Origin of the sequence: Vibrio maritimus, assembly GCF_021441885.1 — a bacterium.
In the GTDB taxonomy this organism is placed as follows: Bacteria; Pseudomonadota; Gammaproteobacteria; order Enterobacterales; family Vibrionaceae; genus Vibrio; species Vibrio maritimus_B.
The window spans coordinates 57,672-115,342 of the sequence record NZ_CP090440.1; the positions used below are offsets into that span (position 1 = coordinate 57,672).

Here is a 57,671-nt window from a genome sequence, read left to right on the forward strand (position 1 = left end):
CATAGTCTCCCTGAGAAAGTCGTCATTAGCGGCAGTAAACATAACTATGTGGCACTCGATGCTATGCATGTTCAGCTTTGGCTAACAGATTTCTTTATGTTGTCGCTGATAGAAACGTCGATGTTAAGTATTTGAATAACATTGCCGAGCAAAGTCATCGCTGGATAGAACAAAAGACTCAGCAAGTGCTTAGTTGGAAGTCGTTATAGGGGACGATAGCCAGCCTTCATAGTCGAGATCTATGGACGATGATTCAACGGGGCCAACTAACGCTTGATGGTGACACTGCCCTGGAACAATTTTACGCCTTAGAAAAATATGTGTGCCTGTAGCAGGGGGGCTGCCACTACCTAATCTATATTTTCCACTTATATGCTTCCCTTATTTGCACGTTAATTTCCATGGTATTGGTATAAATCTAGGTTGCTGCCATATATTCGACATCTAAGTAAAACTTATGCCCTAATGTAAATCCGCACTCTTCTTCCTTATCAAAACCATGACCTCTAACGATCGTGTCGAAAAACAGGTTTAAGAAGAGCAGATATGGCCTACCATTAAGAATTACTTACCGTTCTGTTTTCACTAATCGACTTCTCATTCGATGTAAAGATTACATATCTTGTTGTTCGACTAGCTTAAAGGGTGCAAAAGAATTGATGGTTTGCACGCGGCTTCTGTAATGGCTTCTGCATCATTGGTGTAGTTTTTGTTAGTTTTGACGAGCGGTTTTACAAACTGAGCACTGATCAATTTAGTCTTATGGGCGATTATTTGAAAAACTCGAGCCCAAAAGTTAACGCCTCTACAAGATTCCATGACATTCATACATGGCGACAAATTGGTTATGTATTAAATAAATCTATCTCTTGAGAGCCGTTTTTTTAAAACGACTTTGCCGTTACCGTCAACACAGCGCAACTGAAAAATATGCTTCGCAATATCAATGCTAAAAAAGTTCTGCTTCTCTACTAACATCAATTTTTGGTTACTTCCCCATAGTCATAGCCTCGTTATACGTAATGAGGAGAAAAGGGGTGGTTCATTACATTAGAACTCTTTCAAGCCTAAGAGTATTTTTCATATAGCAAAAACCAGGTAGTGGAGGAGGATGTCATCAGTCTTAGTCGTAGCAAAAGGTAGGTTTCGCAACTTAAGAAACATAATCTTCCTTGGTACTAGAGCATTTAGAAACGAGTGAAACAGGAAATAGTATGTTGTCGATTTTTGAGGAAACGGCAAACTCAAAGAAAACCATTCAACTAGACGAAAACCTCATCGATAACCAATGCTACTTCCACCATGACAACGGTGTCAAACACAAAAAAAAACAACATAAGATATTGTTTTATATAAAAAAATAGCAGTACCACAGTTACTATGTTATTGTCCTTGACAGTAGTACCTACTGGTGAAGAGGTGATACAAAACTTTAGTCATTGAGTCTTTTCATTTGTCTGGTTTATTGGTATCTCAATTGACAGCAAGTAGTCAATTTGGAATGCTTAAAATAACTAGCTATCTACAAAGAATGTGTAGTAAAATACATAAGTTACAGTGTAGCTTATGTATTCACTTTGATTGTCACTCCTCCTAAACCACCGTCTTTGGCGGTGGTGATTGCTCCTAAGGGCTGTTGCCCGAAAACACGCCCATGTTAGAAGTAAGACACAAGTAAGAGAAAACCATTAACAAGGGCGATTATAGAAGTTCATCGCACGTCCAATGGCGACGCAAAACCATATAGTTTGGACTCCAAAATACAGATTCAAAATTCTTAAGGGCAACGTAGCCAAAGAGCTGTACAAGTCTATCTACACACTCTGCAATATGAAGGATTGTGAAGTGCTGGAGTTAAATGTTCAGCCTGATCATGTTCATTTGGTTGTCATCGTCCCACCGAAAGTTTAGATTTCAACCTTGATGAGGCGATTTGCAATCCGACCGTTCAATAAGTTTGCGCATATTAGAAAGAAACTATGAGGAAACCATTTTTGGGCAAGGGAATACTTTGTTGATAAGGTAGGTGTGAACGAGGGCATAATTCAGCATTAAGTTATACATCAAGACAAAAGGACCAAGAGTACGAGGCTCAGTTGGAGTTGAAGATGATCTAACAACGCGCAGATGCCCCCTTTGAGGGGATATGAAAGCCAAATCCGCCTTCTAAGAAGGCGGATTTTTACTGAAAAACGGGAGGTGTCCGGACTCTTACTCGAGTGTTATTTTCAAGAAAATCTCCCAGTGGTACTCTAAAAAACACCGCCAATAGATCAATATCTTTGTTAACCGAATGAAGCGATAAGCCGGATAATGCTCTGCTCTTGCTCTTTACTTAATTGTCTACATTTTAATCTAATTTCTTTGCCACTCGAATGTCGTGTAAGTTCAGCATAAGTATATTTGCTTTTATCATAAATACGTTCTGGCTTAGACCAGAGCGGGGTAGGGCTCGCTTTATTTTTTTGAGATAGACGAAACAGCTCATCCAGGACAAACGCCTGCTTATCCGCTGTATCTAACGACACATCAATACAGATGTTTTGGTTGGATAGCCAGCGCAATAAGAGAGGGGATAAACGATTAAAGAACTGTATGTCATGCTCTGTCTTTTCTTGAGTGACACCTTCGCTTTTGCCTACAGCTTTACAAATACTCTTTAGTTTATCGTAGTAATCATTTGGAATACCTTCAGAATCTGGGAATAGATCTATTAGCTCTTGGGGCAACACCGCAGCACTAATATATCTACGAACTGTGCGTTCCTGAGATTCCTTAAACCTAAACTTTTCTATAAGATTTGCATAATCTTGTAGCGATGTGTCTTCAGCAATTGCTTTTATCAGAGACAAACCGTGTTCACGCCGCGACAACGGACGATGCAGTCTCGACACTTCTGTTAAATATTCTGCATCAGTGCGGCTTAATTCAGAACCTTCTTCAAAAACCCAAAGAGGGAGATCTGCACCACCGATTTCGGCAGCGGCAAGGCGGCGAGAGCTGTCCAAAACAAGAAACTTCCCATCAATGTTTTCAGCAATTCCCTCGTAAATCACACCCGTCTCTCTAATCGATGGAAGTATATCTTCCAAGGCTTCCTCGGTCAGCGCTTCTTGATATCTAGGGTTCAATGGATGAACCTCAACTCGCGTTTTTAAATCGCTATGTGGGACGACAACGCGATAGGCATTGTGTTTGCTACCGTCTCGCATTACAAATTTTCGAGAGATAACTTGTGATTCGGTGTCTTTGTTGCGACTTCTGTTTCGCTTGGTTTCGTAAAAGCTCATTAGTTATCCTTAAGTAGATTTTTGAATTCGTTAGCGACAGCTCTCACGGACGATTGTGCTCTGTCAAGTTGTGTATCTGGACACAACTTGTCAGATTTACGTATATCACACACGGTTCGATAGTTACGAGCCGCGGCTTCAAAAGCACTACTCTTTAAAATCTGATTATTTAGTACTAACGATCCCATCTCATCTTTAATGACATCAACAATAGCGTCGTCACGATTATTCTCTGTATCACGATTCGTTATCAAGAATTTTTCGAACGCGATACCCTCCGCACCATCGGGAAGGTTTCTCAATTGGTTGGGTAGCGACTCATAAAACTGAATAGTACTTTGCCAATCAAGCTTATGTGGTGTAACCGGAACCAATAAAACTTTCGATGCGTAAAGTGCATTCCAAGACAATGGATTTACATGGGGACCAGTATCAATGAATATCAGATCAAATTCGTCACGCAAGTTATCTATAACTCTTTCTTTCAAGAACTTAAGACAGCTCAGATCTCCAGACGCGAGCCCACTTTGCCAAGCAATACTTGAAAATGTTTCGTCTGAAGGAATCGCAGGTAAAATAAACAAGTTTGGAAGGTGAGTACCTAACAGAGACATATCCACGATTTCTTTGTGGCTGTAGCCTTGTTCTATGTAATCACTGTAGAGTCCACTAGGAGCGTCTTCACCAAGCATAAGTTCTACTGTCGTCAACATGTCTAACTCTGTTTCTTCAAGTGCATCCGGGTCGACAAACACGCGAAGTGAACCTTGTGGATCCAGATCTATCACACAGATTCTTGGTCTCGAGTTAAAATCGAGTGCTAGTTCCGTGGCTAAGGACATCGTAGCGGTACTTTTGCCAGTACCACCTTTTTGGTTTTGAACGTTGATGACACAAGTCTGATATTTGTCTGACCAACTCTCTCGCCCAAGATAGTCCATCATTGCATGCACGTGTCGAGGGGTATATTGCCACTTACCTTTATACTTGATCGCAGGCTCCATTACGCCTTCTTCAATCGCCTTTTCTTCATAAGAAATATATGTATTTAATGACACACCACAGTAACTGGCAATTGTCGCTTTAGAAACACAATGAGTGAGCAATAAGTTGGAAATCTCTTTGTCATCAATCTCAACATAAGTTTGGTCGATAATTGCATCTCGCCGGGAGATCTCGCTTTTGGATAAGCCTTCTGCTCTTTTTTCTATTCTGTTTGCCAACTCAAGATTAGTACTCACTATTGGAACCCTTAAATGATAACCATGTAACACTATTGATAGTATAAAACAAAAAAAACACCATGTAACTATCAATTATATTTAATCACTGTGTCTCCTCATACGACTAAACATAATAATCGATACGTAATGCGAAGAAAGAGAGGGGAGGAGACTGAAAAGAAGGCTATTGGAGCGACAAAGACTAAAGGAGTGAGTACTTACCAAAGGCTATGGTTTGATTAACTTTTACACATGCGTTATAGGTAACTATTAGATAAATTATTAAAATCTATTAAACTTATCAGATCTATTATAACTATGACCACACATAACCTACTGATTTCATTTAATAAAATAGGGATTCAAACTACATTTAATCCGCTTTTATGATCACCCAATCCGACTTAATGATCATATCACCCTTACTTTTGATCTTTTAATGCAAGTATTTGATCTGTATATCCGCATACGTTGATCTCTTTACTCTCTAAAACATGACAGGTTTTCCGCGTTTTTGAGGAGGACACCCTGAATAACAGTGCATTTGGTCAATCAAGGTGTGGATATGTTACTTATCTCTATGTTTTAGTTAGTAATTGTCATCAGGAGCGATTTGCTTTAGTTCGTTCATGAATGCCTCTAGGGAACTTTGCATTTCCACAAGTTCTTCTTGCTCTTTTTCTCGCCGTTGGATGGCAAGTTTGATCTTGCTTGCACGCTCGTTCTCGCCAATTGAGGCATATGAATGAGCTAGGTTTTTAAGCTCGTCGATCGTTAGTTCGAAGCCGTCTTTTCGCTTTAGCTCTAACGTAGATATAATTTTTTTGATCTCACCAAGGTTGAGTGTATGTATAGGTTTCTTCTTATCTACCCACCTATATAAGAACTTGATTTTAGATATCTTCCTGCCTTCCCTGTAGACTTCATAACCATGGGTAGTACCATCTTTTGAATCGAAGAAGAGTATCTCTTGGTTGGCTTCAGGATCATCTTCTATCCCTCTAATACTTGCTTTGATACAGCGTTCTATAAAGACACTGTTGTTCGAAAATGAGCGCTTGCCCGACTTAATTTTACCTCCTGGATCATGGAGCCCAAAAAGTCCCTTCAGGTCGGATATATCAAAGGTTTGAAGGTAGGTTCCGCCGCCTTTGAATCGACTAAGAATTTCATACAACCGCTTGGCGTACTCCTTTTTGAGACTGAAGAAACTCTGTGTGTTGATAAGTGCGTAACTATTATTATACTCAATGTAAGCCTCTCGCAGTTCATCATTTGGTATCATCGTGAGTTTTCTATCTTTATACTTAACTCTCTTGAAAATAGATATAAAATCAAACTCTTGGACATCATCATTCTCATCGTCGACAGGCAATCCAATGTTTTTCTTAGTCAAGCGATCTGCCACAGGCTTAAGTGTTTTAGCTAACTCTTTTGGAGTGATGCCTAACCATCGAGATAGCTGTGTAGAGGCAAACTCATAGACTGGTGTTTCATTGTTATCCCAATCTTCTGGCCTCATGTGAGCGATCATCAATGCGAAGAGATCAGCTTCGCGTTGAGTTAGATCTTGTTGTGAAAACACTAACTTATGAGCTTTCTTGAATTGCTTTGGAAGAGTGTACTTCTTTGTAGTATTGACCTTCACCATGGTCTCTTCTCTATAGATCCGAATGACATTAGTATAACACCAAATCCGTGTTGTCATTACACTAAATCCGCGTTAATCACATGTTTTCAGTGTTTTTCTGTAAAGAATCAGTGTTTTTTCTTCAGTGCCTACTACCGTCATTATTGATCTACTATTTGGCGCTTAACAACACATAAAATCCGTGTGGCAATATTTAAACTGGTACTTGTTATGTCTTGAATCATGTACAAAAAAGTACATTTAACCGATTTAAGAGAACTGACACCACGTGAAATCCGTGTCCTCCCCTTAACTATAACACTACATCCGTGTATTATCTCGCTTAGAGCTGTGTGGGAAAGTCTGGATTATATCATTGATAATAATAGTTAAATCTTAAGGTGTAATATAATTTTAATCTTAGATTTGGAGAGAATTACACATTACTGATCATATTATCCGTGTGGTAGGGCTTGTTTTTGTCGAAGAAATATCAATCTCTCTGATTTATCCTTCATTATTGATCATATTATCCGTGTGACTGTTGCTTTAATGATCTTTTTATCCGTGATAACTTTCATGATATCAATTTAAGCTATTGATTTTTTGTTTTGTTATCACAGTGTATCCGTGCATTATTATGTTGCAATACATATTATCCGTACACGGATGATTGGTGTTTGCATGGAAGTTCGTTTGAGTTATGTCTAATGAAAATAGATGGGAATTTAGAATTTAGGTGAATGGTTCAACTATTGATGTATACTCCGTGCGATATTTTACTTTTAGATGATCATTTTGCCCGTGTATCAACACTCATTGCCCGTGTATCAACACTCATTATCCGCCAATTTACTAGGATAGAGCTCTGCTAACCTTATCTTAGGTTTGAAATATGTTATTTTGCTTGTTAAATTGATCTTATTTTCCGTTTAAATAACACATAATCCGTGTATTCATACAGATTTTCCGTTTTCTGCTGGTTTAATACTTAGTGTTGACTAAATCTGGAGCTAAGTGGTTGTTATGTATTCTTGATGTTACATTTTACTCATGTTTATTTTTTATTCAGAACATCATATCCGTGTTATGGGGTTTGTTTAGCGGGTTTTTTGTATTACATAGTATTTCAATACAGCTGGAGCTTAGACGTACACTTATGCGATGGCTTTGTTGCTGAGTCAAACTTAAGAGTAAACGGTATCTAAGTCGACAATTCTCTAAACCATATATTGAGTTCTTTTAAAGTGTTCGACATCGAAGCCTTCAGACTGCAACATAGAAGCAAGAGTCCTACTATCAGCAACGCCACGATTTATGTTAAAGAGCTGTTTAATTCTGCTGACTAACCGAATGCGATTAGCATCCGGTTTTCGTTGTTTAAACTCGTAGTAGCAGGAAGACGCAATATCGAACAGCTCACAAAGAACTTTGACCGGTTTATGCTCCCTCAACTGGTCAATTAGCAAAAACGTTCGAGTTCGTGTGACATTAAGAGAACTGTAGCTTTTTTTAGTATGGATTTTTCTCTTTCTAAGTGATTAATCTTAGCTTTTAACTCTTGGATCTTCTGCTGTTCTGGCGACAGAGCTTTGACTGTTGGCGCTTCTCCACCACGCTCAATTTAGAGTTGATCGACTTAGCGTCGTAAGGCCGTATCACCGATGTCTAGAGAACGTGCCGATTCAGATATTGAGTAACCTTGATCAAAAACTAAGCTTGCGGTATCTATTTTGAACTCAGAAGAAAATGTACGTCGTTGTCGTTTTGTTATTGAACACCTCATGTATGGTGGAGACTTTACCACCTAATTTGGTGTTCGGGATCATTAAACCATTACACTATCGCTAAAGTTTAAACTAAGATAAATGTAGAGTTTTAATTTAAGACTCTATATAAAAATCTATATAAAAATCTATATAAAGATCTATATAAAGATCTATGTGTACTGTTTTGTAGAGCTTAACTTCTTGTAGTATAAGTGTTTTTTTAATATTCGTTCGATTGGATTTTGCAATTTTTGACTTATTTTTATCAAAGTTAAAGATTTGTTTAGTCAACATTGATTTCTTTTTAGCGCAAGGCTACGGAAGTTATAAAAAAACTTATTTTTTTAGCTTACATTAGCTATGTTGGAGTGAATTTATTTTGAATGATTTTGTGTTTTCATTGTTCAATTGGTTTTAGTAAACTTCTACTGTTGATATCTATCTTCTATAAGTATGCTGCGAATTAAATGAATTTTATCATGTTTGGAGATGTTTTATCTTTGTTGTACTGGTGTTTTTAGATTCTACGGATTTTAGCATATTTAAACTTAACAACTCTAAATTGCCGGAATTTGGGGTTCTCTCAACGGATTTTATCATTGTAACTTAAGATTAGCCAAACTAAATTTATTTTATCATGTTAGATTTTTATTGTAACTCTTTGTATAAAATAGTTTTAATCGGAGGTGTGAGCTTTTGTAAGTCCTTGAGTACGAAAACTTCCCCAAAAACTTATCTATTAGGGTTTGTTATTTAATGATTTTTATCATACACTGTAAGAGTTTTAGCAGAAAAAATTATAAATGAGTTATAAATTTCATTTTTGGCTAAAAGTCATTTAAAGACATGACGTGGATCACTTTACATGAGTATAGAGAAAGATAAAATTCAACTAGAGCTACCAACCAACCTAGTAAGAAAGTACCACTCTGGTACGGAAAGCCATATAAAAAGCAATGATATTGTTTTTGCATCTCTTAAGCTTACACCAAAGATGTGTGATCTTATGTCGCTCCTGTTTACTAAAATGAGAGAAGATGATTGGTATGTCGATGGTGATGTAACGGGAGAGCACGCTGAGCCTTGCTATGAATTCACAGCCAAGGAAATTGCAGAGTTTTTTCCAAATATCAAGACGACTAATCAAGTGTCAGCAACGATCAAAAAGCCAGCACAACGGCTAATGGAAACAGCAATTGGTATAGAAAGAGGTAATGGTGACTTTCGCTATACCCCCCTTTTTTCTGATTGTATTTACGACAATGGTGTTCTGAGGATGTATCCAAATAATAGGCTAAGAGAGAGTTACATTGCTAAAGCTAAAACCAAAGGGTATGCACTTATCAACAATGAGCAATACTTAGCATTAAAAGACGCACATTCTAAGAAAACACTTGATTTACTAAGCCGTTTTAAAACAGGTAATCACCTTTACCCTCTGTCGTTGAAAAAGCTACAAATTATTTACGGTGTATACGGGCCGGATGGAAAATTGCAGCTCCCATCATATAAATCACCGAAGACGTTTTTATCTCGACTAATAGAGAGCTCACTAGAGACGATAGCGAACAGCCTGGAGTCTCAAGAGCGAATTGAGATAATGCGTAGCGAAGCCAAGGGTACGCTTGGCTATGAGGTCGTCAATGATGATAGTTCTGGCAAGATTGATGACAATACTCGAATCCGTTTTTTGTACCGTTGGACGGCAACGTTTTCGGAAGAAAACATTAAAGATGCGAAAAAAGAAGTAGAACGCTTGATGTTCCTAAATGCCAAAGTAATCAACGAAACAGGAAGTCGATTTGGTTTGACGGGTAATCAGTATCTTGAATTAGCCCAGAACCTCAAGGTTGTCTCAAGCGAATCAGAGGAAAGTGAGAAGTTCTATCAACCGATGATTGAAAAGGTTGAAAAAACATTAAACGAATTGATTACATCACTGGAAAAACAGCAACAGGAAGAGGAGATGTCGATGAAAAACAGCCTTATTGAGCTTAGTAATTATCTCTAAATTTAGGGCTTTGCCCGAAGGACTCTCATGTTCAAGGTATCCAAGTTTATAACCAGTAAATCAAGGAGAAAAAGAACATGAGCAGATATGAATCCGCTTCGCACGTATGTTACAGGTGCCAGTACCACATAGTTTAGACGTCGAAGTACCGACTCAAAATACTTAAGGGCAACTTGGGCAAAGAGTTGCCCTTAAGTATTTACATCTACATGAAAAACTGCAAAGTTGAACGTTCAAGTAGATAACGTCCACTTAGTTGTGAAAATGTCACCAAGTTTGAGCACTTCAAAGTATATGGGATTTGTTAAAGGATGGACAGCGATAAGGTTGTTCAGCAAATTTCCGTGTTTAAGAAAGCAGAAGTTATGGGGCATAACGTTTGGCAGCGTGGCTACTTTGTTGATTCGGTAGGAATGAACTAGGAAACAATCCGAAGATATGTCAGGCATCAAGATCGTGTGGAAAAGTAAGAGAAGAGCGTTATATGCATCGAGGGTTGAGTCACTAAAAGTTAACCCCCTCTAGGGGGCTACTCAAAGCAACCAGTTCTGTAGGTGGTTTTTTGCTCTTTCGTAGTTAGCTCAACCTAGGAAGATGTAGTTGAATAGATCATTGAGGAGGAGACGATTTTCGTGAAACACAAACAAAAGGTGGTAGTGCAACAGGCGAGTATCTTAATCATACTTTCGATGACCGTCAGTCTTATCTTAGTTAGACCTTATCGATATACTTAAGCCAATTGTACCGTCCATTGAAGAGTTGTTTGATAGGTTTATCTAAGGTTCATGAACTATAATATCGCTAGCGATTAAGTGGGTTGAGTATCTTTGGTTTCTGTCCCAGGCTGCTAAGGCGACTTGTTAATAACAGACTTTAGCCCTCATGATATAAAGGATTATTTTATATAAGGCCTTTACACGAATTGAGTGACTTCTATTGTGTAGTTAGTCGACAGTTAAAATATAAAATAATTTATAATTCGATGCTAGCTCCAAATTTGTGTTATTGTGTTTATATAAATTGACTATGATTATTATCATGACGTCAAGGGAAATCTAGAATGAAAAAAGGAGGAAGTGGGTGGTACTAGTACTGGTAATATACACACCAGTTTCCTACTTTTCGGGTTAGGCTACGGCCAAGATGATCAACGTATAGGCAGTATTGACGACAAAGTAGACGCTGACTCTCCAGTCCTATTGGGAAGCTTTTCTGAAGTTGGTGAAGTTAATGTAAACGTTGGTCTGAATTACACTTTGCTTTGGTCAGATCTAAGAGTGATAGTTGGAGGGGGAATAGACATAACTTATCATGGAAGTTACACCAATTGGTATGACTCAACAGAGGAGTTAGGTAAAAATGGTTAATTTTAGTACCCGGGAAGTAGTGGATTGAAGGTTGGGGGTATCGTTCACAGGTTCATACAAAAATCTTTTAATTGGCAAGAATTATAGATCTTTCAATAACGAAGTATTGGTTGGTCTTGGGTATTTATATACTATCTGTTAAATATGATAGCCAATAGGGTGGGTGTGATATTGTCTAATCTAGATGTGATGATGGATTATATTGCGTTCGAATATTCGTATAGTTTGTTTTTATTTACGAATGATATTCAGCTATGAATGATAACAAAGGAGATTATAATAACTTCAGATACTTAAATCCTCCTCACAATTCATATAACCTTCCATTGTTTACATGGTGGAGTTTTTTAATTGAAATACAAGTTTAAAAAATTGAAATTTAGACATGTCAAGTGCATTTCTATGAAGTTGAGGGTGTTTAGGATTCTGTGTCAACTAAATTTGGTTAGGTATTAAAGACATGATTGAAGTGAATTACTAGTTGAGACAACGTCTTATTCTAGTTTTTGATTGGCATTGTTTATTTCTTAAAAGTGTTTTGGTATTCTAGTGTGGAGGAATTTTAGCAATACTTTCGTTTGGAAATCTGACGATATTTGTAGTATAAATAGCGGTCTTTCGAACGTACTCGGTATATTTTAAGTAATCAGACAGGTTTTCTACTTGTTCCACCAATAATGATGCACAATCGGTTATTGCAGGTCTTATTTAGGCCCTAAGCGATCTAGTTCCATTTCAGCAGCCTCTTTGTGGTAACCGGTTTCAAGTCAACCATGGTTTTCTTTTGATGTTTGGAAGCAACATAATTCATGGAGTTGTAGATATTGGTGAATAATGCACTGCTGAACCATGGTATTAGGGTAAATGGTCGCGCACTCTAGCTCGGATAAACAGGTCAAGCAATTTCTTTTTTGACTTCAAGTTTCAGATCGTGTACAACGTTTTGCTGATATAGCAGCTATCTTCCTTAAAGCGGTTTTCATTTTAAAGTTCGGATGGCAGTCATTTTCTAGATGTTGTTACATCTCTGCCTTTAGGGCTGTTTCAATGGTCTATTTGATGGGAGGAGTTATTATACTATCTTTGCCTGTTGATCTTACTCTGACTGAAAATTTTTAATGGCTTGTTCTCCCCCTTAGCATTTACTTATTTCGCTATACTTTGGCTTCGAAGGTATGGAGTAACTTCACTTTTATTTTCTGACTCATATAGCCTCCTTGATAGCTAACAAGGAGATTGAGGTTATAACATGTTACATAGTTGCTAGATAAACGTTTTTATATAAATATTCCTTTGACAGTGCAGAGAGTTCGCTAAAGAATAATTTAACGTTCGTCTGGTCAATTTTAGTTATCGATCTATTACTCTGGAAGTTTTTCACCTTTCCTTCGCTGGGTAGTGTACTTTGTGTAGATTCTGGAATAAACATCTACATTTTTAGCTTTGTAACGATGGGTGTGTTGGATAGTTTGATCGTCTGGGTAGGGCATAACTCGCTTTTTACATCACAAAGCTACGTAATAATACGTTTGCCTTAACTCAGTGACCTTTCATACAATCAGCAAAGGTGGTTATTTGCTTGTTATTGTTTAATTATAATTAATTAATAATTAACATTAATGTTTCTTTTATGTAAATATAGTTGTGCTGATGATTTATCTTTTTAGGAGTGTTATTGAATGGAAAAGGAAAAGAATCAATCTCTTTTTGAAGGGAAAAAATACTTCAATTTAGATGGAAAAATATTTTACGAAAATGGATTGGTATTAGATGCTAAGACAGAAAGGTTAGTAACAAAAATATCAGAGGCGCAATTTAGAATTCTATTTAATCTATTTGAAAGTGAAGGGGTTATCATGTCAAAGCAAGAACTCATTCATAAAGGCTGGCAGGGTTCTGTTGTGTCAGAAGGCTGTTTACTAATGGCCATTTTTTCATTGAGGCAGTTATTGAAAAGGAACTATATAATTACTGTTCGTGGTATAGGGTATTACTTTATGTTACCTCAATCAATAAAAGTACAACGCGAATGTGTACACCACTAAGCTAGGATGGGAGGTGAGAAAAAATCATCTCCCGGTTTTATACCCAAGCTTTCGAAAAAGGCCTATTTCCAAAAGCTTCCAATAATCCAGTTGTTTGCAGCATTCTCAATATTTCATCTCTATCCATACCAAGCTCATTTGATATTGCATCATCGGTCCAGTTTAGAGCCTTTAGCTTCAATAGTAACTGTGATGTCAACTCAACCTGGTGTTGACCTTTTGCTAGATTGTGGCGAATTGTAGCTGACATTCGTTCTGGCAGATCGCGTTTTAAAGATACCGTTGGAATATAGCCTTGTAGGTTTGAAATCAGGTTAGGTTTACTTTTAATCAGTGTAAATCGATGATGTCCATCGATAATAACGTTGTTGTCTTTTTGTATTGGACAAACGATGATTGGCAATGTGAGTCCATCTCTTTGAATTGAATGGAGCAATAGTTTTTTTTCTGGTGGCGCAATAAAATTTGGATTGTAATCATTTACATATAAATGTTGAGGCTTTTTGAGAGTTACATTTAGTATCGGATGATCATAAACATCAATAATATTACGTTTAACTTTCGATAGTTTATTGAAAATGGCGACTCGTTCTTCGAAATCGAAATTCGTTTTTTGTTTACTTAACCTAACAAGTGAATCTACAAGTTCGGTGATGTTTTGATCTATCATATTAACTCCTCTTATTGGTTTGAAAATAACTGTCGTAATTTTCCAAGCATTTGTTTGATAGCGATTTATTTAGACCAAACGAAAGACCTCGACAAAGGAAGTCATTTTTTATTAAAACTTTGCATATCCTTCTCCAACTAGGGACTTTTTTTTGCGCTTCCAGTTTTTTATCTGCAAAATCAGGTATATGGCGTATGCCTAGGTGTTTTCCGTGCTTTTTCCACCAAACCAAAAATTGGAAAATTTTAGCGCGATAGTGCTGTTCCATATAAGGAGGCATACTGTGAAGGAGGAATTTTGCATAGCTTCGGTAAGTATGACCAGCGGGGAGCTCAAACCGATAATAGCCTAGAATTCGTCCCTGTTTTTTACTGTATTTTGCTCCAAAGTTACAACCTTGAACTCGACCAACTAAGCGTTGCCATGTATCTGGTTCTAGAATTTGATATAACCAAAGTCCTTTTCGTTGATCTTCTCCGAAGGGTTGGCATAGTCTCTGTTGTGATAGTGGTACTCCGACCTTATGCATTAATTCGTATATTCGGTTGTATGACCATAAAAATTTCGAGTTGGCAGCCCAAATATCCTCAACAGACCAATCATAAATAGGATAAGCTAAATAACAATGTTGAGAAACGTAAGTTGTCCAATTAATACCCTTAAATTTACCTTTTTTTTTGCTTTTAATTGTTTTGTATCGATAAAGTGACTCATCACTTCGTATTGCAATTAACCCTGCACAAGTGGTTTTTTTGATGCTTTGATACCAGAGCATGAATTGATTAACAAACTCTTCAAACTCCATCCCTTTTTTAAAAAATGGAAAATAACGTTCGTCATTAATAACAGAGTTAGTTGGTGGTAACTTTCTCACCCATAGCTCTTTCTCGTCAGGGTTCCAGCATAGCCATTTGGGTTGGAATTGGGATACAGAGTTCCGTAAGCTTAATGGTAAACATACCCAATAGGCATTCACTTCTGGCTTCTTTAGCATGCTGTCGACATACTCGACTGTGTGTTGATACTGAGCTTCTAAATCGACGACAAGAACATCCACAGGTAGTCGATTTCTTTTCTTAGCTTCTTCGATAACAATATTTAACAACACGCCAGAATCTTTACCACCCGAAAATGATACATAAAAATTCTGAAAATCATCCATTATAAGGTTTACTCTTTGTCTAGCAGCAATGTTGACGTCTATTTTTGCTCTATATTTCAATAGCTTATCATCTCTTTTGGTTAATTTCTACTGCTGATTTTAGAAGGTAAAAAACCACTTTGCATTTATTAAAATAATATAAAGTAAAGTTATTCCACTATTAAATACGAATTAATATTTGCATAGTCATTATTATAATTATTTTATAATGCAAAAATAGGTCAAACAATTGTTACTCTATTGGAGGATTAATTAAGTTTGTTAACACCCTTTTTATGTAGCCCTACTAATGACAATGAAAATCAAAAACTCTGTAATAACTTTCCTTTTTATCAATAGCTCTTTGTCCATTGCTGCGGAGGCAGACTCTGCTGCGGAGGCAGACTCGTTTGACCCTACTTGGTTTGCCCAAACTAACGTTGGTACGCAGCTTGCCGCTGATAACCTAAGCTCAAAATTAACTCATGGTGCATTAGTTGGTATTGCTGCTGGTCTAGAGTTTAATGAATATTTTTCATTAATATTGGGGTACCAATATCAGTCTGAATTGAGCGCGAACTCTTATACATTGTCAACATCTGTTTGGGATGTAAGCACCAAGTTCCGTTATAGTGTGTATCCGCAGCACTTTGTTTATGGAAGTGCTGGCGGGGCTTATTGGAGTTCTGATTATCGAAACATTTCTCTTTCGGGAAACGGTATTTCTCCGTTGGTTGGCATTGGCTATCAATATGACTATAAGAAATCGCTTAGTTTTGATGTTGGTTATCGCTTTTTGTATGGCATTGGTAATCGCGCAATAGGTAGCTATGATAGCCACCAATTTTTGCTCGGTGCAAAATACCGCTTTGGTGTTGCTTCTAAACTACAGGCGAAGCCAAAACCTATTTCTGACACTCATGAGCTTAAACGTGTCGAGTTGCTTACTGTGCGATTGGATCAATCCAAGAACTATTTTAAGACAGGTAGCTATCAAGTTGATCGGGCTGTTTTGTTCGAATTAGCAGAAATTATTAAGATAATGAAGAGTGAGCCGAAGGCAACAGCAATTATTACTGGGCATACTGACTCTACAGGTAACGTTGAGAGTAATCGGGTTTTGTCTGAGAGAAGAGCGTTGTCTATTGCTGAAATTATTCACAGCGAAGGAATTCATTATGATCGATTAAAAATTATTGGGAAAGGACAATCTGAGCCTATTGCTTCTAATGAAACTCTTGTGGGTCGGCAAGCTAATCGACGTGTAGAGGTCGATGTTGTATTAGAAACTTTAATTGATGAAGTTAGTTATTAGGTGACTTTCGGAATGGATATGCTTCGTTACTTTATTATTTTATTTTTGATAACCCTTGTTGCTGGATGTGATAACGGAGGGGCTTTTTTTAAAAATGAAACCCCCGATGATGTAAAAGAATTGGTGGATATTCAAATTCTACCCGCAATTGAGCTATCGCAGTCTTTAAATAGTCGAGAGGAGCTTACCATTGCAGAGGGGGGGGAGTTATACTTCCGTGCGATTGGGGTTTATTCAGATAGGACTACAGATGATATAACCGAGCTTTCCGAATGGACAAGTACTAATGAAGAAAGCTTGCTTTTGCAAAGTAATGGCAAGGGTATTGGCGTTAGCCCTGGGCATTCAGGTGTGATTGCAAGTTTGGGAGATGTTTTTAGTAGTACCATCAACGTAACTGTTGTTGGTGAAGAAATTGAGTCGATAAAAGTCACTCCTGAAATTTTAGATATCGGCCTTGGTGAGCGATCTCGAATGCGAGCTATTGCTACATACACTGATAAATCTACTGCTGATGTAAGCGAGTCAGTGAGCTGGGAGATTGACGATACAGGCATTGTTGGTTTAGTTGATGGTTTAGTTGAAGGTAGAACTGTTGGCACGACTCATATAAGGGCAACGTATAATGGAATAGAGAGTAATAATTCAACTATTAACGTGTGGAATCGAAGTTTAGAGCGTGTACTGTTAGAGCCGAACTTTATCGAGCTTCCGATAGGTGCATCCTATCAATTTTCGGTATTCGCTTTATATCGCGATAATGATACAGGCGAATATTTTACTAGTGATGTTACCGACCAGGTTTTTTGGATTGATGAGAGTGAAGATAATTCATTAATTCGTCTGACCAATGAAGGAGTAGTAGTGGCTCTATCTCGTGGTCATGCGCAAATCAGGGCACAATATCTAGAGCAACTTAGTGACTCGGGAAGTATTCATATCTTCGATGAAGAATTGTTGGCTTTGGAAATAAAACCTAAGTCCGGGGACTTATCGATCAATGAATTTATAAATTTTACTGCCATCGGGCTTTTTAGTGATTCTCGCCGGTATGATATGAGTTATTCCGTTGATTGGAGAGGAAACGATGCCAGTGTTTTGGCAGTAGTACCTCCTGGTTTAGGTTATGCGGTAGGGGCAGGAACAACATCGTTATACGCTCAATATGAGGCGATAAAGAGTGGTAAAGCGGAAGTTTCAGTTTCCGATAGGCAACTGGTTGACTTGAGTATTTTTCCAACAGACTTTGCTCTTGCGAAAGGTAGTGAAAAACGATTGGAAGCTTATGCGCATTATTCCGATGGAAAAGTTCGAAACATTTCATCAAGAGCTTCTTGGGAAATGTTGAGTGAGCCAACAATTGCAACGTTAGAGGAAAACTTAGTTACAGCTAAGGAGGTTGGAGTCGCTGAGTTTGCTGTGAATTTTGGTGGCTTTGAGGCCAGAACTCATGTAGAGGTTTTGGATGCGACGGTTGAGAATATTTCTATCTCGCCAGCTGTTTTTACTCTTGCTAACGGAAGGTCAAAACAACTTGAGGTATTTGCACATTATTCGAATGGAGCGATGCTAGATGTTACGAACACAGCGAAATGGAATAGTAGTGATTTTTTTGTTGCCGACAGTATTGGAGGTAACGTTGTAGCGAAAAATGTGGGGTCAGTTTCTATAACTGCAGACTACGCGGGCTATAGTGCAGTGTCTGATGTGACTATTAGTGATGCGGTAATGACCGGGTTTAATATAGAGCCTAAGGTTTTAAAACTTCCTAAAGGCGACACACTACTTTTGCAAACTTATGCATTATATTCTGATGGCAGTAAACTAGAAGTGACTGCATCTAGCCAATGGGAAAGTAGCGACCATTTTAAAGCAAGTGTCGTTGAAGGTAATGTAACAGCAAGGGAAGAAACGGGTACAGTTGTTATTACCGCTACTTATGATGAGTTTTATGACTCTTCATCTGTTGTATTGACTGATGCACAAATATCTAAAATAAGTATCGAACCGAAGTCTGTGCTTTTAGGGGAGGGGGATGTTTATCAGCTTGAAGCTATTGCACATTACTCGGATCGGACGGTTCAGACTATCACTCCTTCAGTTCAATGGACTACAAGTGATGTTTTGTTAGCACAGGTTGTAAAAGGATTAGTTACAGGAAAAGGTACATCGGGCGAGGCCTATATTGGTGCTGTTTATGGAAAATATAGGGATGAAGCACGCATTAAACTAACTGATGCAACAGTAATAGATGTAGTGGTAGATCCGGATTCGATATTCTTAGGGAACGGTGAAACTGAGCAATTACAAGCCATAGCATTATATTCGGATGGTTCTTCACAGCAAGTTACAGGCACAGCGATCTGGGCAACAGATGAGCCGTTGATTGCTGGTGTTCAGCAAGGCAGGGTAACAGGATATGGTACCTCTGGTACTGCTACAATTTCTGCTGCATACGGAGGGCATGAAGGTTCAGCAATAGTAACACTTACGGATCGTGTTGTGTCAAGGATAAGTGTTGAGCCAGAAGAGTTTGTTCTTGGGGATGGTGATAAAAGGCAATTAAGAGCATATGCGCATTACTCAGATGGAGGCTTTAGAGAGATTAATGGTATCGCTTCATGGGAGTCAGAAGCCCCTGAGCTAGCAAGCGTTAGAGGTGGTTTGGTCGCTGGTCACGCGAGTTCCGGTTCTTCAATTATTTCAGTGAAATATCTCGACTATACGGCAAGCTCAAGAGTTAGTCTGACCGATGCTAGTGTGGATGACGTTTTTGTTGTGCCAGAATCTTTTACTATTGGAAAAGGTGATGTGAGACAGTTAAAGTTATTTGCACGTTATTCTGATGGCCACATTCGAGAAGTAACAGCTGATAATTGGCGATCGACTGATGATACTTTAGTGAGTATTGAAGATGGCTTGGTGACAGGGCTTAGTAGTTCTGGTTTAGTAACTGTTTCAGCAAACTATGGCAATCATGTCGCTAGATCGGAAGTAACATTGACTAGCGCTGTGGTTATGGATGTGATGATCGACCCGTCTTCACTTACTCTAAGGGCTGGTGACAAACAAAGACTTAGACTATGGGCTATTTATTCAGATGGATCCAATCGTGAAGTTTATTCTAACTCTTGGTTTTCTAGTGATGTTACACAAGCCAGTGTAACTGATGGGCTTGTCACCACTTATGGCTCATCGGGCGAGGTATCTATTACCGCACATTATCGAGGACATTCCGCTACTTCCGTGGTTAATTTGACTGGCGCAACATTAGAGGACTTATGGATTGACCCTGATTCGTTTGTATTGGGAAATGGTGAAGAAAGAAAGCTTAGTGCTTATGCACTGTACTCTGATGGTACTTATCAAAAAGTCAATGCAGATTCTTGGAAGTCGAGTGATAGTACGTTGGTCGATGTATTCGATGGACGTGTACAAAGTAAGGGGAGTGTTGGTAGCGCGATTATTACAGCTGAATACAGCGGTTATTCTGCGACGTCAGAAGTATCTTTAACTACGGCAATTGTCGTCGACATAGATGTGCTGCCTAAGCAATTTGTGTTAGGTAAGAACAACGAAAAACAGTTAGAAGCATGGGCTCATTATTCTGACGGTTCAACTCAGAACATTACAGCAACAGCAACATGGGTGAGCAGTGAACCTTCATTAGCATTCGTAAATAGTGGGTTAGTCACAGGTGTCGAATCAGTAGGAAACGCCACTATTACTGCAAGCTATCACGGGCATTATGATAGTTCTTCAGTTCGCTTGTCTAGTGCCCATATTACGCGTCTTTCTATAGATCCAGATTCGTTCGTTTTAGGTAAAGGGTATTCAAAACAATTAGAAGTGACAGCATTATACTCTGATGGCAATGAGGAAGATGTCACTGCAGCAGCCTTTTGGCGAAGTGGAGATAATAGCATTGCTAGTGTTTTTCAAGGTCTAGTGACCGGGAATAATACATTTGGTTCTACGACGATTACGGCACAATATGGAGGCCATAGTGTCGATTCAGTAGTCACGCAGACAGGTGAGACAGTTCAGACGTTAATAATTGACCCCTCATATTTTGAATTAGGTCTAGGAGCCTCTCGACAACTCAGAGTGGATGCTCTTTATACTGGTGATGTTGGGCGTCAAGATGTCACATCGAGCATTAGGCATTGGTATTCGGATTCACCTTCAGTTGCTCGTGTTCTCAAAGGTAATGTAACTGCTACCGGGTCTGGGGGGGCAAGTATTGAAGCCCTTTACGGAGGTAGAAACGTTCAATCAACCGTTATCAGCAATCCAGGTGTGAGTTTAGTAGACTTAGAAGTCAGTCCGAAGAGCGTGAATTTGGCGAAAGGAGAGACTCAGCAACTGAAGGCGGAGTTGGTGTACAGTGACACATCGCGGAAAGATGTGACGGACTTAATCAATTGGAGCTCGAACAGCGCAGACGTTTTGGTGAGTGCAGGCGGGCAGGTGACGGCCCACGGCGACAGCGGCACGGCGACCATCACGGCCACTTATGCGGTCACGGGCGGCGACGACCTGACCGACACGGTGTTGGTGACGTTGGGCGGCAAGGCGCCGAAAGAGCTGGACATTAACGAGAGTGATTTCACCCTGCCGAACGGTGACAGCCAGACGCTGACCACCACGTTGACTTGGACTGACGGCACGACGGACAGTAACCCGTCGGCGGTGACCTGGCAATCGTCCAACCCGGTGGCGGTGTCGGTTGACTCGAACAGCGGGCAGGTGACGGCCCACGGCGACAGCGGCACGGCGACCATCACGGCCACTTATGCGGTCACGGGCGGCGACGACCTGACCGACACGGTGTTGGTGACGTTGGGCGGCAAGGCGCCGAAAGAGCTGGACATTAACGAGAGTGATTTCACCCTGCCGAACGGTGACAGCCAGACGCTGACCACCACGTTGACTTGGACTGACGGCACGACGGACAGTAACCCGTCGGCGGTGACCTGGCAATCGTCCAACCCGGTGGCGGTGTCGGTTGACTCGAACAGCGGGCAGGTGACGGCCCACGGCGACAGCGGCACGGCGACCATCACGGCCACTTATGCGGTCACGGGCGGCGACGACCTGACCGACACGGTGTTGGTGACGTTGGGCGGCAAGGCGCCGAAAGAGCTGGACATTAACGAGAGTGATTTCACCCTGCCGAACGGTGACAGCCAGACGCTGACCACCACGTTGACTTGGACTGACGGCACGACGGACAGTAACCCGTCGGCGGTGACCTGGCAATCGTCCAACCCGGTGGCGGTGTCGGTTGACTCGAACAGCGGGCAGGTGACGGCCCACGGCGACAGCGGCACGGCGACCATCACGGCCACTTATGCGGTCACGGGCGGCGACGACCTGACCGACACGGTGTTGGTGACGTTGGGCGGCAAGGCGCCGAAAGAGCTGGACATTAACGAGAGTGATTTCACCCTGCCGAACGGTGACAGCCAGACGCTGACCACCACGTTGACTTGGACTGACGGCACGACGGACAGTAACCCGTCGGCGGTGACCTGGCAATCGTCCAACCCGGTGGCGGTGTCGGTTGACTCGAACAGCGGGCAGGTGACGGCCCACGGCGACAGCGGCACGGCGACCATCACGGCCACTTATGCGGTCACGGGCGGCGACGACCTGACCGACACGGTGTTGGTGACGTTGGGCGGCAAGGCGCCGAAAGAGCTGGACATTAACGAGAGTGATTTCACCCTGCCGAACGGTGACAGCCAGACGCTGACCACCACGTTGACTTGGACTGACGGCACGACGGACAGTAACCCGTCGGCGGTGACCTGGCAATCGTCCAACCCGGTGGCGGTGTCGGTTGACTCGAACAGCGGGCAGGTGACGGCCCACGGCGACAGCGGCACGGCGACCATCACGGCCACTTATGCGGTCACGGGCGGCGACGACCTGACCGACACGGTGTTGGTGACGTTGGGCGGCAAGGCGCCGAAAGAGCTGGACATTAACGAGAGTGATTTCACCCTGCCGAACGGTGACAGCCAGACGCTGACCACCACGTTGACTTGGACTGACGGCACGACGGACAGTAACCCGTCGGCGGTGACCTGGCAATCGTCCAACCCGGTGGCGGTGTCGGTTGACTCGAACAGCGGGCAGGTGACGGCCCACGGCGACAGCGGCACGGCGACCATCACGGCCACTTATGCGGTCACGGGCGGCGACGACCTGACCGACACGGTGTTGGTGACGTTGGGCGGCAAGGCGCCGAAAGAGCTGGACATTAACGAGAGTGATTTCACCCTGCCGAACGGTGACAGCCAGACGCTGACCACCACGTTGACTTGGACTGACGGCACGACGGACAGTAACCCGTCGGCGGTGACCTGGCAATCGTCCAACCCGGTGGCGGTGTCGGTTGACTCGAACAGCGGGCAGGTGACGGCCCACGGCGACAGCGGCACGGCGACCATCACGGCCACTTATGCGGTCACGGGCGGCGACGACCTGACCGACACGGTGTTGGTGACGTTGGGCGGCAAGGCGCCGAAAGAGCTGGACATTAACGAGAGTGATTTCACCCTGCCGAACGGTGACAGCCAGACGCTGACCACCACGTTGACTTGGACTGACGGCACGACGGACAGTAACCCGTCGGCGGTGACCTGGCAATCGTCCAACCCGGTGGCGGTGTCGGTTGACTCGAACAGCGGGCAGGTGACGGCCCACGGCGACAGCGGCACGGCGACCATCACGGCCACTTATGCGGTCACGGGCGGCGACGACCTGACCGACACGGTGTTGGTGACGTTGGGCGGCAAGGCGCCGAAAGAGCTGGACATTAACGAGAGTGATTTCACCCTGCCGAACGGTGACAGCCAGACGCTGACCACCACGTTGACTTGGACTGACGGCACGACGGACAGTAACCCGTCGGCGGTGACCTGGCAATCGTCCAACCCGGTGGCGGTGTCGGTTGACTCGAACAGCGGGCAGGTGACGGCCCACGGCGACAGCGGCACGGCGACCATCACGGCCACTTATGCGGTCACGGGCGGCGACGACCTGACCGACACGGTGTTGGTGACGTTGGGCGGCAAGGCGCCGAAAGAGCTGGACATTAACGAGAGTGATTTCACCCTGCCGAACGGTGACAGCCAGACGCTGACCACCACGTTGACTTGGACTGACGGCACGACGGACAGTAACCCGTCGGCGGTGACCTGGCAATCGTCCAACCCGGTGGCGGTGTCGGTTGACTCGAACAGCGGGCAGGTGACGGCCCACGGCGACAGCGGCACGGCGACCATCACGGCCACTTATGCGGTCACGGGCGGCGACGACCTGACCGACACGGTGTTGGTGACGTTGGGCGGCAAGGCGCCGAAAGAGCTGGACATTAACGAGAGTGATTTCACCCTGCCGAACGGTGACAGCCAGACGCTGACCACCACGTTGACTTGGACTGACGGCACGACGGACAGTAACCCGTCGGCGGTGACCTGGCAATCGTCCAACCCGGTGGCGGTGTCGGTTGACTCGAACAGCGGGCAGGTGACGGCCCACGGCGACAGCGGCACGGCGACCATCACGGCCACTTATGCGGTCACGGGCGGCGACGACCTGACCGACACGGTGTTGGTGACGTTGGGCGGCAAGGCGCCGAAAGAGCTGGACATTAACGAGAGTGATTTCACCCTGCCGAACGGTGACAGCCAGACGCTGACCACCACGTTGACTTGGACTGACGGCACGACGGACAGTAACCCGTCGGCGGTGACCTGGCAATCGTCCAACCCGGTGGCGGTGTCGGTTGACTCGAACAGCGGGCAGGTGACGGCCCACGGCGACAGCGGCACGGCGACCATCACGGCCACTTATGCGGTCACGGGCGGCGACGACCTGACCGACACGGTGTTGGTGACGTTGGGCGGCAAGGCGCCGAAAGAGCTGGACATTAACGAGAGTGATTTCACCCTGCCGAACGGTGACAGCCAGACGCTGACCACCACGTTGACTTGGACTGACGGCACGACGGACAGTAACCCGTCGGCGGTGACCTGGCAATCGTCCAACCCGGTGGCGGTGTCGGTTGACTCGAACAGCGGGCAGGTGACGGCCCACGGCGACAGCGGCACGGCGACCATCACGGCCACTTATGCGGTCACGGGCGGCGACGACCTGACCGACACGGTGTTGGTGACGTTGGGCGGCAAGGCGCCGAAAGAGCTGGACATTAACGAGAGTGATTTCACCCTGCCGAACGGTGACAGCCAGACGCTGACCACCACGTTGACTTGGACTGACGGCACGACGGACAGTAACCCGTCGGCGGTGACCTGGCAATCGTCCAACCCGGTGGCGGTGTCGGTTGACTCGAACAGCGGGCAGGTGACGGCCCACGGCGACAGCGGCACGGCGACCATCACGGCCACTTATGCGGTCACGGGCGGCGACGACCTGACCGACACGGTGTTGGTGACGCTTGAGTCAGAGGTCGTAATTACAGATATTACGAGCTCGCTAGACGATATACTTTTAACTGTCGATGCTACAGAAACTGTCACGTTAACGGCTGAGTATAGCAATAACACTACAGGCTCATTCGATCCGTCTTTGGCTATGTGGAATTCTACAAATGAAGCTGTTGCGGTAGTTAATGACGACGGTGCAATTACGGGAGTCGGAACAGGAAGCTCAACGATAAGTTGGTTTTACGAGAGTGAAAGTGACTTTTTCCTAGGCATTATTAGTGTATCTGTATACGAGGGTACTATTGAAGAAATCATTATTACTCCTGACCCTATTAGCATTCCTTTAGGGGTTGATTCGTTGGTAGTAGCGGAAGCGAAATTGTCCAGCGGGGATTATGTTGATGTGACGGAGTGGGTATCGTGGGATGTTACTGATGAGAGTATCGTGGTATCAGGTGAAGGAGGACGATTGACTCCGATATCATTGGGGCAAACGCAATTAATCGCGAGGTTTAATGGGCACGTGAAAATTGTTGATATTGAGGTAACTGATATTCTTATCACTGCAGTTAAACTCGAAATTGATCCTAAAGTATTAACACTGCTTATTGATACCCCATATACTGTGTCTGCAAAAGTGGTGGATGCGGATGGGAATGAACACGATGTAACTATAGATTCGTTAGATGTTGTGGTCTCGGACGCAGATATTCTTCAGGTGAGTGATTTGACAGCTATAGGAATAGCCCCAGGGCAGGCGTATGTTGACTTTGCTCTAAAGTCGGATGCGACAGTGAGCTCTCGGCTTGATCTAAACGTTTTATACGGTGATTCAGTTTACCTCCGCGGACTACCAGCTCAGGTATATATGTCGGATTTGGTGTCTTATGGTTCAACACCTAGTTCGGGAGAGTTTGAAGTCGATGGTACTTGGGATGCTCATTTGCAAGAGCAGTGTAGCGAGTCGAGAGGTGCTTATTTGTCACCTGAACAAGTTTTGTCGAATCAAGACCTAAAGAGTAAGTTTGAAGGGCTTCATAATTTAGCATTAACCACCATTGCGACAGTGCCATACTCACGTCGTTCGCGAGTTAGTTATCGAGATGTTGTCCATCAAACGCCGGGCGGGTCTTCTTCATTGGCTCCAATCACAACAGGATACTTATATTCAGAGGAGAGGCCAACGATGTACCTCGTACTAGGAGGAAAGCTAGTACGAGGTGAAACAGCGTTCAACGTTGCGGGTGGTGATAGAGTATTGGATGACTACCCGATTTCATCGAAAAATCTGCTTAAAGGCGCAAGTAGTTATGGCTCAGGCGTAGTGGACGATTATGAGACTAAATCAATCGTATACCAAGGCGTCGGTAGATACGTTTTCTCACCTTATCATAGCACTCATTGGAAAGATGTTCATCGGTGGTTGAAGGCAACAGATTTCAAGAATCTACTAAGTGTCTTCTCAGATGCTAGGAGAACAGAAGAGTCTACTTGGCAAAGTGAACTGATATATTATTGTATAGATGGTATGTGTGATAATCCCAAGGGAAATATAAGAACAATTGGTAGAGATGGACGTTGGTCCGAAGAGCCTTATCGTCTCCTTACAAATTGTCTTGGAGGTCAGGCCGCCTGTTTTGATGAGGATAAGTATCATAATAGTGAAAATAGATCGGGTGCACGTGATTTTTACCTCAGAGGGCATTATGAAACCATACGGCCATTGGCGGATCTTTTGCGTCACGGAGAAGAGGTTGCTCAAACACGGTCAACAAGTCAAGCTGCTATAGACGGGGGGTATAAGGGAGGGAAGTATGATACTGTTCTAATTAATGGCACATCCTATCATAGTATTTCACGCAAATATGTGGATACGGCGGATTTTTCCGACCCAGATGATGATTATCCTTATTTAAATGGACATACAGGAGAGCTAATACGGTATGAACCTGGTGTTTTCGTAGCTGATGCACTCTATTTGGGTACAAATGTTATTTGTGTTAGGGATAATTAGATAACCTAACCTACTCGAGTAGGTACGGCTTTTTTCGTAAAGTTAGAGAATAAAGAGCTGATAACTAGATCCAATAGTGTTTGAGGACGTCGGATTCCCTTTTGATGTCACATTAACACGGATAGACTCGAAGCTTATAGGTTTCAAGCACCGAGATGAGATACGACGACTCTAATAGGACCTTGTATACGTTTGCCACAGCCGTTGATGTAGCCATGCCACCAAAAATTGCGGGCAGGCAGTTGGACATAGATAATTATATGAACCTAGAGTCGTTGTTGTTGGGTTACCGAGAGATGAGTAGCGGATGGTCAAGAGGGTGGAAAGCCTGAGACAACTCTTCGGCGGGCGACAGTGACGGATATAGTAATAGGGGGAGTTGAGATTTTTATCCAGAAATAATAGTGTATGTGCCGGGTGTTTTCGCTTCAGACGCAATTTATCCTGCGACTAATGTTGCTTTTGTAGTTGGACAACATTCCATGACCGTATGTATCGATGTTTGTTAAGGGAGTGTGAATTTTAACCCGCTTTATATACTTGCCTACACGTTGGAGTTGCTCCTGTCGACTTCACTGCTGTGTTTGCTTGTAAAACTAACGCAGTTTTAATTTACAACACATAAGGGGTCGACGATAGCCGGTGTGGTTTTATTGGTAGTTTAGTCAGTTGAGCTCTTTTTTTTGTATTGCCGATAAATGTTTTATCGGGATGGGAAAATGAAATGTTTGTGTAGTGTTTTTATAGTCTTTCGTAGGGTATGTTGAGTGTGTCGATAAAATAACTATGATATTATTTGTTGTTATTTATTAATAGTGTTGTTTATTTAGGTGCTTATAGCTCAGGATAGCTATAAAATATGTGGTCTCCGTTATTGTAACTACAATTTAATAATAACGGTGTTATGTACCAGAGGTAGAAAAGTGGCTGCGTTGGTGTTGGAAACCCAGTCGGCAGGTTGATGAGACTATGTCCGAGTAGGTGGTCGCTGTATGTACTTCAAGCTCACTGATGTTTTAGTTTCACTTTGTTTCAAGTTAGGAGAGTTACATTTAAAGTAAAGTGTATGCTCGTTAGTATTATATTAAATAGGGAATTATAAATGACGAAAGCGCTAAGCTCGGCAGTATTGGGGGTTTTAGTAATGAGTCAGGTACACGCTGCTGAAGTTAATATAACAGAAGTAGAGCAGTTCATTAGACAAAACTGTTCGATTAGCACGGCTGAGCAAGGACTTCCTAGCTTGTCGGCGTCTTGTCCAATTGGTCACGGCATATATCAAGGAATGGAACCCAGTTCGCCCGAAAAGAATTTTTTTTGGGTTCAGTGCGGCGCAGATATTCACTCAATGAATGAGTCGCAATTGACTCGGAAAGTTGTAGAGATAACAGAAAATAACGTTGTCCAGTCTTATGACGGTGAATACTATCGTTGTCTAAATGGACCGTATGAGGCGTATAAAGATGCGGTTCAAGTTAATCGTTATATGTCCCGGTTATTGGGCATTGAAGGTTTTGTTCGACAAGTATTTTTGAATGAGCAACTTTTAAAAGATGGTGGGGGTTTACAAGATAACAAGGGTAGTGGGTTGTCTATGGTTGAGCCGACATTATTAAATCATACGCAAGTAGGGGGCATAGTACTCTTTATACCGGTTTATTATGACGACAAGCTCTCTTTCTATCGTGAAGCCAATAGTTTCTGGAATCGGATGACATTGAAAGACGCAACTAAGGTGTGTCTGTCTCTAGACGCTGAGTTAATTAAAGGTGAAGACATTGACTTGCTTGAGCAGCATGAAAATGCTGCATCTTGGCCAAGCGTCATTCCGTTTTGGACACAGTCTGGTAATGTAAGAGCCTTCGGTGGAAAAACTTACACGTCGACGGAAAATTCAAAATTCTACATAGCCTGTCGCCAACCCAAAGGATAAAACTAGTTGGAATTGAGCTAGAAAGTACCATTGAAGATGTCATATTAGTATGGTGTTAGGAATGGACTGCAGAGTAACGTAGGTTCATAGTAGAGCGACTGCGATAGTTATGTTTTATTGTGATAGGTATTTACAAAGTTAAATCAGTGACAAGAAAGAATCAATTCATACAGCAGAGCCTGTAAATAACTTTATGTAACTGCCTTGGTTATATAAATTGATATGGAGCACCTATAATGACCATCTTAGATAGTGATTCAGTAGGTATAAAGAAAAGCGTGAACAAGATAAATTCGACCAAGAAAGCTGCCAAAGAGTACTTCATTCAACAAGCCACCGTAAAGTTTAACGGACGATATGATTACCAGTATATCGATTACGATAATAACCGGACGCCAGTTATTATCGTTTGCCCTGTTCACGGACAGTTTGAACAAACACCGTCCGGACACTTACGCTCTAAAACTGGATGTGCTCGATGCTCCTTTTCTCATCGTTCAGATGAAAATCGTTATACGAAGGAATACTTTCTTGTCCAGGCAAAGAAAAAATTTGGAGATAAATTTGGCTACCAGGATGTCGACTACAAAGGCATGAAGTATCCAGTCAGTATCCATTGCCTAATACACGGTAAGTTTACAGCGACTCCAAGCAATCATATTAGATCAAAATTTGGTTGCCTTCAATGTGCCAGAGATTACACCAAACACTACCTACGCTAAACATCAAAAGCTCATCGAGATAATACATTGATGATAAATATGCAACTGTATAAAATATTTAGGTGTGCTTATGGGGTGCTTTGAATTATCAGTAAGCGCGTCATAAGCCCCGCATTCTAATTGCCTATCACGAATAATAAGATCAAGTCTCTAGCCATAGGATATTTGAAATAGGAAAACGACGTATTAATTAAGAGTGGCAAACGCTTATCGAGCAATCTGAATCGAGTTTATTGTCAACACTCGCATTTTGTAAGTTCAATGAACCTAATCCCTTAACGAATGATATGGACTCCTTCTTCCTGAGCCGCAGCGTGCCATAGTTAACTATGAATATGCTTAGAAACTGGAGGTTACTATGTCCACTATTCAAATTATTGGCGTTGACCTTGCCAAGAATGTGTTCAGTATTCATGGCGTTAATGCATATGGTAAGTACGTCCTACGCAAAACTGTTAAAAGAAACAAACTCTTAGCAACATTCGCCAATTTACCATCCTGCCTTATCGGTATGGAAGCATGCTCTGGTGCACACCATTGGGCGAGAGAGCTACGTAAGCTCGGCCATAACCCGAAAATAATGGCGTTCAAATTCGTTATTCCATATCGACAAAATGAGAAGAACGATGCCAATGACGCAGAGGTCATCTGCGAAGCCGTATCCAGACCCAAAACGCGATTCGTCTCTATCAAAAATGAAGAGCAACAAGCTGTGCTTTGTCTGCATCGTATTCGTTAGGGATTAATTAAAACCAGAACCGCAACGATTAACCAACTAAGGGGATTACTCTCTGAATTTGGCCTTGTTATGCCACAAGGTCGCTACTCAGTTCAAAACGCCATCAATGACATTCTTGAAGATGCCGAACATGGTTTACCTATGCTAACCCGTGAGCTGCTTCAAGATCTCTCGGAAAAAATTCAAAGTCTTAACCTTGAAATCCTGCACTATGACCGAAGAGTCTCAGCATTAGTCCGAGAAATGGCTTTCGCAAAAGTCCTTATGGATATTCCTGGTGTCGGTGAACACAGTGCAAGTGCCATTGTAGCTACCGTAAATGACGCAAAGCAATTTGGCTCCAGTCGCCAGTTCGCGGCATGGATAGGTTTGGTTCCAAGACAATACTCAACAGGTGGCCATGTTCACCTTGGTCGCATTAGCAAAAGAGGCGAAAAACACATTCGCACTCTGCTTATTTATGGTGCGAGAGCTGTCATTGCCCGCTGTAAAGAGAAAACGGATAGAACAAGTCTATGGTTGCGGCAACTCGTTGAACGACGAGGTTATAAGCGAGCTGCCGTCGCACTAGCAGCTAAGAATGCTCGAATAATTTGGGCGCTATTAACAACAGAAACCGAGTATAAAACTAACTATATAAACGGTTAGCCCTTACCGAGTCAAAGCAATGGCAATTGATGACAATACGACCAGACCGAGATACCAAAACCTGTTTAGTAAGGAAGTAGAAAATACTGTCTAACGAATGAGGTTGGTATCATGCAAATATCATCAGGGTGACGGAGAAATTCCGATGAAAAACCGAATGTAGTGCTGCTGTCCGATCCACTGTTGTCAGCGGTAGCTATTGTTGGCAATAGAGGGAGTCCATGTAGTTTATGCTAAGCGCCGGCAACTACATAAGACTGGTGCATCTTAAAGCTTTGTTAAAGCAGAGGCCAATGAAAAGGTGACTAAGTATTAGGGGCTTTGTTGCTGAAATCAAATGAACTAAATCAAAATCTTACGATCAGATCAGGAACATTCATTTACTGACTTTGATTTCATGCTGAAGCCTCGCTATAAAACTACCAGTTGGCGCAAGCACAACAACTCCCTAGTCAATCGAGGTTCACTCACGTTTTGGATTGTTGAAGAAGCAATATTGGAGTGGACACAATCTAAACAGCATAGACGTGGTGGACCGCGATTGTTTAGTGACTTAGCTATCACGACCGCTCTCATGGTGAAGCGCATCTTTTTCCTGCCCTTAAGGACGCTACAGGGCTTCATAGACTCAGTATTTAAATTAGCGAATGTTCCATTGGTTTGTCCACACTATACCTGTATAAGCCGTCGAGCCAAGGATGTAGAAGTTAATTTCAAAGCCTCAACACGAGGCGCCATCCAACACCTAGCCATTGATGCAACTGGGCTCAAGATATAGGGAGAATGGAAAGTGAAAAAGCATGGAACTGATGGCAAGCGTCGAGTCTGGCGTAAACTCCATCTTGCGGTTATACAGACACACATGAAATTATCGCCGCAGAGCTGATACTATCAGGTGTGACCGATGCGGAAGTACTCCCCAACCTACCCAAGCAAACACGCCGAACCATCAAGGAAATCTCGGGAGATGGTGCATACGATACAAAAGAGTGTCACAGAGCGATTAGAGTTAAGAAAGCGACACCTTTAATTCCCCTGCGTGAAGGTAGCTTTCTGGGAAAAGGGCATCCACGTAATTTGGCAGTTGGCTGCCAAAAGCTCTATGGCTCGAACAAAAAGTGGAAACAAAAATATGGCTACCGCAAGCGGTTATTGTCGGAGACCACTACGTATCGCGTCAAACAATTACTAGGAGCTTCACTCACGCTTCGAAATTACAACGCACAAGCTGGTGAGACCTATGCCATGATCAAAGCACCCGACAAGTTAACTGGGATAGGTATGCCTGAAACTCAGTATGTTGTTCAAAATGTGAACTATTTAGCTAGCGTTCGCTCTTTTGCTGAATTCGGCAACAAAACCAGTATTAGGCTCAGATAGCAACAGCTAACATGACAATTCTCGTCAATAATATTGAGCTGAGTATTCCACAAAGTGCGCCAGAGACTTATCTGTACCGTGAAAGCGTCGATTTTAGAAAGCCCATCAACGGCCTTGCTGGGGTTATCGAAAGTGATACTGGTTTGCCTTTAGGTGCCCTGTTCTTCCTGTTCGCCAACAAACAGCGTGACAGCTAGTCTTCATGGTTAAGAGTTGTGGACGATGATTAAGTGAGGCTAAATTAATCTTGAAGAGCAACTTCCTCTGAACAATTCTATTCCCTCGCGAACTAAGTAGGGGCCCTATTCTGATGGAAAATTAGCATCTCCTCTGACTTCCAGCTAGGGTTTATCTCAGATTGACGCCTCGATGCGGCATAGTTAGGTATTCAGTAAAATCAATCGGCTATGCTTTAACGTACAATACTTTCCTACCAACACATGTGGTTTCTGAAATAAATTTGGAAAAGTATAAGGGAAGAGGCGTGTGAGCTTTTTCCAGAAAAATCGATTTTTGGAGCTATTTTTCCTAAAAACGATATACCCATTATACCACTTTCCAGAAAATTCACTACAGCCAAGAACTCGATTTTTACCTGTTCCTAAATCATTTATGCCCGTGCGACCTGAAGTCGTATGAAGCGTTGTTCATCGCTTTACGAATGAACCATCTGTATCACCAGATGAACCTACGAGCCTGAATAAAGCAGCGGCTCGGACAATGTAACGAAGAGTGATTTTCAAATTGCTCGGGATCGAAATCGTGAGAGGAAGATCCTCCTGATAACCACATGAATCGGGTAAGTGCTAGGTAGTCAATATGATGAACGTATGTGAATTCATTAAAGGTGCGTTATATGATGAAACAGCGGAAGTGGTTAATACGCTGTGGCCAAAACGGCAACGAGAGTCGGAAAGGAGTTGGGCATTGGCCTTTCGTGATCATAATACTCTCCGCACTAGAGTGGGCATCTAAGTTGACATATTACGTAACATACGGAACAGGGTAAGCCTGTATCGCTCCCTATGGGAAAGCCTTTGTAGCCGATAGCGATGCAGGTAGAGGAGGTTGGAAAAAGCGAAAGCTGCATTGTAATGATGCAGATACAGGCTAATGCCTGATCACGAAAGTGAGCCCACTTCCGACTGGTCTCCCATTGCGAGAGAATTTGAAAGAACTTTATTCAAGGAGAAAAGCAAATGATGGTCTCGAAAGAGATTAGTGCATCTTCTGACGGTGCTCAGTGGCAGTCTATTGACTGGAAATCCGCGGAAGCACACGTATTAAAGCTTCAAATGCGTATCGCAAAAGCAATGAGAGAAAAGAAATACGGCAAGGTTAAATCCTTACAGTGGCTCTTAACTCATTCTAGATCAGCGAAACTTCTTGCTGTTAGGCGAGTCTCTCAAAACAAAGGCAGTAAAACGTCTGGAATAGATGGTGTTATCTGGAACACAGATACTCGCCGTATGAAAGCGGTGAATCAACTGAGTCGCAAGACTTACAAAGCAAAACCACTCAAACGTATCTACATCCCCAAAAAGAATGGCAAACTCAGACCCTTAGGTATTCCGTGCATGATAGATAGAGCGCAACAAGCGCTCCACCTGCTTGCATTAGAGCCTTTTTCTGAAACATTAGCCGACCTTAACAGTTATGGATTCAGACCAAATCGCGGCACTGCTGATGCTATCCAGCAGTGCTTCAAGTGTTTGGCCTTGAAGAAATCAGCAAAATGGGTTCTTGAGGGCGATATCAAAGCTTGCTTCGATAAAATCGGGCATCAATGGCTTATGGACAATATCATCGTAGATAAGCGAATGTTAGAGCAATGGCTAAAGTCTGGTTTTGTGGATAAAGGCCTGTTCTACGACACCGATGAGGGTACACCACAAGGAGGGATTATCTCCCCAACCTTGATGCTAATGACCCTCTCAGGTCTAGAGCAACGTATAAAATCCACAGTTCTCAGAAAAGGAGCTAGAGCCAATTTCATTGGTTACGCTGATGATTTCGTAGTCACTTGTTCTTCAAAGGAAGTGCTAGTGAGCGATATCAAACCGTTGATTGCTGACTTTTTGTCTGAAAGAGGGTTAACACTCTCCGAAGAGAAAACGAAGATTACTCATATTGATGATGGTTTTGACTTTCTGGGCTTCAACCATAGGAAGTACAAAGGGAAACTGCTCATTAAACCGAGCAAATCCAACACACTGTTATTTTTGAGAAATCTACGCGAACTCATCAAAAAGCACGCAACTATCCCTGTTAATGATCTTATCAAACTGATAAATCCGAAGCTTAGAGGATGGGCGAATTACTACCGCCACTGTGTTGCTAAACAAGTATTCGGATATGTAGGCCACAAACTATTCCAAACTCTATGGCATTGGGCAAAAAGGCGTCACCCAACAAAATCTAAAATTTGGGTCGCCCTTAAATACTTCATCAACCGTCATGGCCAGTGGCAGTTTCACGGTTGGCAGAAGATCATGGATATGGACTGTCAGTTCAATCTGTTCCAAATTGCGAAAGTGCCAATAGAGCGACATGTGAAAATCCGAAGTGCCGCGACTCCTTATGACCCCGATCACCAAGAATACTTGGCTAAACGGAAGTCAAAAAGGCATGCACGTAACTCTTGGGTTGAGCCTGTTCCAACTGCTTTATGAGTTGCTGGGTATCAAACGATGCTTCAGTGGAGGCTTGAGCCCAGTGCAGTGAAAGTTGCACGCTGGGTTCTTAGGGAGACGGCACTTGGTAACAAGTGTCGTCCACTCGACCAAAATCCGTTAGAGCAAAGATTCCAATTCACTCTAGTCTGCAATATTTTTGTCAGCCCCCCTAACTGCATAGCCATTCAATTTACCGCATCTAAACTTAATAAGGCTACTTCTAAAGTTAGACTGGAGGTCAATTATGTGGACGAAGAAAGGTCATCTAACTGGGCAGAAAAAGCCTTTCGAGCTTGAAGACATCTGGCGAATTCGCACGAGACTAGAAATCGAAGGCAATATCATGGAACTAGCCCTGCTCAATCTTGCCATCGATTGCAAGTTGCGTTCTTGTGACTTGCTAAGAATGAAAGTGAGGGATATTTCTTCCGGTGGTGTGATTTAAGACCGGGTGCTTTACAGCCAAAGTAAAACGGGCAGAGAGGTACAGTTTGAGATCACTTCACGCACCGCACAGTCATTGACTCAATGGTTAATTCACAGTCAACTATCACCTCAAGACTATCTGTTTCCTAGCCCTCGAAAACAAGGTAGGGCAATGAGTTATAGCTGCTGTGCAACTATTATTCGCCGTTGGGCAACGGAATTTGGCTACGATCCCTATCTGTATGGCACGCATTCCATGCGTCGCACTGATCTATGCTCGAACCAAAAACATTCGCGCTGTTCAGTTATTGCTTGGCCACGTGAAGTTGGATAATACCATTCGATATCTAGGCGTAGAAATAGAGGATGCGTTAAGTATCTCAGAAGGGATAGATTCATAGCAAGGTGATGATACATTTTGATAGGAATGTTATGGTTATCGTAATAAAAATACATATTTAAATTCAGATAGTTATTGGTTTTATCTTGTTGTGTGAATGCCGTATTTTCGCTGTCATTAATGCCGTGTTTATTCCTAACGGATCAACGTTGCGTTATAATGCCAATACATAAGAAAGTTAGGAGCTTCAAATGACAGCAGTAGACCGCATTTATCAAAAGATAAATGCGTTCAAGACGTTATGTATTTGAACGCAAAGACTTTGATGGATTTGCAAGCTATGACCAAATAGGTCGGGCACTGAGGCAACTTGTGCAGCAAGGTGAGTTAATGAAGCTTGGCTATGGTTTGTATACCAAAGTAAGAATTAACAGCCTCACTGGCAAGCCCATGCCCACTAATCCGGGAGGGACCGATGCCCTTATGCGAGAAATTCTTAAAATGAAAGGCGTCGATTTTGAAATGGATAGTCTATCGCTACAAAGTCTCTCAGGTACGAGTACCCAAATCTCATCCTCCGTTCCATACTCATGAAACCCCAAACAGTTTAATCGCAAATTGACTGTCGGTAACCGAGTATTAAACTCGCCGAGTTAATATGGAAAAATTAAAACAACAATTTCTTGAGGTTTCCGATGCGCTTGAGCTCGGAAATCCAGCCATTATTGAAAAAGATTACTGGGTCGTCGCTTTACTTGCAGAGTTAGTGAAAGTGTCTCCAGTGCATCATCAAATGGTCTTTTCCGGCGGGACTGCTCTAGCAAAGTCCAACGTTAAGATCCTTCGAATGTCAGAAGACGTCGACATTAAATTGATCCCAAAACCCGCGTTTGAAGAACTAAGCCGCGCCAAAAAGAAAGCGGCTCGCAAGGTATGCATTAATGAGATTGAGCAGGCGATTACCCAATCAGAGCGATTCACCGTCGAAGCACGGCTTGTGTGATGAGTATCGCTATATTGAATTGGAACTTCGATATCCACAGCAGTTTAGTCAAGCACCATGTCTTCGCCCCATAATTAAGCTGGAGTTGATGGATACAATACCACTGCTTGAAGTAGAGCCTCGCAGCATTCAATCACTGGTCGCAGAGCTGTATAAGCAGCCACACGAAGTGAAGGCTTTCGATTGCGTCTCTATCCACGCGACCTTAGTTGAAAAAGTGATATCAATGTTGCGCCGTACAATGTCAGTCAAGCGCAGTGCTGAGCGTAAGGATGATGCCACGCTTGTTCGCCATTTATGATGTTTACTGTATTTTAAAGACCGAAGGCCAGAAAGAAAGCCTCGATCTGAAAGTATTTACACCGTTATTTAAAACGGTGTTGGAAGAAGATATTGAGCGCTTTGGCAATCAGCATGCAGAGTTTGTCTCCAATCCTAAACAAGAGCTACAACTCGGGCTGAAAGAGCTTGAAGAAAACCCAGTCTTTCGACAACGCTTTCAAGACTTTGCCACCCCAATGGTGTTTAACACCGAGCCACGTGATTTTGATACCTGCTTTGCTTCTTTCAAAAACGTAGCGGAATGGTTAATCACAACAATTTAGTTAAAGCACTAGTTTGCTAGTTACCCTGAGGAATGCTCAGCTCAACATTATTGACGAGCAGTGTCATGTTAGCCGTTGCTATTTGAGCTTGATACTTGGTTGTCTTTTTGACGACTTCAGCTTTAACGAAGCCTTGAGAAACCTCAATTTTGTTGAGTTGTTGGCGCTTGGCATAAAACGTCGAAGGGTTGAGTTCCTTGAGCTTGCAAAAGGCTAGCGTTGACAACGAACTCGATTCAGATTGCTCGATAAGCGTTTGCCATTCTTGGTCAGTACGTCGTTTTCCCATTTCAAACCTCCTCATAGTTGGAGACTTGATCTTATTATTCGTGATGAGTGATTAGAATGCGGGGTTTATGACGCGCTTACTATTTGAATACCATGTTGATGATTTTATTCGAGCTATTATGCGAATTGTTGGGTATATTTTGCTTGTCTATAGTTAACATTTGAAAGTGTTGGCAGCGAGGACAACCATAAAGATTTGCCAAAAACCCCCTAGGTGTAATGTAAAAACTTCCGTGAAGCTTACATATTATTTCAATTTTCGTTCTTGTGTTAATATAATTGACTTTTGAGTAATCAAATTGCGATCCGTACTTCTTCTTCGCTTTCTTAATGAAATGTTTCTTTCGCATTTCTCTTGGTAAGTATCTAGTATATTGCATTTATCTATAACCTTTTAGTACATTTTCGGTGGTATGTAATAATCTTGTATGGGAAGTATTATCATATATGCAATTTAATAACCATAAAAACTATAGTTATATGTGTTATATATGTAGTTAAATTTAGGTTGTTTAAATTATTTCTAATATAATTGAAATATAACTTTTTTGCTTCCCTTTATTTTGATAGGTTTAGTTCTCAAGTCATCTTATCTTTAATATAAGCTTAACGTAAATGAATCAATTAAAAGAGTGTTGATGTTTATTGTATTAATTAGGCTGATAAGTGGTTTGAAATTGGTACATTGTAAAATTGAAGAAAAATTTTTAACTTCTTGACTGTTGTATATACAGGACGAATATATGGGTTTGGAAAAATTAATCGTAAGAAAGCTTAGTAAAAAAAGATTTTATAGCAAAGCTCAAGAAAACAGTAGTAAGGCGAACTTCGCGTTGGGAAGGAAAAAGAAGGAAGAAAAATAATTGTGATATTTTTATGTATGCTTGTAAATTTATCAGTAAGGATAGGTTTCCGCGTTACTTAAATAGAAAATGAGCCTACTTAAAATTGAGTAAAACTCGATCTCAAGTAGGCTTTGTTTCTTAAATCATGTTCAAAGCGTTAGGTATCCCAAATGGTCGTATTTTAACCAAAGTACTGAGTTTCAGTCATACTTAGCCTAGTAAGCTTGTTCAGCGCTTTGATTATGGCATCAGTTTCTCCAACTTAAGCATTGTAGTTTCTCAGGCTCAATGAGCCACAAAAAAGTTGCTTCGCCCTATGCATAGCGGCCTCAGAAAGTGAGCGTTTGTGATAGCCGTATTTCAGCTTCCATTTCTTGTGTGAGTTGTACAGTTTTTGACAGTCAACAGGTAGATTCCGAGGATGTCCTTTTTACCAAAAAGTTGCCCTATCACATGGAGGTATCAAAGGAGAGCTCTTCTTGTGACTGATACTCTCTGGTGTCATAAGTACCGTCACTGGATATTGCTTTGATGGTAAGTCGTGTTTGTTTCAGACGATTTGGCAGCACCTCAGCACTTGTCACACCAGATAAGCTCAGCTCTGCAGCAACAATTTCATGAGTAGAGGTATTGACGGCTAGGTGAAGCTTGCGCCACATTCTTCGCTTGCCGCCGGTACTATGTTTCTTGACTTTCCATTCACCCTCACTATAAACCTTGAGGCCTGTTGTATCAATTAGCCTTGAGTCGAGGGTTTGAATGAGATTTTAACATTCTTTGCTCGGCGGCTGATATAGGCATAGTGTGGGCATTTCAATGGAACATCGATCAACCTAAACAACGAGTAAATAAAGCCTTGTAATGTCCTCAAAGGCATCGAGAATATACGCTTAACCATAAGAGCAGTGTTGATAGGCGAGAGCGCTAAATAGCCGAGGCCTCGCGCGCGTTCCATGCTTTGCCTGTTTCCAGTCTCTTATCGCTTCTTCGTCTATCTAAAGTGTGGGTGAGCCTCGATTAATCAATGAACTTTTATACTGGTTCCAGTTTTTAGTTTTGAAGTAAGGTTTGGGCATGAGGGCATAATAATGAGTGAATTTCACTGGCCTGATCGTAAGATTCTGATTTAGTTCATTCGATCTTCAAAACAGGGCAGATAAAATGTGTAACCTATATTAACTTAATTTTTAATACGCGTTGAAAGTTAAATGGATCTATTACTATAGGAGTAGCATCGACAAGTTTGGATATGTTATTGATTATTGCATCAGTTTAAGTCTCGATGAGACTATCTTGGAAGTCTTTTTGAGAAAATAATGATTGATGGCTGTAAAAGTTACCATACAGCTATCTATGCAATGAATGTTCAACTCTGAGTAAAAGGCTTCTTTATACTGTCATTGATAGAGGTTCTCGACATTATTTGTTTAGCTGGGAGTTATTAGATGGGTCAATTGTGAGTTCTATCGCTACACAATTAATGTTTATAGTAAAAACTCAGATGTCTATTTATTATTCGTTTATTTTACGCCCGCTTTCTATGAAAAAACTTGAATTTTCTATAGTCGTATTTTATAACACTATCTGTAAGTACGTGGGCTGTCTTATGATGTTTTGTGTTATGAAACAATCATTAAGGTAATGGTTTACCCTCATTTAAATAAAATACAGCAAATGCAGCTTTTAGAGGCTTTAAGTTGTGTGAGATTATTTAGGTAAAAATAAGGTGCATTCATGGGGATGTAGGCTATGTTTGTGGTGTTCATATTGTTTATATTTCCGAACCGGATGAATGGCTGATAATTTTAGAAACAGGAAACAAGGATTGATATCGAGTTTATGTTTAAAAGAAAAAAGATTAACTGCCCGGAGTGTAATGAACGAATAAATATACGAGCCAAAAATTGTTATAGGTGTGGGTTTCAGCTGCGAGAACCAAAGGTAGGTGCTTTGGGCTTGTTTCAAAAATATCGTAAGGTAAGTCTTGACAGGAAGGGGGATAGTTGAAAACAATTTCAATATTGAAAAAACGACTCATAAAGGCAGATCGCTCCTATACCAGAGTTCTCGGGTCATTTGTTCCCAACCCAAAATCTAGCTGGCCTTTATTCAACATACGTAATGATTAGAACCCTTGAATCGTTGACCAAGCTCGTTTCTGACTCTTGAATTCGTCGGTGGCTACGATCAATTTTTAATGGGCGTACGATCGGTTTCAATACCATTATTGAGACACTTCATTTGCCGCTGCTGAATGTATTGACGAAGCTTACCCTGCTTCTTAAGGTGTGAGATAGCACGAGCATAGGAGGAGTGCTTATTGGTATTCAACGTTTGAGGTTGTAATTCTAGTGGATAGTAACGCAGGCAACGCTTAAGAAACTGATGAGCATAGTGACGGCTACGTTTTTTAGATAAGTAGAAAGCCAAAGTTTGACCTTGCTGGTTAACAGCCTGGTACAGATAGAACCATTTGCCTTTCACTTTGATGTAGGTTTCAGTTTCATCAAACTGTCACGAGGTGTCAAAGCTAATCATTTGATAGCATCGCAATTTCTTTCGCAATGACGGAGTGTATTCAATGAATCAACGACCAAATGGTTGAACGATTGACAGAAGTGACCCGTTCGGCCAGCATGTCTGGCATAGCTCATGGGTGTTGAGCCATACCAGGTAGGCACCAAAGGATAACTTCAGGCGCAAAGTGTTTCCAATTGAATTCAGAATTAGTCACCGCATCGTTAGGTCAAAGGGAAGTGATTGAAATTTTGAATCCGTTTGAAGTTTTTGCAACAACGCCGAGAAGAGCGTAAACATCAATAACCTTACTTTTATTCAAGCCCACTTCAGCAGGCAAAGGTTCGTTGTATAAGCTGGATCACCCATTTAAGAAGTTAGCATACGTGTCCAAGTATTGACGTCCATTTTTGTATTAAAAATAGATAGGAAAATATTATGCCTAAAAAGATCTTCGGTGAATTAGTTGAAAAGGAACTGCAATCTCGATAGGGGATCGTGTACCTTACTGCAAGGTATGCTTATAAGGTGTTTGGTAGAGAGACTAACCCTTATGAGGAGCTGATTAAATACAAAATTGCCGAGGCTAGAGGTGTGCCAGTCGCAAATACAACAAAATTCACCACTCAACTACAGGACGGTGCAATTTTTGATACTATTGAAGGACTGCGAACAACACGAGCGTTTGGACGTTTTTTTCAATTGAGTAAGCCAGGTGGAGAACGTGTATTAATCAATTAGATCAACTCAATAACAAATCGCGAGTTACTAAAAACAATTATTGCAGGCTTTACTAGTGCTAGCCAACTAGGTGTTACGGACCCTCAAGGTTTTATCAGTATAAATAGCAGCTCTCCGCTTATATTCATTGATTTACATTATAGAAGAATACCAAATAGAATTACATTTCAAGACATTTTACAGGCAGCTGAAGCTAAATTATAGCAGTTAGAGTCGCAACCTGTGTAACTATTCTGCTTAAAGCTTAAGCTTGGAGTGAGGAGCGAGATCCAACACCTCAACTGCCGCTTCGCTGTGGTCAAATGATGAAATCTTTCTTAAAAGTAGGCCCGTTTGAGTGCATCTTGTGTGGCTGTCGAATACGCTTAGTCGATTTGTCATTAATTACCTCATTCTAGCTAGGCCCCGTTGCAAAAAGTGACCTGCATAATTTCACCAAACAGCATAATGTACATATTATTAGTTTTTATCCTGAACATTTATCAAGCGCCAAATTAGAAAGGGCTGAATTAGCTCGTTTGATTGAAGTTTCGCATCGGGGTCATATGTTACTCATCGAGAAAGTTGGCCGGCTTTCTCGTTTCCCCCTACGAGCAATGGAAAAATTGAAGTAAAAACTGGTAACAGCAGGTATTCACATCGTCGTTCTCGATCAGCCCATGGCCCATTCTGTTCTTAGTTACTATAGTGGCAGCAATGTGTCTATGATTTCCAAAGTACAGATAGAGTTTATGATTGATCTCGCCGCGGCTATGGCTAGAGACGATTACGAGACACATTGCAAACGACAGACGCAAGGAATATTGGTAAATCTTCCAAAGAGAGGCGAGCAGTCCGCTAGGTGCCTGTTTGCCCAATTCGGCGTTTTTCAAGGCAGTTGTTACTAGTTGCTTGTTAATTAAGCCCCCCCTTTTTCTGGATTTAGGTGAACGTCACCAACTGGTTCGCAGTTCCTGATTTCTCCTGACCAACGTTCAGGGTTTTGCTCTCGACGTACCTTTAGAACTGCGGCTCTTTTTTGTAAGATCTCACTATCCTTACCCACATGTCTTTCTGATGGTGTCACGTAGTTCAGCCCTCGATGTTTATGCTCATTGTTCTACCATTCTACGAACCTGTCTACCCAAGCTCTGCTCTCTTCTAAGCTTGCAAAGCCTTTCGATGGCCAACTCGGGACATATTTTAACGTCCTGAACAACGATTCTACATAGGGGTTATCATCGCTTACTCGTGGGCGACTGTAAGACAGCGTCACACCAAGCTCTTCCATCTTGGCTTTCATCGTTGAAGACTTCATCGCACTGCCGTTATTCGAGTGAAGCACAAGCGCCTGATTAAAACATTGCTCTCGTATGAGCGTTCGCTGCAAGAGCTGAGACGCTTTTTGACCACTCTCTTGCTCATAGACTTCATGGCCAACGATTTTCCGACTGTAGATGTCTTCAATAAGGTACAGATAGTAGTGTTGGCCTCTCACGATTGCTGGCAAGTAAGTGATATCCCACGTCAATACCTGTTTCGGTGCTGTCGCTGTATAACTGCTTGGCTGTGCTACTTTCTTGCAAGTACGTTGACATCCTCGGTGCTCAACCTGGCCTTCCTTTTTCAAAGTGCGATAAAACGTAGACTCAGAGCCTAAGTCAATTCCCTTATTAAGTAGCGTAGGGACGATTTGTGTTGGAGGAAGGGAAGCGTATTCAGGCGCCAATATGGCTAACCTTTCCTTCTCCGTTAACTTGTTAGCTGGCTCTGGGCGATCTGCCAGTGGGCGCTGATCTTCTTGGATTTCTCCGCCTCGATACTACCTTCGATATGTTCCTAGGTCGATTTCCGTTTCCAAGCATGCATTCGGCAGACGACTGCCATTGTCGACCGCTTCATGTATAAGACTTATCAACTCTTGCCTTTCATCGGTTGACGTTAATCGACCTCGTCCTCTTCCCCGTTTTTTCGCAGAACTAATAGCGCACTGGTTTCGGCTAAGGCTTTCTCTTTGTATCGAAGTTCTTTTTTCAGAGCTTTGCTCTCCAGTTTGTCCGCTCGAGACTGCTGTTTCGCTTGGGCTTCCTTTTCCTTCTGTGACCTAAAGCCGTGTAAACACTCTTCACGCCAAGTATGAATTTGCTCTGGGTAGAGTCCCTTTGAGCGGCAATACGTACTAAGTTCATGTTTGGTCATCGTGTAAGTTTCAGCAACGACAGCGAGCTTCGTTTGTGCTAGCCATTGTTCTGGTGATGTCTTCTTACTAGGCACTGCTGTCCCTTTATCTCTCAATGCTTTACGCCCTAACTAGTTAATTTTTAACAGTGACAACAATTCTGCCAGAGGGGGAATTTTGCAATAACCATAACAGTGTTTTACTTATAATCGTCACTCTATAAGCATATTCGTTTGTATCCAGTGCGCTTGTGATAGCATTCTTAATATCAATGATAAGTTAATAATTCTTAAAAAGGTTATAAGCCCAGCTTACTAGCCCAGAGCAATCTGGGCTATTTTCATTTAGGGCATAAAGAACCGAATAAGCGAGGGATAGAGCGACGCTCGTAAAAAAGGGGATCGTTTAGACCGTTTTTCCAAGGCAAGGAAACTTTGATTCTCCTTATCTTGAAGAAAAATATAAGCTTGGTCTAAAATTTGAAAATTTTAAGTGTTCTCTATGAAACATAAAAATTTATGGTAGTAGGGGGCTATAACCTTTAAAGTTTGTTAGATAAGGGTGGTGCGATCTATTTACAGCTGAATCAATTATCCAGTTTATATCGCTAAATCTTAAAACTTCTCTATACCATAATGAAGAATACATATCACTTCTTTTAACTTCTAAACCAAGTATATTATCGCAGCCATCGCACACTTGATGCTCATAACGATAGCTATTCGTAACAATACTCTCCTCATCAACGTGCCCGACTAATCCACCAACACCTTTAATACTAGAAATTAGGGAATTTACATCTGAAATTGCATAACTGTTTGCAATGCGGCTTTTACCTTTTAATTTTCCAACTAACCCTCCAGTATCGGCGGAATGCAAATATGAAAATTGTGGATAGCTTACTGTTACAGTACCTGTAGAGTAACTACCTATAACTTCTGATTTATTCCCTCGATATTCTCCAACTAAACCAACTAATCCTCCGATCTCATGGGTACCGCCTACTACAACTGAATTAGAATAAGAGTTAACTATTTTACTGTTATCAAATAGTGTTCCGACTAATCCCCCAACAGCCTTTTCACCTGAAACATTAACCTTAGAGTAACTATTGCGCAGTTCACTACCATAGTTTAAATATCCGACCATTCCGCCTACTACACGACTATTACTCCCCCATGTTACATTACCTGTAGCATAACTGTTGGATATGATTGTGGCGTTACTTTTGCCAGCTAAAAGGCCAATGTTTCCCGAATGGGGGTTATTTACTACGCCGCTAATTCCTATATTTTTAATCTGTGCTCCAAGTGTTTCAGCAAACAAACCATTTCGAGATGAATTATAATTATGAATTTCAAACCCTGCTCCATCAAGAACTCCTGAGAACATGCCATTTTCCCCACCCCCAATCGGATCGAAATCATAAACTGATATACAATCAATATCATTTGTTAAAATATAATAACCATATAGAGGGAAAAATTCGCTATGACCTATAGATTGTAATTGCTCGCATGTTGTAATAGTAATAATACTATTTGCATGAGATGCTCCCAAACCATTAAGGTAAGGTCCACCAATGAAAAGTAAATATTTTAATAGTAAAGCAGTTTTTTTCATAATAACTAACCCTATAATGTTTCGGCTAAGTTCTATGCTACAATTTTCCAGTATGCAGTCTGTCTAATAGACAGACATGCTCACACATGTGACAGTAGCGAATTTAATATTATTTTTCATTAGCAATAAGAACAAGAATAATGTGTTTATAAATAATAGTTACTCTTGGGCGCGCATGATCTGGGTTTGTTGCAAACAATCAGGTTCTAATATAATGAACCTGATTGTGTCACACTTATAGACTAAGTGGTGATGGGGTCGTGCTACAGACGCACTTAGTTCGCGAGGATGCCCTTGCTCCCAGAAGGCTGCTCCTTCCCTTGGCGGGATGAGCGGAACCGCTCGCTTTATCCGTATGGCATCATGGCAATTTCTTGTGTCATAAGCGCCATCACTTGATATCTCAATGATTTTACGACGTGTCTGCTTAAGTAAGTTGGGAAGCACTTCGGCATCGGTTACGTTAGATTAACTCAACTCTGCTGCGACTATTTCGTGGGGGGCATCTACTGCGATGTGTAGCTTGCCCCAGACTCTACGTTTCTCGTCAGTACCATGCTTCTTGACCTTCCATTCACCTTCGCCATAAACTTTGAGACCAGTGGCATCAGTAGCCAGATGCTGTATCGCACCTCTGGTTTTAGTTTTAAATGAAACCTCAACTTCCTTAGCTCGACGGCTTATACAGGTGTAATGTGGACAAACAAGCGGAATGTTAGCCAGCTTAAATACTGAGTCTAGAAAACCTAGCAGCGCTCTCAATGGCATAGAGAAAACGCGTTTTACCATCATGCGGTAGTAATAGAATCGGCGAGGCCTGCCGCGCTTGCCTTGTTTGTTTTGCTTCCACTCGGCTATCGCTTTCTCATCAACCCAAAAGGTCAGAGAACCACGGCTGATTAGGACTTTGTTGTACTGGTTCCAGTTAGTTGTTTTGTAACGAGGTTTCGGCATAAGGCTGCGGTGATTAACTGATGTAGCCGATCAGATCGTAACTTCCTGATTTGGTTCCATCTATTTACGCAACAAAGCCTGATGGAAATCGTTTGGATGTAACGTTGTATCCGCTTTTATATACATCAAGCTTAAATGTGAAAGCCTTAGTCTTGCCTTATTGGGCAAGGACTCGGTATTTCAATCCTTAGAAGAACCGAGCGATAAAGACCACCTACCAAGTAGACCTTCATGTAAGGAGTTTACTGATTGTTGTAATGAATTTTGGTGAGCAAGTACGTATGTGGCTAAAGGTTTATGGCGTAAAGAAATAATCTACGCAAAACATATGTAGGATCAGGTATTGAAAGGTCCGTTGTTCAAGGTGCTTGATTGGCATATTGGTGAAATGACTGAATACAGGGTTTCTTCAGGTAAACATGGAAAATATTATCAGAAGCTTTTAAGCCGAAAGGACTGGGGAATACTTAAAGATTCGTATAGCGGATCGGGTACTGGGGAAACATGGGATGCACTATTTATTGCAGCCAACCTATTCCTAAAAACAGCTCTTTCTGTAGCTAATACAAGCAACTTTCGGTACATCAGGGCTGAAGACAAAAAAGTAACAGCTCATCTAGAATATGTCAGAAGGCTGCCATCAAATGCACTGGATATGTATCCGAGTTGGTGAATTAGTATTCTTTTATTGTGCATTTTTATGCTATTTAAATGAGGCGTTGGTGGTTTATGTTTTGAACTCATTTGTCCATTTTCCCATCTCAGATACTGTGTCTTGAGATACGAAAAGTTATTTTAAACATGGGTTGTAAAGCATTTACGTTAACTTTCTTCTGTCCCAAAACACTCTCCCATATAGTGAGAAACTGTTCCTGCAAAAATAAATTATTACTTACGTTACAATATTTAGTCTAAGTGTAAGGCACGCCAATTAACAAAACCCATTAATCCATTCGATGGTATCTCTAATCATACTTGTAGCTTCCTAAACAAGCTTCTGTATAAATATTGAACAATTCATTTAATGTTCATGTGGCAAATTGTTTACACAATCTCCTTGATTGATGCCAAATAATGTGCATAATAATTCAAGTTACTTATGCCCTGAGGGTTCCTTCTACTATTGCTGGAATAGGTATTATTTTGTTCATCACGAAATCCGTGAATAATAAATAGAATACTTTGTTACGTCTTTTCAAAATCGATATTTACATTACCTTGCGTAAAATTTTCTTTTTTCTTTTCATTCCTAATGATATAGTCTTCGGAAATCCAGCCTGTACAAAAATACAGGCAACGCAACTGCCTTCATATACCCTATAAGGACTTATTGCATTACTTATGTCTGATATTACCAAAATACTGTTAAACATACGCTCATTACGTGCCTTTTCCCGTGATTTAACATTAAAGCAGTTAGAAGATGCATTGGAAAAAATGACTACCGTTGTTGGAGAGCTCCGTCAAATTGCAGAGCAAGAAGCAAAAGCGATACGCAATGCTCAGTTATCTTCTATCGCAGCACGAATTTCGCGAGAAGGTATTGATGTTGATGAGCTCATCACTGCTCTTTCTAGAAATGAACGAAAAGCTAAACGCACTCCTCGTCCACCAAAGTACAAGTACACTGACTTAAACGGTAATGAGAAAACATGGACAGGCCAGGGACGAACTCCCAGCCCAATACAAGAGTATTTGGACGAAGGGGGCGCTCTAGAAGATTTTTTGATAATCGAGTCAGTATAGTGCTTTTTGTTATATGGGGAGTAGGAATACTCTTTTTAATTCAGGTCGTTACTAGTTTTTAATATAAATTATGCAGTAATAACCTTATGCTACAGACAAACTTATTTTGTCAAGGAGTAGAATTGATTACAAGGGGCTCAAGATCAATTTAGCCTCGCTTAATCATCGTCCACAGCTCTCGACCATGAATACTTGCTGTGACACTTTCTGACTACCTCTAGCCAAACGCCATCTTTTACCCAACGATGACTTTGTTTAACGATACTATTAAAAGAGTCGATGTCGAGTATTCCTATTAATGATAGCAAGAAGAAACTCGTTAATCAGAGCTGTACATTCATTGCATAGAGTGCCTCATAGTAAGCAGGACTGAGGTAATAATTAATGACGTTTCCAAACTTATTGACTTGCCCAATAGTAGTAGAGCCAATCTTTTTTCACTTTGATGTAGGTCTTATCCATTCGCCACGAGCCAGACACTCACTTCTTGTCGAGTCTGGTAGAAGTGGACCCCAATGGTTGGACACATAAGTTAATTTCTTAAGTGGTTGACCTAGCTTATGTAGCATACCTTTGCTTGCCGAAGTAGGCCTCATCAGGAGTGAGGTCATTGAGCTCTTGATGGTTGCGCTCTTCATTATAAAACACCATAATAGCTGCCGATTTCAAGCTCGGCTTTATGCGGTGCTGTGTAAGCTTTTAAGTAAGCCCCCTCATTCAGGCTACGCTATAATCGTTCGATAACAACGTAGTCGACCCAGTGACCTTTTTTCATCCATGCTGATCCGTACACTATGGTTAGTTAATTTTTGTGTGAACTCAATGCTGATAAAATGACTGCCTTGATCTGAGTTGAAGATATCTGGCGGTCCATAGGTCTATAGTGCTTAAGCGCTTCGATACAAAAGCTAGTATCCATAGTGTTAGATCACCGCCAAGACAATAGTTTATGGCTATACCATTAAATAATGTAACCAAGTACAGGAACCCTTTAGCCATGGGGATATAGGTGAGATCAATCGCCCAAGCTTGGTTTAGGCGAGTAACCTCAATACCATGCAATAAGTAGGGATAAACCTTATGTGCTTTGTTGGGCTGTGCCGTTTAGGTTTGGGATAAATCGCTCCGGCGGGTGGTTGTCAGAAATTCTACGGCTCTAACAAGAAGTGGAAAAAGCGGTATGGTTATCACAAGCGTTCACTCTCAGAAACAGCTATGTACAGAATGAAGCAGTTGCTAGGTGGAAACTAAGCCTGAGAAACTACAATGCTCAGGAAACCTACGCCATGATTAAAGTGCTGAACAAGCTTACAGGGCTTGGTATGCCTGAAACTCAGTATGTTGTATAAGAATTACTCAATTTCAGGCGATTTGGTTTCTTGTCCGAATTACGCAACAAAACCCATATTCTTGGTAAACTTATGCCATTAGATGCCTTGTGTAGTGACTGATCAATTCATTCTTGGTTCTCAAGCCTAGCTTGGCTTTCATTCTGTGGATATAGACTTTCGCTGAATCTTCCGATATGCCCACGGTATTGTTTTTGTAAAGACGACCCCTGGAAATGTCGTTCAGCAACTGGATCTCAATGGGAGAAAATTGTTTTGGTTTTTTTGTTACGGGTAGTGCTTGCTTGACCGGGTTGACAACCTGAAAGTGATTGCGGGCTATTTCCATCTGCGCGCTTTGTTCAGCTACGTCTGTAAACGCCATTATGTCTTCAATGTTAGACAGGTAAAGGTTTACTGCCGATGGTACCTTGGTGTTCACGTAGAACAGGTGATAGTCGGTGTGTCCTTCATGCTTCTTAACCACGTTCAGGGGCCTACTGTGATCAAATTCTTCTCTTAGCAAGGATAGCTGTGCATCGTATTTTGCACGGTACTCAAAGGGAAGTTGGTCAAGGTGGGAGGGGAGGTAGAACGCCTTTTTCTTGTAATTTCCCGTATAAAGGTCAGGTGTGTAAATGTCTGATATATAGCGCCTTTCCAGCATGCACTCTACCATTGCTTTCTCGTTGGACCATATTTCTATTCGCTTACCCGTTAGAAAAACCCGGCTGAATGAGTATGCGCATATAGACAGGCGTGACAAGACCTCCTTCTGTTTGCTGTGCATTGTAGTAGCTCCTTATCAATACCAGAAAGTGGCTGGGGCGGGCTAACCCATAGAATTGTTTCTTTTATCATCAACATGGTAGCCCACGATGGAAAGCTCTGAGTTCAAATGGAAACACTTCGCCCTTGAAGTCATCCTTTGGTGTGTTCGTCGGTACGGGTCCACACCAATGAGTTACGTCAACCTCAGACGTTTAATACCGATAAGCATTTCTCCTATGGTTATGCTATCTCACGCCTTAAGGAACAAGGTAAACTTCGTCAAGACGTTCAGCAGCGGCAAGTAAAGCATTTGAATAACAGCATCGAGTCAGATCATGCGCCCATTAAAAAGTGATCGTAGCCACCGGCTAATTCAAGAGTCAGAAACGAGTTTGGTCAACGATTCGAGCCATTACGTATGTTGAATAAAGGTCAGCTAGATCTCTGGTTGAGAGCAAATGAGCCGATAACTTTGGTATGGGAGCGTTCTGCTTTTATGAATCGTTTATTCAATGTAGAGATAGTTTTCAACTAAAAATGGAAAGATAAATAGTCGAAGTTCTTCTTTGAGTATTTTTGCAACAAACCCCAAAACAATATGCAATAGTATGCATTTTTTGAGATAGTAAAAATGAGATTTAGTTAACAAATTTATAACGTTAATGTTATGCGGGGTTTGAAGTCTAGCGGAAACGAAAGTGTACGTTGATAGGGCTAAGCTTTTGACTAATAAATGTTTATAAAATTAAAGCAGTGACAAGAAAAAATAATGCATACAGCGCCACAAAATTTTTGATCAAACATGCTCTCTAATCCACGTCCATGTTTCTTCATCTAACTGTCCTTGATATTCACATTTATTTACATTGATTTTTGATATAAACATTTTGTTATTATTATCCAGATACAAGGTACGCTTGTCGCCTACTTGGGATGCCGACAATGGTGTAGAGACTAACCATGTTGACTCCATTATATGATTGCACATTTACAAGCTTTGTATCACTAAATAAATGTTTTCATACCTTTTATTTGAATTTTTCAAGTCATAACTAACTGAATATAAGCCCATTTTTTTGCTTCCTATATGTATCTTGTCCTAAAATACGTTGATAGTATTTCATTTAGCGTTTTCATGTCTAGGCCGAGATGCAGCCTCATATTGTTGTAGATACGGATGGACTTTTTTACTAGATGTTTAAGCTCATAGAGACCCTTACATCGATTAAGCAAGAACTCTTGCTTTAGTATGCCATACACTCTTTCTGCTAAAGCATTTTGATATCAGTCATATCCATCTGTCATCGAAGATTTTATGTCGCCCCCTTTCAGCTTTTCTTGATAAACACTTGAGCAATATTGAAGGCCATAGTCAGAGTGGTGGATACACGAACAATGATATTGTCGACTCTTTACGGCCATATCGAGTGCCTTTACGACATCTGTCGCTTTCATCCCATTGTTCAGCTCATATCCCATAGTTTTTCGACTGAACGCATCAGTCACCAATGATAGATAGTGAACCCCCTCCTCAGATTGAAGGTAAGTGATATCACTCACTAGCACTTCCTCTGGATTGTGAGGCTCATATTCTTTAAGTAAGTTAGGACGTTTCTTCATCCAGTGCCTGCTGTTCGTGGTCTTTATGAAGCTACGTTTGGGTCGAACTAATAGTTTGCTCGTCACGCAAGTAATCGAAGAGAGCATCTCGACCTAGTTTAATGCTTAGCTTTCGTAACTCCGGTTTCAGCAGATAATAGAGTTTGCGAGTGCCGAGTCGGGGCATGTAACGTCGTATATCTAGTACTACTTCCCTTTAACTTAATGATGCGATGATTAGCCCTGAATTCAAATGGAAACACTTTGCACCTGAGGTTATCTTTTGGTGGCTTCGTTGGTATGGCTCAACACCCATGAGCTATGACAATCTCATTGACATGCTGACCGAATGGGGCATATATGGACGCCCCTGTGATTGCAAGAACTGATTAGGTGCGGTTCGCTGACATATATCCGACGTCTCTATGAGTGTTTACCGCTCGCGCCATGATGTAATCTGCTCTCTGCTTCCTTAACATTTCCGCGGCATCAGTAATGCCTTGCCCCAAAATAGGTTTTCGCAGAGACGTTGACCGTTAGTTCATCAATACTTGCAAACTCGGGTACTGCTGTTTCGGAACTAAACCACACCAAGCAGAGAACTGACGGCCATTAGAAAACTGCTTTCCAGTACCAAGTTCACTGATTAATGCAGAGCTAATTATGGGACCAAATCCTGGAACCTCTCGTAACACCCTAAAGCGGTGATTATTCTTACATAGCTCTAGTAAGTCTCGCTCAACCTGCTGAATGTCCCTACTTAACTGCCTAAGCTCATCATAGTTTTCATGCAGTGAACGTCTCATAATATGAGATAACTGATTGCTCGCATCCTCAATGGCTCGTGGTAGAAGTTCTTGAAATTTTGCTATGTGCTTGGGGAAAATAACACCGTACTTCGCAGCCTTAGCACGAGATTGATTGACTAAAGCAATGCGATTATCGACGAGACGTTGGCGGACATTTCGCAATGCTTTGATATCTTGCTGCTCGACAGTCTTCACTTGGACTGGATGCACACCTGGTCGCTGTGAAGCTTCGCATATTGCTCTGGCATCATTGGCATCGTTCTTCTGGTGCCTAACGAACGGTTTAACAAACTGAGCAGGTATCAACATGGCTTTAAAACCAAGATGCTGTATTTGCCGTGCCCAGTGGTGGGATGATGCGTAGGCCTCCATCGCGATAAGAGTGTTTTCAGGAAACTGACTCAGCTTTTTCATCAAATCAGTTCGAGTGATTTTTCTGTTCCAAGCCACCTTGTTATCTTGAAGTAAAACACAAACCTGAAAGATAGATTTGGCAATATCAATACCAACAACTTTAATGTTCATGATGGATGCTCCTTCGTAATTAAGTCTTAACACCTTAATTCTGGCTCATCGAAGCCGTTAAGGGGGGCGTCCATCACATCATTTCTGTCAATCGTTCAACCATTTGTCGTTGGTTCATTGAATAAGCTCCGTCATTGCGAAAGAAATTGCGATTCTATCAAATGATTGGCTTTGACACCTCGTGGCAGCTTGATAAAACTGAAACCTACGTCAAAGTGAAAGGCAAGTGGTGTTATCTCCCGCCACCGCAGCGGAGGTGATCAATGCGTTTGTGACCTTAACGCCTTTAATTAGTAATGCGCTTGCCGTTCTTGGGGTGAATATTTACCAATGCTCAAAGGATAAACTGACAGCGAAAAGGCTGGCCGGTGGATTGATGGCCGCATGATAACAAAGGATGCCTTTCCAGCGTCTCCCACAGCGACGGCATTTCACGTACAGCTCTCTGTAGTCGGCAGAAATTACGACTATCACGAATGTGAGCCATGCGCCCACATTCTTCATCGGTGCAAGGCAGTGTCAAAATCAAGGGTGGCTCCTTTGTCCATTCTTTTGGGGCTTGAATGGCGATCACTTCATATTTTGTTGTCCAAGCATTACCCAAATCAATGTTTAAGCACTGAAAATCAAATTTCATTTCAAGTGCAGTGCCACACTGTCTACGCTTGGCTGCTTTGTGTCCGTATCGGCATTTCATTTTCATCATATAAGTCATTAAAATTATAAAGCATTTGTAATGTGACCTTTGTTTGATGTTGATTTGCAGATAATTGCATACTTATTAGTATACACATATTGTCACCTCGCGGGTTGAGCGTCGGTCGGTCAGGCAGGGATAATTTGGCCTGCGCTCGGTCGTTTACATAACTAAAACTAGCTTTCCATTCCCTTTACACCTACCTTGCATCCATGGGTAGGTGCTTTTTTTGTTTTAGTATCACTTAACGCGCTAACGCTTGCTGAGTTTTATAGATTCGTTACGCCCAGCGATAAGGATAAAAGGCAAACTGAAGCAACACATCACACTTAGCGAGCTCTGTTATTTGTTTATTCCGTTTGACTGTGAATGATAGGAATTTTTCTTCACGTCAGCGTACATGTGTCTGATTTCGCCAAGTCGGACAAAGCACAGCTTTCATGGCATTCGGCACTCTCAACTCAATTAGCGTGTTGTGATATGGAAAAAGGTTCTGAACGAAATAGGCGATCAAGTGCTTGTTGTATTCACAATGTACTCCCTTGCCTCGCGACGTTGGATTGGTGTTCATCGATATTGCGAAAGAGTAACATGATTAGAGTGATACTCTTTTTATGGGATGTTTTATAAAATATTTATGTTTTTATTTTTTGCATCAATAATTGTTATTCTAGCGTTTGTTCAGGGGGGCCATGTTTTTGTGAGGACGCTAATGTTAGTAGTAGCTCTCATAACGCTAAGGGGGGGTACTCCTCCTGAACTCACAAAGGGCTTTCGTTGGTTTACGCCCACCTTATTTTCCCCTAGTGGGCGTCTTCTTTATTCATACGGCTCATTTAAGATAAGAGGGCGATACTTTTATGCTCTATAAAATACTATTTAGTATTTTAGTCGGTATTATTGTTTCTACTATTCAGTTGAACAACGTACACCGTCCAAATCCTATTTTACTAAATCTTTTCGAGCGAGTGTTGGATATGAATTTTATATTATAAATATTTTATTTTTAACAGCGGTTAACCATGATGCCTAGACTAAACTGCGTTGAAATAAAGTCATTAATGACATTTCTATATTTCTTTGTTGAATATCGCAGTAGATGCCAACCCCCACGAAATAGTCGCAGCAGAGTTCAGTTTATCTAACGTAACCGATGCCGAAGAGCTTCCCAACTTACTTAAGCAGACACGTCGTAAATTCATTGAGATATCAGGTGATGGCGTTTATGACACAATAAATTGCCATGATGCCATACGGATAAAGCGAGCGGTACCGCTCATCCCGCCAAGGGAAGGTGCAGTCTTCTGGGATCAAGGGCATCCTCGCAATCTGGCGGTAGGTTGCTAGAAGCTCCACGGCTCAAACAAGAAGTGGAAAGAACGATATGGTTATCATAAGCGTTCACTCTCAGAAACAGCCATGCATCGAGTGAAGCAGTTGCTAGGTGGGAAACTAAGCCTGAGAAACTACAATGCTCAGGTTGTGAAACCTACGCCATGATTAGAGCGCTTAACAAGCTTACAGGGCTTGGTATGCCTGAAACTCAGTATGTTGTATAGGAATCACTCACTCTCGGGCGATTTGGTTTCCTGTCCGAATTACGCAACAAAGCCCTTATGCGGTGTAGTTTTCATAGTACCCCGCAGTCTCACTATGTTAGTATTAACTAACAATCATGTTTTTGTAATGAACTTATAACACGGGTTATGACTCGCGATTTAGTGATAACTTTGTTGTTCTGTCTTTGCGAGCTTTTTTGCCTGGTGTTACTTTCAGGCACTGCATCGTATTGGCTGTTGATGTGTAAGCCCTTTTTTTGGCGCGCTATCTACTCAGGGCGCGCTTTTTTGTTATCGACGCTGGCTCGTCATTACTTTTGATGAGTCAGCTCCACTAATGTGAAAAAGGGCTTTATGACGTTCGTTTCAACTACTATGATGGGTATCGCTGAGTGGGTGTGATTGATTTTTGGTTTTTTCTTCAAGTCCTTACCAAGTCCATTTACACCGCTCAGCATTCCTAAATTGTGGATACATGCTTTCTATATCACACAAAGTTGCCAGCTCCTCAAACTTAATGTCATATTTTTATTGATACTTTTCCCCCATCCTGGGTAGCTTGATTATTAGGCACTGTCTCTCTTGAATGCTTCATCCGGTCACATTCATCAGTGCTTTTTCTAGCGATGATAAATCGAGTTCAGGTAGGTAATTGCAGTTATATTGTGTGGTGGTTGTTGTACTTTCCTATATCATGAGGTTGGGCTGGTGTTTATCGATGATATGTAGCGATACTTGGAAAAGTAGCTCTACCAGAATGATAATTATGTCTCGCAAAAATTTTTATAAAGATTTTATATGTACACATCGAATGATAATCGATACTAGTCTAGTGCTTGCGCAGGGAATACTGCCAGTGTAGTGACATCCTTCAAAGCAATTCTGAGCTCAGAAGGAGAGGCGTTTCTCTGTGCTTGTATTGTATAGGCTTGTTTACTACCCTTCATTGTATTATCGGGTTACGCTCACCTTGTTTCTCCTGGGTGGGCGCTTTTTTATGTCACACATAATCGGTTGTTTCTTAAGCTAAGAACAGTGAGCTTATTTATTGGGATTTTAGCGCCTATCTTGAGTGGTCTAATCAGGCACTTTACTCTTTTAATACTCCATTCAGTCACGTCTATCAGCGCTTTTTCCAACGGTGGTATGTTGAAGTGGCGGGTTACACTCGTTGCGCGAGCGTTTTTACGCGTCTGCGTCTGACTTATGAATAAGTGAAAACCGCTCGCTGCTGGTTTCGATAACTTGATCTAGCCGCTCTAGACCTATCACGCTCTTTGTCCCCACGACAACGTATCACCAATTCAATGCGGCGGTTTTCTAAGTTTGCTGTAGAGCGTGAATTCACTTCAGCTAAGTTGAATTCTTGCGTGGTCTCGTGACTAATCACCGTCATGCTTTCCATATATACTTCGGCTTCGCGTTGTTGCTGTTTGAAATTGGAGAAAGTGAGGCGTGATACATAATGACTTTGCCCTGACTGCTTACCCACGTTACCAAGAGCGACTTGGGCGTGCTCAATATATCGCTTACGTAGACGTTTGAACTTACGCATGAGGTATCTAGGGTCAATACAACGACGCACCGCACATTTAAGAATGTTTTCAGCGTCACAAACGGTAAGCTTTTGCCGATATCACTAGGTGGCTCAATGAATACTTTGAGCATCAAGTTGCGGATTTGCTCAGACGCATAACGCAGGGCACGGTAGTAATCGGTAGTGCTTTCTGGGATATGCTCTTTGGCATCTGTTATCGCGATGTCGTTGACGATATCAATAAACGCAAGGGTAAAAGTCTTTGATAGCCTCATTACACATTAAGATATCGTGCGTGAGTCCGAGCGGCTCGGGGCATGGTTGGCAAATCCAAATGGAAACCTATTTGCGAAATGATGAACAACTTTATCTACATAGGTAACACGCTCCTTGGCAAATACTGTAAGGCTGCGGGGTTGTTAGTGAGGTTTGAGATAGCCTGACTAAAAGAGAGGTTAACGTTGGGTTGTTGGGCACCTATTAGTTAGCATTACCTGTAGTGGTCAGCAAATTCCGGATACTAATTTAAGCCGACTTTCGGCAGTAACTGGCGATAGCCTATCATTGGC

The 57,671-nt window shown here is 41.9% G+C and carries 27 protein-coding genes and 21 pseudogenes (2 of these 48 cut by a window edge); 26 read left to right on the plus strand and 22 right to left on the minus strand.

Going from position 1 to position 57,671, the window contains the following annotated elements:
- Together LY387_RS25620 and tnpA (LY387_RS25625) are read left to right on the plus strand one after the other, a co-directional pair.
- Window positions 1-135, plus strand: the 3' portion of a protein-coding gene (locus tag LY387_RS25620; RefSeq protein ID WP_234498093.1) for a hypothetical protein. It extends 57 nt beyond the left edge of the window; the window shows 135 of its 192 coding nt (coding positions 58-192); its start codon lies off the left edge, out of view; it ends in the stop codon at window positions 133-135.
- Between the two features lie 1,552 nt (window positions 136-1,687).
- Window positions 1,688-2,117: pseudogene (gene tnpA / locus LY387_RS25625) on the plus strand (IS200/IS605 family transposase).
- Window positions 2,118-2,285: 168 nt separating this feature from the next.
- On the opposite strand, the gene LY387_RS25630 reads toward tnpA (LY387_RS25625), so the two are convergent.
- The 4 genes from LY387_RS25630 to LY387_RS27310 form a co-directional block, all read right to left on the minus strand.
- Entirely contained in the window at window positions 2,286-3,290 is a 1,005-nt protein-coding gene (locus tag LY387_RS25630; protein ID WP_234498094.1) for a hypothetical protein, read from the minus strand.
- A complete protein-coding gene (locus LY387_RS25635; protein WP_234498095.1) occupies window positions 3,290-4,531 on the minus strand; it encodes a ParA family protein in 1,242 nt (413 codons plus the stop codon). Before LY387_RS25635 ends, LY387_RS25630 begins: the two co-directional genes overlap by 1 nt.
- 571 nt (window positions 4,532-5,102) lie before the next feature.
- On the minus strand, window positions 5,103-6,164 hold the full coding sequence (locus LY387_RS25640; RefSeq protein WP_234498096.1) for a replication initiation protein: 1,062 nt from the start codon (window positions 6,162-6,164) through the stop codon (window positions 5,103-5,105).
- A gap of 1,618 nt (window positions 6,165-7,782) precedes the next feature.
- Entirely contained in the window at window positions 7,783-7,929 is a 147-nt protein-coding gene (locus LY387_RS27310) for a transposase (RefSeq protein WP_419153492.1), read from the minus strand.
- A gap of 848 nt (window positions 7,930-8,777) precedes the next feature.
- On the opposite strand from LY387_RS27310, the gene LY387_RS25645 reads away from it, so the two are divergent.
- The 4 genes and pseudogenes from LY387_RS25645 to LY387_RS25660 all read left to right on the plus strand — a co-directional run bounded on the left by LY387_RS25645 (window position 8,778) and on the right by LY387_RS25660 (window position 13,335).
- Window positions 8,778-9,923 carry a replication initiation protein gene (locus LY387_RS25645; protein WP_234498097.1) on the plus strand — a complete coding sequence of 382 codons (1,146 nt, stop codon included), beginning with the start codon at window positions 8,778-8,780 and terminating at the stop codon, window positions 9,921-9,923.
- A gap of 77 nt (window positions 9,924-10,000) precedes the next feature.
- Window positions 10,001-10,342: pseudogene (gene tnpA / locus LY387_RS25650) on the plus strand (IS200/IS605 family transposase); the annotation flags it as partial.
- 657 nt (window positions 10,343-10,999) lie between these two features.
- Window positions 11,000-11,290, plus strand: coding sequence for a hypothetical protein (locus LY387_RS25655; RefSeq protein WP_234498098.1), 291 nt, complete (start codon window positions 11,000-11,002; stop codon window positions 11,288-11,290).
- Between the two features lie 1,679 nt (window positions 11,291-12,969).
- Window positions 12,970-13,335 carry a winged helix-turn-helix domain-containing protein gene (locus LY387_RS25660; protein ID WP_234498100.1) on the plus strand — a complete coding sequence of 122 codons (366 nt, stop codon included), beginning with the start codon at window positions 12,970-12,972 and terminating at the stop codon, window positions 13,333-13,335.
- 37 nt (window positions 13,336-13,372) lie between these two features.
- Here the strand turns inward: LY387_RS25660 and LY387_RS25665 are convergent, their stop codons facing one another.
- Together LY387_RS25665 and LY387_RS25670 are read right to left on the minus strand one after the other, a co-directional pair.
- Window positions 13,373-14,005 (minus strand): ParB N-terminal domain-containing protein, encoded by a 633-nt coding sequence (locus LY387_RS25665; protein WP_234498101.1) that lies wholly within the window; start codon window positions 14,003-14,005, stop codon window positions 13,373-13,375.
- A gap of 1 nt (window position 14,006) precedes the next feature.
- Entirely contained in the window at window positions 14,007-15,167 is a 1,161-nt protein-coding gene (locus tag LY387_RS25670) for a DUF3440 domain-containing protein (RefSeq protein WP_234498103.1), read from the minus strand.
- A 289-nt stretch (window positions 15,168-15,456) separates the two neighbouring features.
- On the opposite strand from LY387_RS25670, the gene LY387_RS25675 reads away from it, so the two are divergent.
- The 12 genes and pseudogenes from LY387_RS25675 (at window position 15,457) to LY387_RS27210 (ending at window position 37,405) form a co-directional block, all read left to right on the plus strand.
- Window positions 15,457-16,461: an OmpA family protein gene (locus tag LY387_RS25675; protein ID WP_234498104.1), complete on the plus strand. Its 1,005-nt coding sequence runs from the start codon at window positions 15,457-15,459 to the stop codon at window positions 16,459-16,461.
- 12 nt (window positions 16,462-16,473) lie between these two features.
- Window positions 16,474-26,934 (plus strand): beta strand repeat-containing protein, encoded by a 10,461-nt coding sequence (locus LY387_RS25680; RefSeq protein ID WP_234498106.1) that lies wholly within the window; start codon window positions 16,474-16,476, stop codon window positions 26,932-26,934.
- Window positions 26,935-28,036: 1,102 nt separating this feature from the next.
- The gene (locus LY387_RS25685; protein WP_234498107.1) at window positions 28,037-28,867 is read left to right on the plus strand and encodes a hypothetical protein; all 831 of its coding nucleotides are present in this window, start codon (window positions 28,037-28,039) and stop codon (window positions 28,865-28,867) included.
- A gap of 236 nt (window positions 28,868-29,103) precedes the next feature.
- The gene (locus LY387_RS25690) at window positions 29,104-29,589 is read left to right on the plus strand and encodes a DUF723 domain-containing protein (protein ID WP_234498109.1); all 486 of its coding nucleotides are present in this window, start codon (window positions 29,104-29,106) and stop codon (window positions 29,587-29,589) included.
- Window positions 29,590-29,947: 358 nt separating this feature from the next.
- A pseudogene (locus LY387_RS25695) lies at window positions 29,948-30,976 on the plus strand (IS110 family transposase).
- Between the two features lie 397 nt (window positions 30,977-31,373).
- Window positions 31,374-32,356, plus strand: a pseudogene (locus LY387_RS25700) (IS5 family transposase).
- Window positions 32,347-32,430: pseudogene (locus LY387_RS27225) on the plus strand (IS66 family insertion sequence element accessory protein TnpB); the annotation flags it as partial. The pseudogenes LY387_RS25700 and LY387_RS27225, both read left to right, overlap by 10 nt.
- A complete protein-coding gene (locus LY387_RS27315; protein WP_419153496.1) occupies window positions 32,428-32,553 on the plus strand; it encodes a hypothetical protein in 126 nt (41 codons plus the stop codon). The pseudogene LY387_RS27225 and the gene LY387_RS27315, both read left to right, overlap by 3 nt.
- A gap of 1,002 nt (window positions 32,554-33,555) precedes the next feature.
- On the plus strand, window positions 33,556-35,028 hold the full coding sequence (ltrA, locus tag LY387_RS25710) for a group II intron reverse transcriptase/maturase (RefSeq protein ID WP_234498112.1): 1,473 nt from the start codon (window positions 33,556-33,558) through the stop codon (window positions 35,026-35,028).
- A 247-nt stretch (window positions 35,029-35,275) separates the two neighbouring features.
- Window positions 35,276-35,858, plus strand: a pseudogene (locus LY387_RS25715) (tyrosine-type recombinase/integrase).
- Window positions 35,859-36,048: 190 nt separating this feature from the next.
- A pseudogene (locus tag LY387_RS25720) lies at window positions 36,049-36,454 on the plus strand (DUF6088 family protein).
- Window position 36,455: 1 nt separating this feature from the next.
- A pseudogene (locus LY387_RS27210) lies at window positions 36,456-37,405 on the plus strand (nucleotidyl transferase AbiEii/AbiGii toxin family protein).
- Window positions 37,406-37,421: 16 nt separating this feature from the next.
- On the opposite strand, the gene tnpA (LY387_RS25735) reads toward LY387_RS27210, so the two are convergent.
- The 4 genes and pseudogenes from tnpA (LY387_RS25735) to LY387_RS25750 all read right to left on the minus strand — a co-directional run bounded on the left by tnpA (LY387_RS25735) (window position 37,422) and on the right by LY387_RS25750 (window position 42,177).
- Window positions 37,422-37,694 carry an IS66 family insertion sequence element accessory protein TnpA gene (gene tnpA, locus LY387_RS25735; protein ID WP_234498115.1) on the minus strand — a complete coding sequence of 91 codons (273 nt, stop codon included), beginning with the start codon at window positions 37,692-37,694 and terminating at the stop codon, window positions 37,422-37,424.
- 1,025 nt (window positions 37,695-38,719) lie between these two features.
- Window positions 38,720-39,614, minus strand: a pseudogene (locus tag LY387_RS25740) (IS5 family transposase).
- A gap of 977 nt (window positions 39,615-40,591) precedes the next feature.
- A pseudogene (locus LY387_RS25745) lies at window positions 40,592-41,272 on the minus strand (IS6 family transposase).
- 761 nt (window positions 41,273-42,033) lie between these two features.
- Window positions 42,034-42,177 carry a hypothetical protein gene (locus tag LY387_RS25750; RefSeq protein WP_234498117.1) on the minus strand — a complete coding sequence of 48 codons (144 nt, stop codon included), beginning with the start codon at window positions 42,175-42,177 and terminating at the stop codon, window positions 42,034-42,036.
- A gap of 41 nt (window positions 42,178-42,218) precedes the next feature.
- Here LY387_RS25750 and LY387_RS27235 point away from each other — a divergent pair, with 41 nt between their 5' ends.
- A complete protein-coding gene (locus tag LY387_RS27235; RefSeq protein WP_419153497.1) occupies window positions 42,219-42,410 on the plus strand; it encodes a recombinase family protein in 192 nt (63 codons plus the stop codon).
- 485 nt (window positions 42,411-42,895) lie between these two features.
- Here LY387_RS27235 and LY387_RS25760 read toward each other — a convergent pair whose 3' ends face one another.
- The 4 genes and pseudogenes from LY387_RS25760 to LY387_RS25775 form a co-directional block, all read right to left on the minus strand.
- Window positions 42,896-43,504 carry a DDE-type integrase/transposase/recombinase gene (locus LY387_RS25760; RefSeq protein ID WP_234498120.1) on the minus strand — a complete coding sequence of 203 codons (609 nt, stop codon included), beginning with the start codon at window positions 43,502-43,504 and terminating at the stop codon, window positions 42,896-42,898.
- Window positions 43,505-43,716: 212 nt separating this feature from the next.
- On the minus strand, window positions 43,717-44,049 hold the full coding sequence (locus LY387_RS25765) for a hypothetical protein (RefSeq protein ID WP_234498122.1): 333 nt from the start codon (window positions 44,047-44,049) through the stop codon (window positions 43,717-43,719).
- 421 nt (window positions 44,050-44,470) lie between these two features.
- The gene (locus tag LY387_RS25770; RefSeq protein WP_234498123.1) at window positions 44,471-45,577 is read right to left on the minus strand and encodes a hypothetical protein; all 1,107 of its coding nucleotides are present in this window, start codon (window positions 45,575-45,577) and stop codon (window positions 44,471-44,473) included.
- 252 nt (window positions 45,578-45,829) lie between these two features.
- Window positions 45,830-46,531 (minus strand): annotated as a pseudogene (locus LY387_RS25775) (IS5 family transposase); the annotation flags it as partial.
- A 124-nt stretch (window positions 46,532-46,655) separates the two neighbouring features.
- On the opposite strand from LY387_RS25775, the pseudogene LY387_RS25780 reads away from it, so the two are divergent.
- Window positions 46,656-47,204 (plus strand): annotated as a pseudogene (locus LY387_RS25780) (aminoglycoside 6-adenylyltransferase).
- 668 nt (window positions 47,205-47,872) lie between these two features.
- A complete protein-coding gene (locus LY387_RS25785; protein ID WP_234498124.1) occupies window positions 47,873-48,277 on the plus strand; it encodes an H-NS family nucleoid-associated regulatory protein in 405 nt (134 codons plus the stop codon).
- A gap of 368 nt (window positions 48,278-48,645) precedes the next feature.
- Here LY387_RS25785 and LY387_RS25790 read toward each other — a convergent pair.
- Window positions 48,646-48,748 (minus strand): annotated as a pseudogene (locus tag LY387_RS25790) (DDE-type integrase/transposase/recombinase); the annotation flags it as partial.
- 87 nt (window positions 48,749-48,835) lie between these two features.
- Window positions 48,836-49,404, minus strand: a pseudogene (locus tag LY387_RS25795) (transposase); the annotation flags it as partial.
- Between the two features lies 1 nt (window position 49,405).
- On the opposite strand from LY387_RS25795, the pseudogene LY387_RS25800 reads away from it, so the two are divergent.
- Window positions 49,406-49,626 (plus strand): annotated as a pseudogene (locus LY387_RS25800) (IS5/IS1182 family transposase); the annotation flags it as partial.
- Between the two features lie 70 nt (window positions 49,627-49,696).
- Here the strand turns inward: LY387_RS25800 and LY387_RS25805 are convergent.
- Entirely contained in the window at window positions 49,697-50,395 is a 699-nt protein-coding gene (locus tag LY387_RS25805; RefSeq protein ID WP_234498125.1) for a helix-turn-helix transcriptional regulator, read from the minus strand.
- An 88-nt stretch (window positions 50,396-50,483) separates the two neighbouring features.
- On the opposite strand from LY387_RS25805, the pseudogene LY387_RS25810 reads away from it, so the two are divergent.
- Window positions 50,484-50,911 (plus strand): annotated as a pseudogene (locus LY387_RS25810) (DDE-type integrase/transposase/recombinase).
- 548 nt (window positions 50,912-51,459) lie between these two features.
- Here the strand turns inward: LY387_RS25810 and LY387_RS25815 are convergent.
- Window positions 51,460-52,189, minus strand: a pseudogene (locus tag LY387_RS25815) (IS3 family transposase); the annotation flags it as partial.
- Between the two features lie 19 nt (window positions 52,190-52,208).
- On the opposite strand from LY387_RS25815, the pseudogene LY387_RS25820 reads away from it, so the two are divergent.
- Window positions 52,209-52,334, plus strand: a pseudogene (locus LY387_RS25820) (IS6 family transposase); the annotation flags it as partial.
- A 177-nt stretch (window positions 52,335-52,511) separates the two neighbouring features.
- Here LY387_RS25820 and LY387_RS25825 read toward each other — a convergent pair.
- Complete coding sequence (locus LY387_RS25825; protein ID WP_234498126.1) at window positions 52,512-53,309, minus strand: IS110 family transposase; 798 nt, start codon at window positions 53,307-53,309, stop codon at window positions 52,512-52,514.
- Between the two features lie 80 nt (window positions 53,310-53,389).
- Here LY387_RS25825 and LY387_RS25830 point away from each other — a divergent pair.
- A pseudogene (locus LY387_RS25830) lies at window positions 53,390-53,548 on the plus strand (IS6 family transposase); the annotation flags it as partial.
- A gap of 95 nt (window positions 53,549-53,643) precedes the next feature.
- On the opposite strand, the gene LY387_RS25835 reads toward LY387_RS25830, so the two are convergent.
- Window positions 53,644-54,015 carry a hypothetical protein gene (locus LY387_RS25835; protein ID WP_234498127.1) on the minus strand — a complete coding sequence of 124 codons (372 nt, stop codon included), beginning with the start codon at window positions 54,013-54,015 and terminating at the stop codon, window positions 53,644-53,646.
- Window positions 54,016-55,089: 1,074 nt separating this feature from the next.
- Here LY387_RS25835 and LY387_RS25840 point away from each other — a divergent pair.
- A pseudogene (locus LY387_RS25840) lies at window positions 55,090-55,565 on the plus strand (IS5 family transposase); the annotation flags it as partial.
- 1,204 nt (window positions 55,566-56,769) lie between these two features.
- Here LY387_RS25840 and LY387_RS25845 read toward each other — a convergent pair.
- Together LY387_RS25845 and LY387_RS25850 are read right to left on the minus strand one after the other, a co-directional pair.
- Window positions 56,770-57,120: a replication endonuclease gene (locus LY387_RS25845; protein ID WP_234498128.1), complete on the minus strand. Its 351-nt coding sequence runs from the start codon at window positions 57,118-57,120 to the stop codon at window positions 56,770-56,772.
- Between the two features lie 485 nt (window positions 57,121-57,605).
- A pseudogene (locus LY387_RS25850) lies at window positions 57,606-57,671 on the minus strand (IS3 family transposase) (its annotated part continues 120 nt past the right edge of the window); the annotation flags it as partial.

Coding starts and splice junctions, on each gene's coding strand:
- LY387_RS25630 (WP_234498094.1), bottom strand. CDS start 3,290: ATGAGCTTTTACGAAACCAAGCGAAACAGAAGTCGCAACAAAGACACC.
- LY387_RS25640 (WP_234498096.1), bottom strand. CDS start 6,164: ATGGTGAAGGTCAATACTACAAAGAAGTACACTCTTCCAAAGCAATTC.
- LY387_RS27310 (WP_419153492.1), bottom strand. CDS start 7,929: ATGAGGTGTTCAATAACAAAACGACAACGACGTACATTTTCTTCTGAG.
- LY387_RS25645 (WP_234498097.1), top strand. CDS start 8,778: ATGAGTATAGAGAAAGATAAAATTCAACTAGAGCTACCAACCAACCTA.
- LY387_RS25660 (WP_234498100.1), top strand. CDS start 12,970: ATGGAAAAGGAAAAGAATCAATCTCTTTTTGAAGGGAAAAAATACTTC.
- LY387_RS25665 (WP_234498101.1), bottom strand. CDS start 14,005: ATGATAGATCAAAACATCACCGAACTTGTAGATTCACTTGTTAGGTTA.
- LY387_RS25670 (WP_234498103.1), bottom strand. CDS start 15,167: ATGGATGATTTTCAGAATTTTTATGTATCATTTTCGGGTGGTAAAGAT.
- LY387_RS25675 (WP_234498104.1), top strand. CDS start 15,457: ATGACAATGAAAATCAAAAACTCTGTAATAACTTTCCTTTTTATCAAT.
- LY387_RS25680 (WP_234498106.1), top strand. CDS start 16,474: ATGGATATGCTTCGTTACTTTATTATTTTATTTTTGATAACCCTTGTT.
- LY387_RS25685 (WP_234498107.1), top strand. CDS start 28,037: ATGACGAAAGCGCTAAGCTCGGCAGTATTGGGGGTTTTAGTAATGAGT.
- LY387_RS25690 (WP_234498109.1), top strand. CDS start 29,104: ATGACCATCTTAGATAGTGATTCAGTAGGTATAAAGAAAAGCGTGAAC.
- ltrA (WP_234498112.1), top strand. CDS start 33,556: ATGATGGTCTCGAAAGAGATTAGTGCATCTTCTGACGGTGCTCAGTGG.
- tnpA (WP_234498115.1), bottom strand. CDS start 37,694: ATGGGAAAACGACGTACTGACCAAGAATGGCAAACGCTTATCGAGCAA.
- LY387_RS25750 (WP_234498117.1), bottom strand. CDS start 42,177: ATGACAAATCGACTAAGCGTATTCGACAGCCACACAAGATGCACTCAA.
- LY387_RS25770 (WP_234498123.1), bottom strand. CDS start 45,577: ATGAAAAAAACTGCTTTACTATTAAAATATTTACTTTTCATTGGTGGA.
- LY387_RS25785 (WP_234498124.1), top strand. CDS start 47,873: ATGTCTGATATTACCAAAATACTGTTAAACATACGCTCATTACGTGCC.
- LY387_RS25805 (WP_234498125.1), bottom strand. CDS start 50,395: ATGCACAGCAAACAGAAGGAGGTCTTGTCACGCCTGTCTATATGCGCA.
- LY387_RS25825 (WP_234498126.1), bottom strand. CDS start 53,309: ATGAACATTAAAGTTGTTGGTATTGATATTGCCAAATCTATCTTTCAG.
- LY387_RS25835 (WP_234498127.1), bottom strand. CDS start 54,015: ATGATGAAAATGAAATGCCGATACGGACACAAAGCAGCCAAGCGTAGA.
- LY387_RS25845 (WP_234498128.1), bottom strand. CDS start 57,120: ATGCGTAAGTTCAAACGTCTACGTAAGCGATATATTGAGCACGCCCAA.